General features: G+C 64.6%; 45 protein-coding genes and 2 pseudogenes. 13 read left to right on the forward strand and 34 right to left on the reverse strand.

Translation table 11 applies throughout. From position 1 onward, the window contains the following. Positions 1–109: 109 nt before the first annotated feature. From HAP47_RS40165 to HAP47_RS40175, 3 genes are read right to left on the reverse strand one after another with little or no spacing between them, the layout of a single operon-like run. Positions 110–532: a PaaI family thioesterase gene (locus HAP47_RS40165; protein WP_173640022.1), complete on the reverse strand. Its 423-nt coding sequence runs from the start codon at positions 530–532 to the stop codon at positions 110–112. A gap of 25 nt (positions 533–557) precedes the next feature. Then, entirely contained in the window at positions 558–1,796 is a 1,239-nt protein-coding gene (locus HAP47_RS40170) for a CaiB/BaiF CoA transferase family protein (RefSeq protein ID WP_173640021.1), read from the reverse strand. Further along, positions 1,783–2,484 (reverse strand): haloacid dehalogenase type II, encoded by a 702-nt coding sequence (locus HAP47_RS40175; RefSeq protein ID WP_173640020.1) that lies wholly within the window; start codon positions 2,482–2,484, stop codon positions 1,783–1,785. The genes HAP47_RS40170 and HAP47_RS40175 overlap by 14 nt, the downstream gene beginning before the upstream one ends. A gap of 96 nt (positions 2,485–2,580) precedes the next feature. Here HAP47_RS40175 and HAP47_RS40180 point away from each other — a divergent pair, with 96 nt between their 5' ends. Continuing rightward, complete coding sequence (locus tag HAP47_RS40180) at positions 2,581–3,483, forward strand: LysR family transcriptional regulator (protein ID WP_173640019.1); 903 nt, start codon at positions 2,581–2,583, stop codon at positions 3,481–3,483. Here the strand turns inward: HAP47_RS40180 and HAP47_RS40185 are convergent. Next, entirely contained in the window at positions 3,480–4,889 is a 1,410-nt protein-coding gene (locus tag HAP47_RS40185) for an MFS transporter (protein WP_173640018.1), read from the reverse strand. The genes HAP47_RS40180 and HAP47_RS40185 overlap by 4 nt on opposite strands. A gap of 300 nt (positions 4,890–5,189) precedes the next feature. Between HAP47_RS40185 and HAP47_RS40190 the strand changes: the two genes are divergently transcribed. Further along, the gene (locus tag HAP47_RS40190; protein WP_173640017.1) at positions 5,190–6,383 is read left to right on the forward strand and encodes a YXWGXW repeat-containing protein; all 1,194 of its coding nucleotides are present in this window, start codon (positions 5,190–5,192) and stop codon (positions 6,381–6,383) included. 85 nt (positions 6,384–6,468) lie between these two features. Here the strand turns inward: HAP47_RS40190 and HAP47_RS40195 are convergent, their stop codons facing one another. The 4 genes from HAP47_RS40195 to bioB form a co-directional block, all read right to left on the reverse strand. Beyond that, complete coding sequence (locus tag HAP47_RS40195) at positions 6,469–7,731, reverse strand: adenosylmethionine--8-amino-7-oxononanoate transaminase (protein WP_173640016.1); 1,263 nt, start codon at positions 7,729–7,731, stop codon at positions 6,469–6,471. Then, positions 7,728–8,360: a dethiobiotin synthase gene (gene bioD, locus HAP47_RS40200; RefSeq protein WP_173640015.1), complete on the reverse strand. Its 633-nt coding sequence runs from the start codon at positions 8,358–8,360 to the stop codon at positions 7,728–7,730. The genes HAP47_RS40195 and bioD overlap by 4 nt, the downstream gene beginning before the upstream one ends. Further along, positions 8,357–9,511: an 8-amino-7-oxononanoate synthase gene (locus HAP47_RS40205; protein ID WP_173640014.1), complete on the reverse strand. Its 1,155-nt coding sequence runs from the start codon at positions 9,509–9,511 to the stop codon at positions 8,357–8,359. Before HAP47_RS40205 ends, bioD begins: the two co-directional genes overlap by 4 nt. Positions 9,512–9,579: 68 nt before the next feature. Further along, entirely contained in the window at positions 9,580–10,575 is a 996-nt protein-coding gene (gene bioB, locus HAP47_RS40210; RefSeq protein WP_173640013.1) for a biotin synthase BioB, read from the reverse strand. 122 nt (positions 10,576–10,697) lie between these two features. Here bioB and HAP47_RS40215 point away from each other — a divergent pair, with 122 nt between their 5' ends. After that, the gene (locus HAP47_RS40215) at positions 10,698–11,336 is read left to right on the forward strand and encodes a GntR family transcriptional regulator (RefSeq protein WP_173640012.1); all 639 of its coding nucleotides are present in this window, start codon (positions 10,698–10,700) and stop codon (positions 11,334–11,336) included. A gap of 106 nt (positions 11,337–11,442) precedes the next feature. Here the strand turns inward: HAP47_RS40215 and greA are convergent, their stop codons facing one another. From greA to HAP47_RS40235, 4 genes and pseudogenes are all read right to left on the reverse strand, one after another. Continuing rightward, complete coding sequence (gene greA, locus HAP47_RS40220) at positions 11,443–11,925, reverse strand: transcription elongation factor GreA (protein WP_173640011.1); 483 nt, start codon at positions 11,923–11,925, stop codon at positions 11,443–11,445. A 129-nt stretch (positions 11,926–12,054) separates the two neighbouring features. Further along, positions 12,055–15,200: pseudogene (locus HAP47_RS40225) on the reverse strand (efflux RND transporter permease subunit). Continuing rightward, positions 15,197–16,432 carry an efflux RND transporter periplasmic adaptor subunit gene (locus tag HAP47_RS40230; RefSeq protein WP_231168687.1) on the reverse strand — a complete coding sequence of 412 codons (1,236 nt, stop codon included), beginning with the start codon at positions 16,430–16,432 and terminating at the stop codon, positions 15,197–15,199. The pseudogene HAP47_RS40225 and the gene HAP47_RS40230 overlap by 4 nt, the downstream one beginning before the upstream one ends. A 363-nt stretch (positions 16,433–16,795) precedes the next feature. Further along, the gene (locus tag HAP47_RS40235) at positions 16,796–17,929 is read right to left on the reverse strand and encodes a hypothetical protein (protein WP_173640010.1); all 1,134 of its coding nucleotides are present in this window, start codon (positions 17,927–17,929) and stop codon (positions 16,796–16,798) included. Positions 17,930–18,511: 582 nt separating this feature from the next. Between HAP47_RS40235 and HAP47_RS40240 the strand changes: the two genes are divergently transcribed. After that, entirely contained in the window at positions 18,512–19,666 is a 1,155-nt protein-coding gene (locus HAP47_RS40240) for a helix-turn-helix transcriptional regulator (protein ID WP_231168689.1), read from the forward strand. A 3-nt stretch (positions 19,667–19,669) separates the two neighbouring features. Here the strand turns inward: HAP47_RS40240 and HAP47_RS40245 are convergent, their stop codons facing one another. After that, complete coding sequence (locus HAP47_RS40245) at positions 19,670–20,440, reverse strand: dienelactone hydrolase family protein (RefSeq protein WP_173640008.1); 771 nt, start codon at positions 20,438–20,440, stop codon at positions 19,670–19,672. A gap of 218 nt (positions 20,441–20,658) precedes the next feature. Here HAP47_RS40245 and HAP47_RS40250 point away from each other — a divergent pair, with 218 nt between their 5' ends. From HAP47_RS40250 to HAP47_RS40260, 3 genes are read left to right on the forward strand one after another with little or no spacing between them, the layout of a single operon-like run. Beyond that, positions 20,659–20,964, forward strand: a complete 306-nt coding sequence (locus tag HAP47_RS40250) for a hypothetical protein (RefSeq protein WP_173640007.1) — start codon at positions 20,659–20,661, stop codon at positions 20,962–20,964. Between the two features lie 13 nt (positions 20,965–20,977). Further along, complete coding sequence (locus HAP47_RS40255; RefSeq protein ID WP_173640006.1) at positions 20,978–21,619, forward strand: glutathione S-transferase family protein; 642 nt, start codon at positions 20,978–20,980, stop codon at positions 21,617–21,619. A 7-nt stretch (positions 21,620–21,626) separates the two neighbouring features. Next, positions 21,627–22,148: a DUF1697 domain-containing protein gene (locus HAP47_RS40260; protein WP_173640005.1), complete on the forward strand. Its 522-nt coding sequence runs from the start codon at positions 21,627–21,629 to the stop codon at positions 22,146–22,148. A 134-nt stretch (positions 22,149–22,282) separates the two neighbouring features. Here HAP47_RS40260 and HAP47_RS40265 read toward each other — a convergent pair whose 3' ends face one another. The 14 genes and pseudogenes from HAP47_RS40265 to HAP47_RS40330 form a co-directional block, all read right to left on the reverse strand. Continuing rightward, positions 22,283–23,521, reverse strand: coding sequence for a threonine ammonia-lyase (locus tag HAP47_RS40265; protein ID WP_173640004.1), 1,239 nt, complete (start codon positions 23,519–23,521; stop codon positions 22,283–22,285). 66 nt (positions 23,522–23,587) lie between these two features. Beyond that, positions 23,588–23,737, reverse strand: a complete 150-nt coding sequence (locus HAP47_RS40270; RefSeq protein ID WP_176396248.1) for a hypothetical protein — start codon at positions 23,735–23,737, stop codon at positions 23,588–23,590. An 89-nt stretch (positions 23,738–23,826) separates the two neighbouring features. Continuing rightward, positions 23,827–23,982, reverse strand: coding sequence for a response regulator (locus tag HAP47_RS40275; protein WP_224943765.1), 156 nt, complete (start codon positions 23,980–23,982; stop codon positions 23,827–23,829). Positions 23,983–24,036: 54 nt separating this feature from the next. After that, positions 24,037–24,447: an aminoacyl-tRNA deacylase gene (locus tag HAP47_RS40280; protein ID WP_231168691.1), complete on the reverse strand. Its 411-nt coding sequence runs from the start codon at positions 24,445–24,447 to the stop codon at positions 24,037–24,039. A gap of 199 nt (positions 24,448–24,646) precedes the next feature. Then, positions 24,647–24,814 (reverse strand): annotated as a pseudogene (locus tag HAP47_RS40285) (magnesium-protoporphyrin IX monomethyl ester cyclase); the annotation flags it as partial. Between the two features lie 113 nt (positions 24,815–24,927). Next, positions 24,928–25,668: a di-trans,poly-cis-decaprenylcistransferase gene (locus HAP47_RS40290; RefSeq protein ID WP_173640002.1), complete on the reverse strand. Its 741-nt coding sequence runs from the start codon at positions 25,666–25,668 to the stop codon at positions 24,928–24,930. Between the two features lie 29 nt (positions 25,669–25,697). Then, positions 25,698–26,078, reverse strand: a complete 381-nt coding sequence (locus HAP47_RS40295) for a transcriptional regulator (protein ID WP_173640001.1) — start codon at positions 26,076–26,078, stop codon at positions 25,698–25,700. Then, on the reverse strand, positions 26,065–26,682 hold the full coding sequence (locus HAP47_RS40300; protein WP_173640000.1) for a hypothetical protein: 618 nt from the start codon (positions 26,680–26,682) through the stop codon (positions 26,065–26,067). Before HAP47_RS40300 ends, HAP47_RS40295 begins: the two co-directional genes overlap by 14 nt. 128 nt (positions 26,683–26,810) lie before the next feature. Further along, the gene (locus HAP47_RS40305; protein WP_173639999.1) at positions 26,811–27,170 is read right to left on the reverse strand and encodes a DUF1428 domain-containing protein; all 360 of its coding nucleotides are present in this window, start codon (positions 27,168–27,170) and stop codon (positions 26,811–26,813) included. 110 nt (positions 27,171–27,280) lie between these two features. Next, positions 27,281–28,018 (reverse strand): DUF899 domain-containing protein, encoded by a 738-nt coding sequence (locus tag HAP47_RS40310; RefSeq protein ID WP_173639998.1) that lies wholly within the window; start codon positions 28,016–28,018, stop codon positions 27,281–27,283. 18 nt (positions 28,019–28,036) lie between these two features. Then, entirely contained in the window at positions 28,037–28,498 is a 462-nt protein-coding gene (locus HAP47_RS40315; RefSeq protein WP_173640730.1) for an SRPBCC family protein, read from the reverse strand. Further along, positions 28,384–28,845: an ArsR/SmtB family transcription factor gene (locus tag HAP47_RS40320; protein WP_173639997.1), complete on the reverse strand. Its 462-nt coding sequence runs from the start codon at positions 28,843–28,845 to the stop codon at positions 28,384–28,386. The genes HAP47_RS40315 and HAP47_RS40320 overlap by 115 nt, the downstream gene beginning before the upstream one ends. A gap of 132 nt (positions 28,846–28,977) precedes the next feature. Then, a complete protein-coding gene (locus HAP47_RS40325) occupies positions 28,978–29,238 on the reverse strand; it encodes a DUF3551 domain-containing protein (protein ID WP_231168693.1) in 261 nt (86 codons plus the stop codon). Between the two features lie 196 nt (positions 29,239–29,434). Continuing rightward, the gene (locus tag HAP47_RS40330; protein WP_173639995.1) at positions 29,435–30,406 is read right to left on the reverse strand and encodes a Bug family tripartite tricarboxylate transporter substrate binding protein; all 972 of its coding nucleotides are present in this window, start codon (positions 30,404–30,406) and stop codon (positions 29,435–29,437) included. 200 nt (positions 30,407–30,606) lie between these two features. On the opposite strand from HAP47_RS40330, the gene HAP47_RS40335 reads away from it, so the two are divergent. Then, positions 30,607–31,026 (forward strand): VOC family protein, encoded by a 420-nt coding sequence (locus HAP47_RS40335; protein WP_173639994.1) that lies wholly within the window; start codon positions 30,607–30,609, stop codon positions 31,024–31,026. Between the two features lie 218 nt (positions 31,027–31,244). Beyond that, positions 31,245–32,825, forward strand: coding sequence for an AMP-binding protein (locus tag HAP47_RS40340; RefSeq protein ID WP_173639993.1), 1,581 nt, complete (start codon positions 31,245–31,247; stop codon positions 32,823–32,825). 139 nt (positions 32,826–32,964) lie between these two features. On the opposite strand, the gene HAP47_RS40345 is transcribed toward HAP47_RS40340, so the two are convergent. From HAP47_RS40345 to HAP47_RS40360, 4 genes are all read right to left on the reverse strand, one after another. Further along, entirely contained in the window at positions 32,965–34,254 is a 1,290-nt protein-coding gene (locus HAP47_RS40345) for a cytochrome P450 (protein WP_173639992.1), read from the reverse strand. A 142-nt stretch (positions 34,255–34,396) separates the two neighbouring features. Further along, the gene (locus HAP47_RS40350; RefSeq protein WP_173639991.1) at positions 34,397–35,494 is read right to left on the reverse strand and encodes an HD-GYP domain-containing protein; all 1,098 of its coding nucleotides are present in this window, start codon (positions 35,492–35,494) and stop codon (positions 34,397–34,399) included. Positions 35,495–35,788: 294 nt separating this feature from the next. Beyond that, positions 35,789–38,074, reverse strand: coding sequence for a xanthine dehydrogenase family protein molybdopterin-binding subunit (locus HAP47_RS40355; protein ID WP_173639990.1), 2,286 nt, complete (start codon positions 38,072–38,074; stop codon positions 35,789–35,791). Then, a complete protein-coding gene (locus HAP47_RS40360; protein WP_173639989.1) occupies positions 38,071–38,562 on the reverse strand; it encodes a (2Fe-2S)-binding protein in 492 nt (163 codons plus the stop codon). The genes HAP47_RS40355 and HAP47_RS40360 overlap by 4 nt, the downstream gene beginning before the upstream one ends. A gap of 287 nt (positions 38,563–38,849) precedes the next feature. On the opposite strand from HAP47_RS40360, the gene HAP47_RS40365 reads away from it, so the two are divergent. The 3 genes from HAP47_RS40365 (at position 38,850) to HAP47_RS40375 (ending at position 40,761) form a co-directional block, all read left to right on the forward strand. Further along, the gene (locus HAP47_RS40365; protein WP_173639988.1) at positions 38,850–39,638 is read left to right on the forward strand and encodes an alpha/beta fold hydrolase; all 789 of its coding nucleotides are present in this window, start codon (positions 38,850–38,852) and stop codon (positions 39,636–39,638) included. Next, positions 39,635–39,976, forward strand: coding sequence for a hypothetical protein (locus tag HAP47_RS40370; protein ID WP_173639987.1), 342 nt, complete (start codon positions 39,635–39,637; stop codon positions 39,974–39,976). Before HAP47_RS40365 ends, HAP47_RS40370 begins: the two co-directional genes overlap by 4 nt. A gap of 110 nt (positions 39,977–40,086) precedes the next feature. Beyond that, the gene (locus tag HAP47_RS40375; RefSeq protein WP_173639986.1) at positions 40,087–40,761 is read left to right on the forward strand and encodes a dienelactone hydrolase family protein; all 675 of its coding nucleotides are present in this window, start codon (positions 40,087–40,089) and stop codon (positions 40,759–40,761) included. A 135-nt stretch (positions 40,762–40,896) separates the two neighbouring features. On the opposite strand, the gene HAP47_RS40380 is transcribed toward HAP47_RS40375, so the two are convergent. From HAP47_RS40380 to HAP47_RS40390, 3 genes are all read right to left on the reverse strand, one after another. Next, positions 40,897–41,646, reverse strand: a complete 750-nt coding sequence (locus HAP47_RS40380) for a polysaccharide biosynthesis/export family protein (RefSeq protein WP_173639985.1) — start codon at positions 41,644–41,646, stop codon at positions 40,897–40,899. Positions 41,647–41,846: 200 nt separating this feature from the next. Continuing rightward, positions 41,847–42,503, reverse strand: coding sequence for a peptide-methionine (S)-S-oxide reductase MsrA (gene msrA / locus HAP47_RS40385; protein ID WP_173639984.1), 657 nt, complete (start codon positions 42,501–42,503; stop codon positions 41,847–41,849). Between the two features lie 129 nt (positions 42,504–42,632). Continuing rightward, positions 42,633–42,950, reverse strand: coding sequence for a hypothetical protein (locus tag HAP47_RS40390; protein ID WP_173639983.1), 318 nt, complete (start codon positions 42,948–42,950; stop codon positions 42,633–42,635). Positions 42,951–43,322: 372 nt separating this feature from the next. On the opposite strand from HAP47_RS40390, the gene rpsT reads away from it, so the two are divergent. After that, positions 43,323–43,589: a 30S ribosomal protein S20 gene (rpsT, locus tag HAP47_RS40395; protein ID WP_173639982.1), complete on the forward strand. Its 267-nt coding sequence runs from the start codon at positions 43,323–43,325 to the stop codon at positions 43,587–43,589. Positions 43,590–44,830 lie beyond the last annotated feature (1,241 nt).

Below are 44,830 nucleotides of genomic sequence, written 5' to 3' on the forward strand. Positions count from 1 at the left end.
GGGAGGTCGTGCTTTCACGACATCGGAGATTCGCGTCAGGGGTCCGCTCCGCAGCGAAACTCACAGTTTTGGCAGCGAGACAACGGCCGACGCGAACCGGCCGCGCTTCTCAGCCTCGGCTCAGCAGCTGCCAGGTCGACGTGGCATGCGCGATCGGCTCGCCGGCTGCGGCGGAGGCCTGGGATTGCAAGAAGAAGTTTTTCCGGCCCCTCTTCAGAAAAGTCGCGTGACAGGTCACGCGCCCTTCGCGCACCGCGGCGAGATACTGCACCTTCATCTCGAGCGTGGTGCCGGCACCCGCGATGTGGTCGACGAGATGCCCCATCGAGATATCGAGCGCAGTCGCGAGAACCCCGCCGTGCAGCGTGCCTTGCGGATTGAACATCGGCCGCTCGACGTCGAACGAGACGATGCACGTCTCGCCCTGGTAGGCAATCTCGAGGCCAAAGAAGCGCGACAGGAAGAACGACCCGAATTCCTGGCGCTCGTCCTCGACGGCGCGGCGCATCATCTGCTCGGCGATATCTCTCATGACGACACTCACTTGATCACGATACTCACTCGGGCGATCGCACGAAGCTCCGTCCAAAGTCTCCGAACGCGCCTTCGAGCGCGAATCTCTCAAGCCGATCGTCGGTCCAGCCGCGCCATTCCGCAAGCACCTCGCGCGTGTGTTCGCCGAGCATGGGCGGCGGCGTGGAAGGCGCCGGCGGCTCGTCGCCGAACCGCATCGGCCTCGCAATGAACCTCACATCCCCCGCAGCCGGATGGCGGACGCTCTGGACCATGCCCCGCTGCGTGAGTTGCGGCGTCTCGCAGACTTCGCCGACCGACTTGATCGCGCCGCAGGGGATGCCGGCCACGGCGAGCGCCTGCAGCCAATCGGCGCGACTCCTGCCGGCGAAGATGGGGGCGAGGATCGCGACGAGATCGTTCCGGCTCGCCGCGCGCTTCGGGGCGGTTGCGAAACGCGCGTCCTCGCGCAGGTCCGGCCGGTCGATGACGTCGCAAAAGGCCACCCAGAACTTGTCGTTCGCGACCCCGACATTGATCCAGCCGTCACTCGCCTCGAACGGCTCGTACGGGCTGATTGTCGGATGGACGTTGCCACGGCGCCTCGGACTTTCTCCCGTGGCGAAGTACATGCCGGCGTTGAACGTCAGCAGCGATGCCATGGCGTCGAGCATGGAGACGTCGACCCGGCCGCCCTCGCCTGTCCGGCTCTTCCGCATCAAGGCGGCGAGCACCGAATGCGACGCGTACAGGCCGGTGACGAGATCGGCGATCGAGGTGCCGACCTTGGTCGGCGGCCCAATCGGATCACCGGTGATATCCATCACGCCCGATTCGCCCTGAAGGATCAGATCGTAGCCGGGGCGCAACGCGTCCGCACCGGTACGGCCGAATCCCGAGATGCTGCACAGGATGACGTCGGGCTTGCGGGCCCGCAGCGCGTCGAAGCCGAGTCCCCATTTGTCGAGCGTGCCGGGACGAAAATTCTCGATGACGACGTCGGCGGCGGATGCAAGATCGAGCGCCGCGTCGCGCCCCGCCGGCGACTTCAGATCGATGGCGCAACTGCGCTTGTTGCGGTTCACCGACAGGAAATACGCGCTCTCGCCGCCGACGAAGGGCGGCCCGTAGCGGCGGCTTTCGTCGCCTTGCCGCGGGTCCTCGATCTTGACGATGTCGGCGCCGAGATCGCCGAGCTGCATCGTGGCAAACGGACCGGAGACCACCCGGCAGAGGTCCAGGACCCTGATGCCGGACAGCGGCTCGCGATCAGACGATCGCATCGGCGAGGTCCTTCATCGACGGCACCAGGATATCGGGCTGGTGCGGCGTGATGCCGAACGGGCGGCTGCGCCGGTCGATGAAGGCCGTCCGCATGCCGGCGGACTTGGCGCCGATGCAGTCGAAGGCATGATTGGCGACGAACAGCACCTGATCGGGCTTCACGCCCATGATCTCGGCCGCTTTCGTATAGGTCGCGACATGCGGCTTGAACGAATTGGCTTCGGCCACCGAGATCACGCGATCGAACGGGACCTTGTGGTACTGCTTCGCGGTCTCGAGCATGTCCGGATCGCCGTTCGAGAGCACCACCAGATTGTATTTGGCTTGCAGCCGTGCGAGCGCTTCCGGCACCTCCGGAAACGGCACCAGCTTCTCGATCTCGCCGACCAGGTAACGCACCTCGTCCATCGTGTAGTCGATCCTGGCGCGGTCCATCACGTGGGCCACCGCGCGATGCCCGATCTCGCGATAGGGCGTGTGCTCGCGATGCAGCAGCGCATCGATCATCGAATTCTCGAAATGCGTGCGGCGCCACCATGTGACGAAGGAATTCGGATCGCCCTTCCAGCCCTTCTTCGCAAGGAACGGCGTCGCGATCCTGGTCAGTCCGCCCTGCATGTCGACGACCGTGCCGTACTGATCGAACATGCAGATCTTCACTTCGCGTTTGATGGTCTCAAAGCTCATTGATGCCTCCTTGGTTCAGATCGATTGGATACGCGCCGCATTGCCATAGATTAAATGGATTTGTGATCTCTCACTATTCACGATATGAATGATGGCATGAACCTCCGATCCATCGACCTCAATTTGCTCGTCGCGTTGGACGCACTGTTGACCGAGCGTCATGTCACCAAGGCGGCCGACCGCATCGGACTCAGTCAACCGGCGATGAGCAACGCGCTCAACCGGCTGCGCGCGATGTTCGAGGACGAGCTCCTGGTGCGGACGACGAGCGGGATGAAGCCCACGCCCCGCGCCACCGAACTGGCGGAGCCGCTGCGCCAGGTGCTGCGCCAGGTCGAGCGCGTGATGGCGAGCGACACAGGCTTCGATCCAGGCCGGACCGAACGCACCTTCACGATCAGGATGTCGGACATCCTCGCCTGCTTGCTGCTGCCGCGACTCGCCGCGGCGCGGCCACCCGATGCGCGGATCTCCTACAACACGATCCATCTGCCGCCCGCTCTCACGATCGATGCGCTGGAGCGCGACGAGATCGACGTCGCGGTCAGCATGGGGCTCGAGCATTCCGCATCGATCCGTTCCGAGACGCTGCTGCGCGACCGCATGGTCTGCCTGATGCGGAGCGGTCACCAGATCAAGCGCGGGCGGCTGACTTTCGAGCGCTTCATCGACAACGAGCACATGAAAGTCTCGATGAGCCCGACCGATCTTCGTTTCGTCGACGACGTGCTCGCCGAGCGCGGCCGTCGCAGACGCATCGCGCTGAATGTGCCGCATTGGCTCGTCGTGCCTCATGTTCTCAATCAGACCGACCTGCTCGCGGTGATGCCGCGGCACCTCGCCGCCGTACTGATGGACGACGGTCTGCGGATGGAGGAACTGCCGTTCGAGTCCGCGCCGTTCGACTGGATGCTGTACTGGCACCGCAGATACGATCAAAGCAACGCGAACGGCTGGCTTCGTGATAGGATCAGGGCGGCGTGCTCGGGCCTGAACTAGGCGCCGATGTCAGCCGCCCTCCGTGCGATGGGCGATTGACTTGCTGCCTCGGCGTCCGTCACGGCCGATGCGTCCTCCAATGAGCGTCCCTTGGTCTCGAATCCGAACATGAGAAACACCACGGCCTGGAACACGAGAATGCCGGCCAGGGTCGTCAGCACGCCGGTCAACCCTTGCCAGGCGAAGATCGCGACCACGACGTACTGCACCAGCGCGGTCGCGATGCGCCCGGATGTGGCGCAGATTGCCGTGCCGCGAAGCCGATAGCGCGTCGGGAACAGTTCGGGGACGTGCATCGCGAACCCGGTCGCCAGCATGACGTAGATCGCGGTGACCAGCAGGAAGCCGACGCCCGCGAGCGCAACACCGTCCGCCATGTACGGATAGGCGATGCCGAGCGCGGCAGCCGCAATCGACGAGCAGACGATCGAGAGCCTGCGTCCGAGCCGGTCCGCGAGCACGAGCCCGATCAGCGATCCGACCGGCCCGCCCAACGCCATCACGGTGGTGTAGCCCAGCGAGGAGACCACGCTGTGGCCGCCCTTGACCATGAAGGTCGGCAGCCAGCCGATAAACCCGTAAAGGCTGAAGCCGACGACGATGTGCAGCAGGCTGCCGAGCAGCGTGCGCCCGAGATACGGCGGCTGGAACAGGCGCCAGACCGCCCCGGGCGATTCCGACGCCGGCGCGCAGGCGGCGACGGGAGCCAGCGTTCCCTTGCGCGCGGCCTCCGCTTCGATCGCCGAAAGAATTGCCTCCGCCTCGTGGGTGCGGCCGTTGGCGGCGAGCCAACGCGGCGATTCCGGCATCGATTTGCGCAAGAACCAGACGATCATCGCGAGGAGGCCGACGAGGGCGAACATGTAGCGCCACCCCAGCGTCGGGATCACCCACAGGCCGATCATGGACGACGCGAACAGCGAGAAATTGGTGATCACGGCCAGCAGCCCGATCCAGCGTCCACGCGAAGCGGCCGGCACGAACTCCGTCAAGGTCGCATAGCCGACCACGATCTCTGCGCCGAGCCCGATGCCGATGATGAAACGGAGACCGATCAGAACCGTCATGCTGGGCGCGAAGGCGGCGGCGATCGACGCGAGGCCGAAGATCGCGAGGTTCATCTGGTAAGAGAAGCGGCGGCCGAAGCGGTCGCCGAGGATGCCGGAGAACCAGGCGCCGATCGTCATTCCGACAAAGGTCGCGGAGACGAATGCCGCGTTGAGCTCGAGCGTGGACCATCCTTCCTTGAGCACCGCACCCAGCACGCCGCCGGCGAGATAAATGTCGAATGCATCGAGAAACATGCCGGCGCCGATCAGGGCCAGAATGCGCCAGTGGAATCCACAGATCGGCAACCTGTCGAGGCGTGCGCCCGCGTTGATATCAATGTCGGCGGATCGCGCCATTCCAAACCTCCCTGCCCGGCCTCGTGCGAGCCGGATGCTCCGATGATCGATTGATGACGCGCAGGGGGTCGTCGTCCAATTCAAATCGAAAATTCGACTATTTGGCGCAGTGATGAAGCCGCCGAGTGCGGCACGATCGCGTTCCATCCTGACACCAAACTGAATTGCATCTGCCGTCGTTAACGATCCTGCCGTCGCGCGATCACGTGATCGCGTGTCGGCACATACATTCACAACGGGTTCATGCCGGCGCGGCTATTCCACTCCGAAGCTGGGGGAAGCAAGATTGGAGTATCTGCCATGCGCCGCATCGCCGGACTGCCTTTCGCTCTAGCTCTCAGCCTCTGCTGTCTCTCGCCACCTCCCGCTGCACGCGCGCAGCTCGCCATCAGCATCACCGTCGATGCCGCACCGCCGCCATTGCCGGTGTACGAGCAGCCACCGATCCCCGGCGACGGCTACATCTGGACCCCGGGCTATTGGGCGTGGAGCGACGATATCGGTTACTACTGGGTGCCCGGCACGTGGGTGCTGCCGCCCGCGCCTGAAGTGCTCTGGACACCAGGCTACTGGGGCTGGAACGATGGCGTCTACGCTTTCCACGCCGGATATTGGGGAGCTAGCGTCGGCTTCTACGGCGGCATCGCATACGGCTTCGGCTACACCGGTCTCGGCTATGACGGCGGCTACTGGCGCGGCGGCAGCTTCTTCTACAACCGCTCCGTCACCAACATCACGAATGTCTCGGTCACCAACGTTTACAACAAGACCGTCATCAACAACACGACCAACGTCAGCTACAATGGCGGCACCGGTGGCACCACGGTGAGGCCGACGCCGCAGCAGCTCGCCGCCGCGAGCGAGCACCACGTGGCTGCGACCGGCGAGCAGACGCGGCACGCGGAAGCGGCGATGAAGGATCCGGCGCTGGCGCTTGCCAACAATCATGGTCATCCGGCGATCGCCGCGACTGCGCACGCAGCAAGGTTCAGCGGCGCGGGTGTGGTTGCCGCGCACCCGGGCAAGCCGATCGCGGCGCCGCCGCCCCGGCATGCGCAGCCCGCGACCGGCCACGCTCTGCCGACGGCGAATGCCCTGCCGCCAGGACACGCACTGCCGACAGCAAACGCTTTGCCGGCAGCACACGCTCTGCCGAGCGGAAACGCTCTGCCGCCAGTGCACACACCACAAGCAGGACATGCCCTGCTCGCGGGACATGCTCTGCCGGCAGCACACGCCCTGCGCGGCGCGGGCCAACATCCCGCACCGGCGGCGCACGCCGGGGCGCCGGCGGTGCATGCACCCAGGCCGCAGCTCGCGCAGCATGCACCACCTCCGCCACGCGCGGTCGCGCATCCACCGGCGCCACACGTCGCGCGGCCGGTTGTGCATCGTCCTCCGCCGCCGCCCCGGCGTGCGCCGCCGCACGTGTCACGGCCGGCACCGCGGCCGCATCCTGGCGCGAGGCCGCATCCGGCGCCACACAAGCACTGATGATCCGGCTCATCGGCGTGCCTGCAAGGGCACGCCGATTACGAATCACGGCCCACATAGAGGTTCAGCCGATCGAGGCGCGACGTCAGGTCAGCTCGTCGGCCGCATCCCCGATCGCAGCGTAGATTTCCTTGAGGTCAGTCTCGGCGACGCAGTAGGGCGGCATGACGTAGATCGTGTTGCCGAGCGGGCGCAGCAGCAAATTTCGACGCGCGAAGAAAGCCTGAAGTTTTGGGCCGATGCCTGCGAGATAGCCGGCATCGGTTGCCTTCAGGTCAAGCGCGGTGATGGTGCCGGTGCGACGGACGTTTTCAAAGCGTTCGTCCGCACGGAACGGTGCGATCAGGCGCTCCTGCATGGCGGCGACCGAGGCAACACGCTCATGCGCGCCGTGTTGCCAGAGTTCGAGGTTCGCCCTCGCGGCGGCGCAGGCGACCGGATTTGCCGTGTAGGAACTTGAATGGAAGAACATGCGCGAACGATCGCTGGAATAATGCGCGTCGTAGATGTCGGCGCGGCAGAGCGTCACTGCGAGCGGCAGCGATCCGCCGGTAAGGCCCTTTGAGTAGCACGCGATGTCCGGCGTGACGTCGGCCTGCTCGCACGCGAACAATGTGCCGGTGCGGCCCCAACCGGTCATCACCTCATCGGCAATGAACAGCACATCGGAGGCTTCGCATATCCGCCGCATTTCCTTCAGCACCGAGGGCGGATACATCAGCATCCCGCCCGCACCCAGGATCAGCGGCTCGACGATGAATGCGGCCGCGGTTTCCGTCTTGCACGCGGCTTCGAGCGCATCGAGTGTCGCCTGCTCGTGGCCGGCGGCCGGAAACGGGATCGACACGACGTCGAACAGCAGCGGCTCGTAAGCCTTGTTGAAGACGCCGCGCGCACCGACCGACATCGTCCCCACGGTGTCGCCGTGGTAGGAGTGCTGCATGACGATGATCCGCGTGCGCGGCACCCCGATATTGTGCCAGTAGCCGAGCGCCATCTTCAGCGCCACTTCCACGCTGGTCGAGCCGGAGTCGGAGAAGAACACATAGTCGAGGCCACGCGGCGCCAGCTTCAGGAGCTGCGCGGCAACGTCTTCGGCCGGATCGTGGGTATGGCCGGCAAAGATGATCTGGTTGAGCTGTTCCGCCTGGCTCTGGATCGCGCGCACGATATGCGGATGGCAATGGCCATGGGTCACGACCCACCAGGATGCGATCGCATCGATGATCCGGCGGTCATCCGCGGTGTAGAGATAGGCGCCCTCCCCGCGCACGATCCTGGTCATCTGATCGTGCAGCGCGTGCTGGGTGAACGGGTGCCAGATCGGCGATTTCCGAGCTGATATCATGGGTTGAAATCGTCGCGGCGGAACGAAGCGTTGAACGCCGCCCGCAGCGTGTCGGCCCCGAGGCGCGAAAGCCAGGGCAAGCGGCCCAGCCGGCGCACTTGCCCGATCTCGCAGATGGCGCGCTCACTCTCGGGATTGCTCTCGCCGATAAATGCGATCCCGAGAATATCGATGTTGCGCTTGCGCAGCGCCTCGACCGACAACAGCGAGTGATTGATGGTGCCGAGCGCCGTGCGGGCGCAGAGCACGACCGGAAGCCGCCATCGCTCGAACATGTCGATAAAGAGCGTGTCGCCATTCAGCGGCACCATCAGCCCGCCGGCGCCCTCGATCACCAGCGGCCGGTCCCCCGTGTCGGGCACGGCGAGCGCGGCAGGATCGATGCGCACGCTGTCGATCGCGGCGGACTGATGCGGCGAAGCCGGCGTGCGAAGCCGGTAACGCTCCGGCACGATGCGATCGGCCGCGAGACCCGCAAGCCGCGCCACCAGTTGCGCATCGGTCTCTTCCTCAAGGCCGGACTGAACCGGCTTCCAGTAGCTCGCGCCGAGGAAGCCGGCGAGGCCGGCGGAGAAGATCGTCTTTCCGATTCCGGTATCGGTGCCGGTCACCACGATCCGGCTGATCATCGCGACCAGCCTTTCGTCTCCTCGACAAGCGCATCGAGCAGCGCGCGCACGTCGTCCTCGTCAACATTGAGGGTCAGGGCAATGCGCAGCCGCGCGGTGCCTGCCGGCACGGTCGGCGGTCTGATGCCTCTGACGTCGAAGCCGCGCACCTGCAGCACCGAGGCAAGCTGCATCGCACGCGCATTGTCGCCGACGATATAGGGCACAATCTGCGAGCGCGACGGGCTGTTCCGGCCGCGCAGATCGAGCTCGCGATGCGTGAACGCGACCAGTTCTGCGAGGCGCTGCTGACGCTCGGGCTCCTCTCGCAGGATCAGCAGCGCTTCACGCACGGCGACGGCCACAAGCGGCGACGGCGCGGTGGCGAAGATGAACGGGCGGCAGCGATTGACCATGAAGTCGCGCAGCACGGTCGGGGCCGTGACCAACGCGCCGGCGGCGCCCAGCGCTTTGCCGCAGGTATGCACGATCACGAGATTCTCGCGCCCTTCATAGGGCGCCGTCAGCCCCCGCCCCTGTTCGCCGTAGACGCCGGTGCCGTGCGCCTCGTCCACCATCAGGAAGGCGTCGTGCCGGTCGGCGATGGCGACGAGCTCGTCAAGCGGCGCGACGTCGCCGTCCATGCTGTAGACGCTTTCGACCACGATCCAGACCCGGCCCGTTCCGCCCTCGGCACGCCAGCCGCGAATGGTGTCCTCGACCGACCCGGGATCGTTGTGCGCGCTGAACCGGAACGCGGCCCGGCCCGCCCGCGCGCCTTCGTGGATGCTGGCGTGCACCAGCGAATCGAGCACGAGCAGATCGCCGCGCTGCGGCAGCGTCGTCAGCACGGCAAAGTTGGCGACATAGCCGCCGCCGAAGAACAGCGCGGTCTCGGCGCGGAAGAACGCGGCGGCCTCGGCCTCCAGCCGTTCGTGCTCCTCGCAATTGCCGCGCAACAGCCGCGACCCGCCGGCGCCGATCGGCGTACCGGCCTCGAGCGCGGCCGACACGGCCTGCTTGATGCGTGGCGCGCTCGCCAGCGCCAGATAGTCGTTCGATACGAAATCGATGCCCGCGCGCGGCTTCAGACCGCGCAGCCGGTCGTCCTTGCTCAGGGCGTGCAAGGCCGCGGCGTAATCAGCGGCCTTGGCCGCATGGATTGCGCTCATGCTTTACTCTCAGGATGATTGTCGATGACGCGCGGGTCGTGCTCCCGCGCGCGTGCCGGAAGTTGCGGTCAGGCCAGGCGGGATGCGATGCCGAGCCGGTCGAGCAGATCGGCGTCGCGATCGCGCTGCGGGTTCTTGGTGGTCAGCAGCACATCGCCGATGAAGATCGAGTTCGCGCCGGCGAGGAAGCACATCGCCTGCAGTTCATCGGTCATGTATTGCCGTCCGGCCGACAACCGCACCACGCTCTTCGGCATCATGATCCGCGCGGTCGCGACCAGTCGCACCAGCGCGATCGGATCGGGCCGCTCGGCGGTGTCGTTGACCGGCACGCCCTTGACCTCGTTCCACAGATTGATCGGCACGCTTTCGGGATGACTGGGGAGATTGGCGAGCAGCATCAGCATGCCGAGCCGGTCTTCGACCTGTTCACCCATGCCGATAATGCCGCCGCAGCAGACCTTGATGCCGGCGTCGCGCACATGCGCGAGCGTATCGATGCGGTCCTGCAGGGTGCGGGTAGTGATGATCTTGTCGTAGAACTCGGGCGAGGTATCGACGTTGTGGTTGTAGAAATCGAGCCCGGCGTCTGAGAGGCGCTCGGCCTGGTCCGGCGTCAGCATGCCGAGCGTGACGCAGGTTTCCATGCCCAGCCCCTTGACCGCGCTGACCATGTCGCAGACCTGATCGAGGTCACGGTCCTTGGGGGTGCGCCAAGCCGCGGCCATGCAGAAGCGGGTTGCGCCGGCGTCCTTGGCGCGCTGCGCGACCGCGACCACCTCGTCGCGCGGCATCAGGCGGGTGGCCTTCAGGCCGGTGTCGTAATGCGCGCTTTGGGAGCAGTAACCGCAGTCTTCCGGGCAGCCGCCGGTCTTGATGCTGAGCAGGCTCGCGGTTTCGACGTGGTTTGGATTGAAATTGGCGCGATGGATGCCCTGCGCCTGGAACATCAGGTCCGCGAACGGCAGGTTGTAGAGCGCCTCGGCTTCGGCGCGCTCCCAGTGCTTGTGGAGCGGTGCGTTGCTGCTTCTGTCGGTCCGTTCGATCTCAACGACATCAACCATCGGGCTTGCCTTCTTGCTTGTGTAAATCATAGATAATTCCATATATTATCTATGATCTTAGAGTTAGACTGATGCTAACCGAGCCAGATGGGGGACGCACCCGTTTTTATGATAGATAATCTATGACTAGTGAGGGCGAGAACGTGACGACCGCCGGGCGCATCGCCGAAGCGATCGGCGAGCGCATCGTCAGCGGCGCGTTGCCGCCGAACGCCCCGCTCCGCCAAGATCACGTCGCGCGGGAATTCCATTCCAGCCACGTCCCGGTGCGCGAGGCGTTCAGACGATTGGAGGCGCAGCATCTCGTCGTTGCGGTGCCCCGTCGCGGGGTGCGGGTAGCTCCGCTCGACACCGGATCGGTGAAGGAGATCGCCGAGATGCGCGCCGCGCTGGAGGTGGTCGCGCTGCGCAATGCAGCTGCCAGATACACGTCGGCCCATCTGGCACGGATCGAGCTCGCGCTGATCGAGGGCGACAACGCCGAGACGGTTCAGGATTTCGAACTGGCCAATCGCGCCTTCCATCACGCGCTGGTGGCGCCTTGCGCGATGCCGCGTCTGCTCGCCAGCCTCGACGGCCTGCAACTCGCCAACTCACGACTGGTGTTCGCGATGGCGCGCAACGCCGGCTGGCGGCCGCGGCCGAGCCAGGATCATCGCGTGATCCTGCAGGCGCTGCGCGCGCGCAACATCGAGCAAGCCTGCAGCCTGCTCGCGCGGCATATTCAGACGATCGAGCGGCTCGCCCTGCCGGCGGCGTAATCGGGATCTGGTTGAACTGGCAACCGCGAAGACGCTACGCTCCCTCTCCCCGTTCCTGCGGGGCGAGGTGAAGCGGGACTTGCCGCTCGATCCCAGTCACCTTGCTTTAGGCGATCGCCACGATCTCCAGCTCCTGGGCGCCCGAGCCGACGACGTCGCCCACGGCTTTGCCCATCAGCGACCTCGCCACCGGCGACACGAAGGAGATCGAGCCGGCCTTTGGATCGGCCTCGTCCTCGCCGACAATGCGATAGGTCTGCACGCGGCCATCGGCGCGGCTGAACGTCACGGTGCTGCCGAAGGCAACGGTTTCGGTCGAAGCCGGGTCAGGCACCACCTGCGCGGTGCGGAGCCTTTCCGTCAGATAGCGTGTGTCGCGCAACGGCACGGCCGACTGCCGCCGCCGTTCGTTGACGTCGTCGAGTTGCTGCGCGGTCTCGTAGGCCTCGCGTGCCTCCTGGAGCTGGCGCTCCAGCGCTCTGCGTCCTGCTTCGGTCACCAGATTGGGATGCGGCGATATGGGGCGGTCCGGCAACAACGTTTCGGACGCGGTCTCGGCACTCTCTTCCTTGGTAAAGGCAACGCTCAATCCGGAACTCCATCGATGGGCGGGTAGTATAGCCCCGCCGCACCCGCGCCGCTAATGCGCGATGGGATTAGACTGGATCGTCATCGCAGATTAGCTCGTTGTTCACGCATGATCCTTTCGGATCATGCGCTAATGCGACGCCGGCTGTTCCGCCTTGCCCCGACGACCAAACCGGTTCTTTACACCCTCGCGCCAGCCCTGGAAGGTGACAAACAGCATCGGTACCAGGAAGATGCCGATCGAGCTCGCGGCCAACATGCCGCCGAACACCGCGGTGCCGACCGCACGGCGGCTGATTTCCGCGGCACCGGTCGCGACCACCAGCGGCACCAGGCCGAGGATGAAGGCGATCGAGGTCATCATGACCGCGCGGAAGCGCATTTGCGCGCCCATCGTCGCGGCCTCCGTGATCGGCTTGCCGGCCTCGCGCTGCTCCTTGGCGAATTCGACGATCAGGATGCCGTTCTTGGCGGCGAGCGCGATCAGCACCACGAGGCCGATCTGGCCGTAGAGATCGAGGTTGAGGCCCGCGAGCTTGATGCCGAGATAGGAGCCCAGCACGCCGACCGTGACCGACAGCAGCACCGGAATCGGGATCGTCCAGCTCTCATACAGCGCCACCAAGAACAGATAGGCAAACAGTACCGCGAGCGCGAGGATGATACCGGTCTGGCCGGAAGCCGCCTGCTCCTGATAGGCCGTGCCGGTCCATTCATAGGAATAGCCAGAAGGCAGCGTCGTCTTGGACAGGTCGGCCATCGCCGCAATCGCGGTGCCCGAGGACACGCCCGCCGCCGGCTGCCGTTCACCGTGACCGAGCGATAATTGTTGTAGCGCGTAATCACCTGCGGGCCGGTGACGATCCGCAAGCTTGCGATCGAGCGGATCGGCACCATCTCGCCGCCGGTGTTACGCACATAGATCTGCCAGATGTCGGGGATGTCGCCGCGGTCGGCCGCATCGCCCTGCACGTTCACCTGCCAGGTGCGGCCAAACAGGTTGAAATTGTTCACGTAGATGCCGCCGAGCGTGGCCTGCAGCGCGGTGAACACGTCGGCCATGTTGAGGCCGAGCGCCTGCGCCTTGGCGCGGTCGATATCGAGATAGACCGATGGGTTGGTCGCAGTGAAGGTCGAGAACACGCGGGCAAGATTTGGATTGCGGTTCGCGGCGCCGATCAACCCACCCATCACGCTGCTGAGGGCAGCCGGATCCTGCCCTTCCAGCGCCTCGAGCTGATATTCAAAGCCGCCGGAGGTCGAGAGCCCGATGATCGGCGGCAGGTTGAACGGCAGTACCGAGGCCGAACGGATCTGCGATCCCGCGATGAAGGTCTGCCGGATCGCGGCCTGCACCGAGTCGGTGACGGCCTTGCGATCGGCGAACGGCTTCATGCGCGCCACCATGAATGTCGAGTTGGGCTCGCTGGCGCCGTCGAGCAGCGAGAAGCCGATGATCGACAGCACATGGTCGACCGCCGGGTTCTTCTTGAGGATCGCTTCAACCTGCTTGGTCACCTCGCTGGTGCGCGCCACCGACGCGCCGTCAGGCAGTTGCACCGCGATGAAGAACGCGCCCTGATCTTCCTCGGGCAGGAATCCGATTGGCGTGATCTTCGACACGCCGAACACCGCGCCGGCAAACACCAGCACCGCGACCAGCGACAACACCGCCACGCGGACCAGCCGTTGCACCACGCCGGCATAGCGGTCGCGGACCCAGTCGATGCCGCCGAGCACCCGTCCCATGATGCCGCGGCGCGGCCCGCCGTGACGCAGGAACACGGCGCACAGCGCCGGCGACAATGTCAGCGCGTTCAGCGCCGAGATCACCATCGCGGCGCTGATCGTCACCGCGAACTGGCGGAACAGCGTACCGGAGATCCCGGGAATGAACGCAATCGGCACGAACACCGAGAGCAGCACCAGTGAAATCGCGATGATCGGCGCCGTGATCTGCGCCATCGCCTTCTTGGTGGCGTCGGCCGGCGATAGCTCGGGCTCCTCCTCCATGACGCGTTCGACGTTCTCGACCACGACGATGGCGTCGTCGACGACGATGCCGATCGCCAGCACCATCGCCAGCAGCGAGACGGTGTTGGCGGAATAGCCGAGCGCCAGCAGCACCGCGAAGGCACCGATCAGGCTGACCGGAACCGCGACCGCAGGGATCACGGTGGCGCGCAGATTGCCGAGGAACAGGAACACCACGATCACGACCAGCACGAAGGCTTCGCCGAGCGTCTTCATCACCTCCTTGATCGTATCGGAGACGAAGGTCGTGGAGTCGTACTGCACGAGGTAGGTCAGCCCCGGCGGGAACCGCTCCGACAACTTCGCAAGCGTGGCCTGCACGGCCTTGGCCGTGGTCACGGCGTTGGCGCCGGGTGCGAGATAGATGCCCATCGGCACACCGGGATTGCCGTCGATGCGCGATTCCGAATCCATGTTCTGCGCGCCGATTTCGACGCGGGCGACATCCCTGATCCGCAGCACCGATCCGTCCGGATTGGCCCGTAGCACGATGTCGCCGAACTGCTTGGATGTCGTCAGGCGGCCCTGGGTCTGCACGTTGAACTGGAATTGCTGGTCGTTGCTGATCGGACGCGCGCCGATGCGGCCGACCGGCGCCTGCACGCTCTGGGCACGGATCGCGGCGATCACGTCCGACGGCGCCAAATTGAGGCTGGTCAGACGCTGGGTGTCGAACCAGATCCGCATCGAATAGTTCAGCTTGGCGAACAGCGAGGCCTGTCCGACGCCGGGCGTGCGCGAGATTGCGTCCAGCACGTTGATGATGGCGTAGTTGGTGATGAACAGCGGGTCCTGCTCCCCGCTCTTGCTGTAGAGCACGATGAACTGCAGCACCGCCGAGGATTTCTTCTGCACGGTCAGGCCCTGCGCCTGCACCTCGGTCGGCAATTGCGCGAGCGCGCTCTGCACCCGGTTGTTGACGTTGACGGTGTTGATATCGGGGTTGGTGCCGAGCGCGAACGAGACCGTCAGCGTGTAGCTGCCGTCATTGCCGCTGGTCGACTTCATGTAGAGCATCTTGTCGACGCCGACGACCTGCGCTTCCAGCGGCTGGGCGACGCTCGATTCAACGACTTCGGCCGAAGCGCCGGGGAACACGGCGGAGACCGTCACCTGCGGCGGCACGATGTCCGGGAACTGGGCGACAGGGATTTGCATCAGCGCCAGCGCGCCCGCGATCGTGATCACGAACGCGATGACGATCGCAAGCCGCGGACGATCGACGAAGACAGCGGAAATCATGGGTTATTGCCCGTCGATTTCGGCGTGCTGCTGGCGCCGCCGTCCGCAGAAACCTTCATGCTCGACTGGATCAGCGCGCTGGCGGGCCCCGGCGCGACCACCTCGCCTGGCCTGACCTTCTGCAACCCCTCGACGATCACCTTGTCGCCGAGCGCGATGCCGTTCGTCACCGCGGCAATCGTCGATGTCGATTGCCCAAGCTGGATCCGCTTTTGCTCGGCCTTGTTGTCCGCGCCGACGACGTAGACATATTCACCCTGCTGGTCCGACAGCACCGCCGAGCGCGGGATCGCCAGCACCTCGACCGGCTGCACGCCTTCCAGCAGCACGGTCACGAACTCATTGTCGGTCAGCTCGCGGACCGCGCCACCGGCTGCGACGGATGTGTACGTCGACGGGTTGGGGATGGTGCCGCGCAAGGAGATGGTGTCGGTGTTCTGCGCGATGGTGTTGTTGACGAAATTCAGCTCGCCGACCTTGTCGTAGAACCGGCCGTCGGGCAGGCGCACCCGGATGACCACGGCCTTGAAGCCGCCGCGCGTCGCATAGCGTTCGCGCAGATCGAGCGCCTCGCGCACCGGCACCGGGAACGTGACATACATCGGGTCCTGGCTCACGATGGTCGTCAGGGTTCCCGAGCTCGGCGTCACGACGTTACCCTCAGTGACTGCGGTGCGTCCGATCCTGCCGTCGATCGGCGAGTGGATCTCGGTGTAGTCGAGATTGATCTGGGACAGGTCGACCTGCGCCTGTGCGGCCTGCACCTGTGCCTCGAGGCTCTGTTGATTGGCGACTGCGGCGTCGACGCTCGATTGCTGGCCGGCCGGTCCGCCGAGCAGCGATTTGGCGCGGTCGGTGGTCAGCTTCGCGTTGACCAGCGTCGCCTGCAACTGGGCGACCTGCGCCTTCTTCGATGCCAGGTCGGCCTCGAACGGGCCGCGCTCGAGTTGATACAGCAGGTCGCCGGCCTTGACCTCGGCGCCCTCGACGAAGCTCCGCTTCTCGAGAAACGCCGTGACGCGCGCCACCACGTTGACGCGATTGGGGGCCTCGATGCGTCCCAGAAATTCATTGGTCTCGGTGATCGGCCGCTTCACCGCCTCGAACACGCCCACGGCAGGAGGCCCGGGCGGTCCCGCTTGAGCATGGGCCGCCGAAATCCCCAGAGCCGCCAATCCCGCCGATACCACAAGCCCTGCCAATCCACCGAGCATTCGTTCCGTACCACTCATGCTGTCCAACCCTTCGTCTACTAACAAGCTCTACGACACGGATATGACGTCGAGTTCCCTCAGACCGCAGAAAGTCAGGATGGGCAAGGTGCATCACAGGAGATCATAACGCGGCCAATCCGACAATCCTGTAACCTGATCGCCCCGTTTCGCTGATCCCGGCAACAGGCAGCTTGGAGAAACCTCGCGACGCTGCGATGCCATGGCGATGACAACCATGCCGTCGGCCCGGGGCACGTCGCGGGCGCCGAGAGCTCTCATGAATGTGACCTGCGAAAGCGTGACCTGATTGAAGTCAGGCGCGGGTGCTTGCGAGGCGGAGCAGGCCCAGAGGCGTATGGCCGCGAGGGTGGCGGCCGTCCCTCACAAAGCGATCGCATTCTTCAAACGCGACGTCTCTTGATAGGTCGGCGACGCCAGATGGCCGTACAGCCATGGCCTTGCGCGCTTGCCGCTCGCCTCGTGCACGCCGTCGAAGACGTCCATATCGATCAGATGCGGATGGGCCGATGATGTATAGACGGCCTGCATTTCCGCGAACTTCTCATCCCGCCCGAGCTCGATCGCGTTTGCAGCATCGCGGCTGCCAATCTCGACGAACAGCGGACACGGACAGAACAGATACGCCAGCTCCGCGCCGGTGTACTTGGCGCGGCTGTTGGCGAAATGAATGTAGGCTGCAAGTTCGATGCCGAGGTTCTTGCTGATGGCGGACGACGTCAGAAACTTCTTCTCGTCACGCATATATCCGGAGGCGACGGTCGGCCGCATCCGCCCAGTAGCCGCTTCCAGATGCAGCGCGAGAAAGGCGCCCGAGGACACCCCATAGACGCCGACATTCAGACCGGACGCTCCGGTCAGCTTCCGGCAGACGGTTTCGCCGGCGTCGATCGACGCGCACGATACGTTGTGCGCGGAGACGCCATGGGATGCCAGCATCGCGGCGATGTTGTTCTGGCTTTCCTGATTTCCGATCTGAACGATGTAGGGACACCACACGACATAGCCGTCCTGGCAGAGCTGCTTGCCGAGCGCGTTCATGTAGTCCTTGTCGGCATCATCGAAGCACCGCTCCGGCGTGCTCGCCATGCCGTGGCCGAGCAGGATCAATCCCTTGAACGCGCCGTCGGGAATCCCGAGACATCCGCGCACCGGCACGCCGCATTCCAGATCGAATTCGACCTTCACGACCGAGAATCCATCCGCGGTGCCGCGCCAGAGAATCCGGATCTCGTCGTGCGACGGTCGATACAGCCGCCGCTCCCGAAACAGCGACCGCATCTCCCTTCGGATGTCGGGGCCGGTGGCGACTGCGCGCAGCTTTCCTCGCGTCGCGATATCGAAGAACGACTGGCAGAACGTATCGTAGCCCAGCGCCGGCAGATCGACATTCGCGCATGATCCCTGGCAATGACTCAGCGTCAGCGTGTTGCCGGTGACCGACGAGGGCCCGACCAGCGTCATCAACAATCCCGAAAGCGCCCTGCGGCTGATCATCGGCCCTCCCCCGAGCCGACGATGGCTCGACTGAATGTCGCAAGATGGCCGCCTAGCAGGCGCGACAAGTCGCGCGGATACAAATTAAAGGATGTTCATGGTCGAAAGAACGCAAGCAGCGTTGCAAACGTGTGACGCTTGCGGGCCACGCGCCGAAGCAATTTACGCCGAATGCGTTTCGAAACGCTTCGGAGCTATTTCTGACTGTCACGCGAGTTAAATTTCGCCACACGCGGCGATGATCGGCGGTCTTGATCATCAGCTCTTGATCTTCACGTCTTGGGCCTGACCTCGGTGAGCTTGGCATCGGCGGCCTTCGGCGCGTCGCCAAAATCGAGCTTCTTCGGAAGCCTATCTGCACGTTCAGCGCTCTGGGCTGGACCGCTTCGGGTTGCATCACGATGCGGCGCATGTTCGGCAAGACCGGCGTGTTCTGCGGGCGAGGCCCTCCGCGCCCGTGCGAAAACCGCGACCGAGCCCGGCGAGACGCCGTAATTCCCCGTGACGCGCGGCTGACGCGCACCGGGATAGCCCGGACTCGTGGCTCGGGCTGAATTGCTTTACGCAATATTTTCGAGGTCGATGGGTTTATCTATTGGGCAGCAGTATTTCCTGGAAGGGCCGATGGCGAACGACCTGCACGAGCATCTGATTGAACTGGCCTATGAGGCCGCGGTCGTCCCCGAGCTTTGGCCGAATGTGCTGCATCAGGTCGGCGGCATCGCGCGGGCGCGCGGTATCGTGCTGCTGACGGCAGCCCCGCACGACGTCCGCTGGGTCGCATCCCCCGACATGCACGACGACACGGTTGCCTATGTCGAAGGCGGCTGGCACGAGCGCAACGGGCGGTTGCCGCGCCTGCTGGCGGCCAACCATGCCGGCTTCCTGCGCGACATCGACGTGTTCGATACGCCCGAGGAAGTGCAGCAGGATTTCCAGATCCGCGAATTCTTCCGTCCGCGCGGGCTCGGATGGGGCGCCGGCACCGCGATCCCGGTACCGAGCGGCGACGTGCTGATCTATAGCGTCGAGCGCGAATACCAGCACGGACCGATCGAGCGGGAAGCGATCGAGCAACTCGACGCGCTGCGCCCGCATCTGGCGCGGGCGGCGCTGCTGTCGGCGCGGCTTGGAATGGAGCGCGCCAGGGCGGCAACCGAGTCGCTGGCGATGCTTGGACTGCCCGCGGCGGTGCTGTGGCGCGGCGGCCGTCTGATGACGGCCAACACGCCGTTCGACCGCCTGGTGCCCGACGTGATGCAGGATCGCACCGATCGCCTGACGCTGGCGGCAGCTACCGCCGACGCGCTGTTCGCGCAGGCAGTGGCGGCGCTCGATCAGGGGCTCATCGGCGTCGAGGTCCGCTCGGTGCCGATCGCGGCACAAGACGATCGGCCGCCGCTGATCGTGCATCTTGTCCCGATCCGGGGCGCCGCGCGCGATCTGTTCGACCGCGCGCTGGCGATCGTGATCGTGACGCCGGTGGTGCCATCGGAGGTGCCGACCGCGGAAGTGCTGCAAGGCCTGTTCGACCTGACGCCGGCCGAGGCGCGCGTCGCGCGCGGCATCGGCGAAGGACGAACCGTCGAGGCCATCGCCGTCGCATTCGGCATCTCCCGCGAAACGGTGCGCAACCAGCTCAAGGCCGTGCTGGCGAAGACCGGGCTTGGCCGACAGGTGGAATTGGCCGGACTGCTCGCGGGCGCCAAGGTGCCGCCGGGTTCGTCTGCCGACTGAGACTCAAGCTGCGTTCAGACGGGCCTGGAAGAAACCGGCAACACGGTTAACCGCATCGGCGGTCATTGGATCATTGTCCGCGAAGTCGAAGCCGTGCGCCCTGCCCGGATATCGGACGATCTCCGCCGCGGCGCCGACCGACTTGCCGAGCCGGACCAGCGCCTCACCGCTGGCAAGCGGCACGTTGCGGTCGGCCTCGCCGTGCAACTCGATCATCGGCGGCAGACGCTTGACCTGAGGCGCGATCTTGTCGGGCATGCCGCCGTACAGCACGGCCAACGCGGACACCCGCTCGTCACGGGCCGCCGCGGCCGCGGCAACGTAGCCGCCAAGCGAAAAGCCGAGCAGTCCGATCCGGCCGGAACTGTCCGAGCCCGACAGCACCGCTGACGGCACCGACGAGACGCGCGCTGCCCAGGCATCGAAGCGCCCGGTCTCGTAGGCCTCGCGGGTTTCGCGCGTGGTCAGTGTCCTGAATGCCTGCTCGTCGGCTGAGGTGTAGTATCGAACGAAATAAGCGTCGATGCCGTCTGCCGTCAGCGCTTTGGCATAACGCTCATAGGCCTGCGGCCTGAGATCGAATCCGCGCGAGCCGTGCAGGACCAGCACGGCCGGCCGCTTGCCGGTGCGCCCGGAGGCAAAGCGGTTGAGCGTGACAGGGCCTTGGCCGGCATCGACAGTCAGCGTCTCGGCGGTTACCGCCGCAAGCGAAGGTGGTGATGCCGCCAGCAGCGCAAGGCCACCAAGCAGGCTCCGTCGGCTGATTGCTAGCATCGAAACCTCGATTGGATAGCACGGCCCCCGGCCGGGCCGCGCCGCTATATCATGCCGAACCGCACGCCCGATAGAGCGTGCAACCATCCACCGGGCCACGCCCCTCGGGGCATCGCAAAGGATCGCATGTTCAAACGGCGCGGGTTGCGCTAGTGATACCTCCCCTCCTCCCACCGTGCGCCCACCCCGGCGCACGCCCAGTCAATGAGTGTATCTGAATGGCCGAAGCCGACCTCGACGCCGTCATCCGGCAAACCGCAAGAGCGCAGACCAAGGCCGTGATGGCGGCTGCCAAGAAGCGCCAGGCCGTCTGGGTCGCGCGCGCCGCCAAGGCCAAGGACAAGGAGACCAAGGCGCGCTTCCGCTTCCTGGCCAAGAGCACGATCCAGAACGCGACCGCTACCGCCAAGCGGTTGCAGAATTCCGCGGAAAACGCCGCCGACGCCTATGCCCGCGCCATGAAGAAGGCGATGGAAGAGCCGCCGCCGGCCAGCAAGCCTGCGAAGAAGAAAGCGGACGCCTAGTTAAGGAGCGCGCATGCTCACCGTTCACCATCTCGGCAAGTCGCAATCGGAACGGATCGTCTGGCTGTGCGAGGAGCTTGCGATCCCCTACGAGCTGAAGCACACCACGCGCGATCCCGTCACGATGCTGGCGCCGGCCGACTACAAGGCGCTGCACCCGATCGGCGCCGCGCCCGTCATCACCGACGGCGCCCTGGTGCTGGCCGAATCCGGCGCGGTCGTCGAGTATATCGTCGCAAGATACGGCAATGGACGGCTGACGCTGACATCGGACCATCCCGACTTCGCGCAGTTCCTGTACTGGTTTCACTTCGCCAACGGCACGCTGCAGGCGCAGATGGGCCGCAGCATGATCCTGAACCGGCTCAACCTCGCGGCCGACGATCCGATGCTGGTTGCGACCAAAGCGCGGGTCGACCGGTCGTTCGATCTGATCGAGGCTCGGGTGCGCGACGCCGAATATCTCGCGGGCGAGGCGTTCACGACGGCCGATATCATGATCGGCTTTTCGCTGACGACGATGCGCTATTTCCTGCCCTACGACCTCGGCCGCTGCCCCAACATCAGGAATTATCTCGGCCGCATCGCCGCACGCCCGGCCTATCAGCGCGCGATGCAGAAGGGCGATCCGGGCATGGCGCTGCTGCTGACGTGAGATCGTGATGCCGCGTTATGTCGCCTTGTTGCGCGCGGTCAACGTCGGCGGCACCGGCAAGCTGCCGATGACCGAGTTGATGGCGATGTGCGTCGACGAGGGATTTACCGACGTGCAGACTTACATCGCCAGCGGCAATGTCGTGTTCTCCTCGAAACTCGGCGCGCCTAAGGTCAAGGCCGCGCTGGAGAAGCGCCTGCACGCCTATGCCGGCAAGCCGGTTGGCGTCGCAGTGCGGAGCGCGGACGAGATCGCCGCGGTGCTGAAAGCCAATCCGTTTCCGAAAGCGCCACCGAACACGACGGTCGCGATCTTCCTCGACGAGCCGCCGCCCAAGGATGCCTTGAAGGACATCAAGGGCCATCAGGACGAGCAAATGCGCCTCGGCAAGCGCGAGATTTATGTCGCCTATGGCAGCGGCATGGGCCGCTCGAAGCTGAAGATCCCCGCCGCCGCCAACGGCACCGCGCGCAACCTCAACACGATCGCGAAGCTCGCCGAGCTGGCGGCGAAGGACCCGTCATCCTGAGGTGCGAGCCACTTCAGCGAGCATCGAAGGATGAATCGTCCACCAAGCCGGGCCGTGCATCCTTCGAGGCTCCCTCCGCTCGCACCTCAGGATGACGGGTTAGGTGCTTTGACTCGCGGATAGGAGCAGCGTCGCTAGCTCTCCCGCACCGCGAATCCTTCGGCGCCGAGCCTCGTCAATACCTCTTCCAGATGGGCGCGGTCACGGGTTTCGATCACGAGTTCGAGCAGCGTCGCCTTGGCCGGCAGGTCGGAGAAGGTGCGCTGATGCGAGACCTCGATAATGTTGGCGCCGGCGTCCGCAAGCAGGATCGACACCGCCGCCAGCTGGCCGGGCCGATCGACGATGTCGAGCGCCAGTTGCGTCAGCCGCCCCTCGCGCGCCAGCTCGCGGGTCAGGACCGAAGCGATCAGCCGGGTGTCGATATTGCCGCCGGTGAGCACGAGGCCGACATTGCGGCCGGCAAAGCGGCCGGGTGCCGCGAGCACCGCCGCGAGGCCCGCGGCGCCGGCGCCCTCGACCACCGTCTTCTCGATCGAGATCAGGGTCGCAACCGCACGCTCGATCTGATCCTCGCTGACCAGCACGATGTCGTCGACGAGATCGCGGACGATCCTGGTGGTGATTTGCCCGGGCGCCTTGACCGCGATGCCCTCGGCAAGCGTGTCGCCGCGCATCGGCAGGTGCTCGCCTTTGACGGCATTGTACATCGACGGATAGAGCTGGGCCTGCACGCCGACGATTTGCACCGACGGCTTGATCGCCTTCGCCGCCGTGGCGATGCCCGAGATCAGCCCGCCGCCGCCGATCGGCACCACCAGGATATCGAGCTCCGGGACCGCCTCGAGCATCTCGAGCCCGATCGTGCCCTGTCCGGCAATGATCAGCGGATCGTCATAGGGATGGATCAGGATCAGGCCGCGCTCTGCGGCATGCGCGCTGACGAACGCGAAGCATTCCTCCAGCGTCTGCCCGGTGATGATGACCTCGGCGCCGTGCCGCCTGGTGTTCTCGATCTTCACCATCGGCGTGCCTGTCGGCATCACGATGGTGGCGGGGATGCCGAGCCGCTTGGCGTGATAGGCGACGCCCTGGGCGTGATTGCCGGCCGACATCGCGATCACCCCGCGCTTGCGCTCTTCGGGGGACAGCGCCTGCAGCCGGTTCAGCGCACCGCGCTCCTTGAAGGTCGAGGTGAACTGCAGGTTCTCGAATTTGAGGAACAGGCGGCAGCCGCAGATCTCGCCCAGCGTACGGCTCTCGTTGCACGCCGTGACCATGACCGAATCCCGGATCACGTCGGCGGCACGGCGCACGTCGGCAAGGGTGACGTCAGCAGGAGTTACGGCGGTAGGATCGGAAGGATGCGGCATCGGGTTTCGCTTTGGACCGTTTCGTCAGACGGAACCTAGCGTGTTTCGGCGCCGAAAACGACCGCGCTATCGTGCGGTCAATGCCTCTTCCTCCGGCTTGGCCGGCCCGGCCAGCTCGCTCTCATCGCATTTGGGGCAAACCAGCGCGGTCCGGAAATGCTTGTCGAGCACAATGGTGCGCGTCCTGCCGCACCGGCAGCGCATCGGCTTGTCCATGGAAGATCGACCCGGGTTCGAGATGCAAGGAAAGCGTGCGCTTAGCTATCCCGGTCCGGTTAACCCAATATGACGTGCCGCTGGAAAAATCAGAAGAAGCCCGCACTGAGATCGAGGCCATAGCTCGCCCTGAGCACCGCGACGAACAGGACCGCGAAGCCGAACAGCAGGACATGCCGGGCGATGCTGCTCCGAAGCGAATTGGCCGGAAACACGCGTGCGATCGATTGAGCCAAAGCAGTCATTTGCGACCTCCAGAGCCACGTCCCGAAGGTAGGTCGCGCGCAGACCCATGAGGTTCAACGCGGCTCGCGGAACGGCCGGCGGCGCACCGATGCGCTCGGCTCCGGGTTACGCTGTGGCCGTGCCCTGTTCCTGAAGCGGTGACCGACCACGATCAACCTGCCTTCTTCGCGGATCGCGGCCTCGGCCAATGGCGCAGGCGGCAGATTGTCTTGGGTGACGGCTTCCAGCGCGCGCAGGCACTCACGACCGGCCGCTGTGATCTCCCAGCCTTCGGCGTCACGCAGCACGTAGCCATTGCTAAAGATGTCGAGTTCGGGAACCCGCGATGCGAGGCGCTTGATCCGCGCATGCCAATCGTCGCCGCTCGACGAGAGAATAGCGAGGTCATGCTTGAGTGAATCGAGCGTGGCTCTGCCGCTGACGTGACTGGCCAATATTTTTAAGATCGCAACCTGTATGCTCAACTCGACGCCTCGACCGCCACGGTTCTTTTTGTTCTGCGCAGCCGATCCGGAAATTATCGCGCTGATGACTCAGGCGTCCAGTCATCAGCGCCAGTTATCCAGAGACGGCATGACGGTATCGATTTACGCTGCGTGTGACGTGCCGACGCGGCGCTCGGGCCGCTGCGACGACATCGGCTCCTCTTCCATATCCTGGGGCGATGGCAGTCAGCGGCATCGGCCCGAACTCGGCATCGAGAGGACGGACTTCATGTCCGTCGTTGATCAGGGGACCGCCGATCGACAGCAGCCCGCGCGGCGGCAAATGATCGTCGGGAATCCGGCTGCCGATCGCCGGATGCGGCACGTTGATGAGAAGAATGCGCATGGATGATCGCTCCCGCTTTGGTTGGCGTGATCGTTCGTCCCCGCATCTTGTGTAAGAGAGCCCAACCCCCCGGCCGGGCTTCAAGAAGAAAGCAGTTGGCGCGACTTCACGCGCTAGAGGTTCGGCATCTCCGCCGCTGCGATCGCGGTCAGCCCGCCGAAGCGGCGCTCGCGGCGATGGAACGAAGAGAGCGCGTCGGCGAGATCGTCGGCATCGAATTCGGGCCACATTCGCTCGGTGAAGTGCAGCTCGGCATAGGCGCCTTCCCAGAGCAGGAAGTCCGACAGCCGCTTCTCGCCCGAGGTGCGGATGATCAGGTCGACGTCGCGCAGACCGGCTTCGCCGGTGATGAGATCGGCAAAGGCCTCACGGCTCAGCGGGCCCGCACCGGCCACGCGCACGGCGGCGTTCAGGATAGCGTCGCGGGCCGAATAGTCGACTGCGATGCGCAGATGCAGCGTGGTGCCGTCGACGGTCGCGGCCTCGGCGCGCGTGATCGCCGCGGCGATGCCGTCGGGCAGCCGGTCGCGGCGGCCGATCACGGTGAGACGAACGCCGTTGCGCACGAGGGCTGCGATCTCGTTGGCGAGATAGAACCGGAGCAGCCCCATCAGCGCCGTGACTTCGGCCTTCGGACGGCGCCAATTGTCGCTTGAGAACGCGTAGAGCGTCAGCGTGCCGACGCCCTGGTCCGGTGCGGCCTCGACGATGCGGCGGATCGCCTCGACGCCCGCCTCATGTCCGCGCAGGCGCGACAGGCCGCGCCGTGTCGCCCAGCGGCCGTTGCCGTCCATGATGATGCCGACGTGGAGCCGTCCGGCTACCTCCGGCTTGAGCGCGACGTTACTTTGCATCACAAAGTCTCCGGACAAAAATGGGATGATCAAATCGGCTGGATACCAAGGCGGCCAGACCTGCCTTCGTCTTTGCCGGCGGCGCTGGCCGCGTCGCGCACCAGTTGCTCGAGCACGGCGAGATAATCGAGGAAGCGGCGGCGGCCGCTCTTGGTCAAACGGCAGGTGGTGTGCGGGCGATTGCCTTCATAGCCCTTGATGACGTCGACGAGGCCGGCCTCCTGCAGCACCTGCAGATGCCGGCTGAGATTGCCGTCGGTCAGGCCACAGAGCTGCTTGAGATCGGCGAAGGCGAGGCCCTTCGGATGCGCCATCAGCGAGGTCAAAAGGCCGAGCCGCGCCTTCTCGTGGATGACTCGGTCGAGGCCATCATAGGCGAATGGCGCGGTGGTCATGTCAGTCTTCGGCATCATTGCCTCCGGAAGCGAAATACAACAGTGCTGCGAGCAGCAACTGGCCGATCGCGAATGGCAGGCCCATGGTCCAGGGCGACAGTGCGTGGCTCTGGCTTGCGATCAGCAGCACCGTGAAGCCCGACAGGAAATACCAGGCGCCGCCGAGTGCGATCGTGCGCGGCAGCAGCCGGACCGAGGCGAACACGCCGAGGCTGACCAGCACCTGCCACAGGCCGGGCAGCATCCACAGTGTCTCGGGCGCGAATTTCCATTGCAGGATCGCGAGCAGCACGCCGGCGATCACAGCGGGAACGAACTGCTCGATTGCCTGCTGAACCATCGCATCCGCTAGGCCTGAATGATGCCGCCGCGAGCGGGCCTGCATCTCGATCCAGATCAAGACCGCAGAGAGCAACGCGGCTGCGGCCCAGCCCGCGAGGAACACGATCGGATGATGAGTCGGATCATCGAGCCAGAGATATTGCGCAAGCGCCGTGACCAGCGCGATGCCGCTGGTGGCGGCGACCGTCGCCGGACCGTAGCCGCGGAACGCGGTTCCGGCCGCAATCTGGCTGCGGATCGCGAGAATATCGGCCAACGCCTTGTCGAGGTCGCGCATGATTCGCCCGCACTTTGTAATGCAAAGTATACGGGCTCACCAAGTAAACGCAAGCGGCACCGCGCCGCTTGCCGGTCGTGATGTTTAACAGCCGGTTACTGCACGGATTGCGGCGAAACCGTGCCGCCTCAGGCCTTCACCAGACTCGCAAAGCCGCCATAGATCATCCGCTTGACGTCGAACGGCGCCGCCTTCGGATCCATCGACGACGCCAGCCGAGGATCGGCCATCACCTTGGCGTTGATCCTGTCGCGCTGAGCGCGCGACTTGTAGGTGATCCAGGCGAACACGACGGTTTCGCCGGCCTTCAGTTTCACGCTCTGCGGAAACGAGGTCAGCTTGCCCGGCTTGACGTCGTCGGCAACCCATTCGCGATAATCCAGCGCGCCATGGTCGCGCCAGACCTTGCCGGCCTTCCTGGAGAGCTGCGCATAGGCCTTGAGTTTCTTCTTCGGCACGGCGACGACGAAACCATCGACGTAGGACATTGGCGTTTCCTGTTGTTTGGTCCGCCGTCATTGCGAGGAGCAAAGCGACGAAGCAATCCATCTCGACGCTTGCGGCGCGATGGATTGCTTCGCTTCGCTCGCAATGACGATCAGGAGTGACAGCAAGATGCCTGAACTGGCGCCGGTTGGTACTGGTCACGTAGCCGCACCCAATCCATCGGATAGGGCAACCCCTCCTCGTGACGGCCGAGCGGCGTCAGGTCGAGATAGTGATAGGCCGCATTCATCATGTCGAGGCCGCGCGCGAAGGTCGAGTAAGTGTGGAACACGATCCCCTTGTCGTCGCGGAAGAACACGCTGATGCCAGGCAGCTCGGGACCATAGAGCGGGGTGGTTCCGTAGTTGTATTTCGCGTCCCCCGCATCGATCTGCCCTTGAGTGAACGACACACCGTAATCGTAATTGAAGTCATTGGCGCCCGACGACACCCAGTCGAAGGTCCAGCCCATCCGCTGCCTGAAGGCCTCGAGCTTGGCCAGCGGCGCCCGCGAGACCGCGATCATCGTGGTGTCGCGCGCGGCGAGATGCGGAACCATGCGTTCGAAGCCGTCGACCCAGAACGAGCAGCTCTTGCAGGCTGCGTCCCACTCGGGCGCGAACATCACGTGCTGCACCACGAGCTGCGGCCTGCCCTTGAAGAGATCGCCGAGCGTCACCTTGCCGTCAGGTCCGTCGAACACATAGTCCTGGTCGACTTTCACCCACGGCAGTTCGCGGCGCTGCCGGCTCAGCGCTTCGCGGGCCTGGGTGAGTTCCTTCTCGCCGGCCATCAATGCCTTGCGGGCTGCAATCCATTCTTCGCGCGAGACGATCTTGTGCTGTTGCATGAGATGCTCCTTTGCGGTTCAGGCGTCGACGTATTGTGCCAGATTGCCGAGGAATTCGGTCCAGCCGCGCTGGTGGTTGTCGCGCGCGGTCTCGTCGACGAACTGCGCGTGATGGAAGGTGAGCAACGTGCCGCCGGCGTCGGGCTTGATCGACACGGTCACCTCGGACTCGCGTTCCGGCGTCGAATGCCAGGCCCAGCTGAACACCAGTCTCTCGTTCGGCACCACCTCACGATAGACGCCGCCGACCTCGTGATATTCGCCGTTGGTGCCGGTGAACTTGATCCGATAGCGGCCGCCGACACGGACATCGAGCTCGGCCTGCGTCGTGCCGGGCTTGACTTGGCCCGGGCCGAACCACTGCACTAGGTTTTCAGGCTCGGTCCACGCGGCGTAGACTTTTTCCGGCCGGGCGCGGAGGCGCCGCGTGAGGGTAAGGCTTGGGCGCGCGGCAAGGCCGGCGTCGGCTGCGGATTCAATTGCCGATTTAACTGCCATGGGTCTTCCTCCACAAAAGCGGCAAGGCGGTCGAGATTGTCGGACCAGAATTGCGCATAGCGATTGAGCCAGTTCATTGCCTGCTCCATCGGTCTCGCGGTGAGCCGGCACGCCACCGTGCGGCCGGTCTTTTCGCGCGCGACCAGGCCGGCATCCGTAAGCACGTCGAGATGCTTCATGATCGCCGGCAACGACATCGCGAATGGCTGCGCCAGCTCGCTCACCGACAGGCTTTCCTGCTCGCCGAGCCGCGCCAGAATCGCGCGGCGGGTGGGGTCGGAAAGCGCCGAAAAGGTGCGGTCCAGCGTCTCGTCCTGATACTTAACCATAAGGTTTAGTATAGGCGCAATCGGCGGGACGTCAAGCGCCCGGCTTCACGATCACGTCAATGACGGGACACCACGACGCCAGATGATTGGGACGATCGGGGGCGAGAGCAGAAACGCCCTCCTGGCCGGCGGCTACTGCCGATGGTGCCGATGCCTATGACGGTAGGGCCGAGGCTGCTCCGGCTGGAGCTGCTCGCGAAACAGGAAGCGCGGATTTTCTCCGCAAGCAAGAAAGCGCCCGGACACGCTCGCAAGGCACTGATCGTAGGTCTGATAGGCGCATTCGCCGGGATAGCCGAGGCTCGGGCCCTGTGCGCACCACGGATAATCATAAGGATCGGCGGACGCGCGATCGATGCCGGCCACAGCGGCCAGCGTTATCGTTCCCAACATCAGCACTGCCAATCGCGATGTGCGCATGATCCCACCCGTTCCGGTCCTGAAGAGCCGCAGTCAATCAAGCGCGGCATAACCGGTATGGTACCTGAAGGCCACTTTATTCCGCATCAGGACCGGTCAACTTTTGCGGCCGGGGTGCAGGACGAGTCCGCGCTGGCGGCCGGACTCGTCCCGCCCGTTCAGCGTACGACTACTCGACCTTGAGGCCGGCGAACTCGACCACCTTCTTCCACTTGTCGGTCTCGGCCTTGATGTCGTTGCCGAAGGCGTCCGGCGCCTGGATCAGGGAGTCGCCGCCGAGCTCGACCAGGCGCTTCCTCATATCGGGTTCGGCGAGAACGGCATTTATCTCGGTGTTGAGCTTGGCGATCAGTTCCTTCGGCGTGTTCTTCGGCGCGCCCATGCCGAACAGCGCGCTCGCCTCATAGCCCTTCACGGTCTCGGCGATCGCCGGCACGTCCGGCAATTGCGAGGAGCGCTCCGTCGTGGTCACGCCGAGCGCGCGCAGCGAACCGGAGCGGATGTGCTGGATGATCGAAGGCATGTTGTCGAAGATCACCTGCACCTGGCCGCCGAGCATGTCGGTGATCGCAGGCGCGGCGCCGCGATACGGCACGTGCTGCATCTTGCAGCCGGTCATCGACATGAACATCTCGCCGGAGAGGTGCACCGAGGTGCCGTTGCCGGAAGAGGCCATGTTCACCTTGCCGGGATTGGCCTTCACATACTCGATGAACTCGGCGACGTTCTTCGCCGGCACGTCCTTGTTGACGGTCATCACGTTCGGCACGCGGTTGAAGGAAGCCACCGGCGCGACATCGCGCACGAAATTGAACTTCAGATTGGCGTAGAGCGAGGCGTTGATGTAGTTCGCCGGATTGACCAGCAGCACGGTGTAGCCGTCCGGCTCGGCGTTGATCGCAGCTTCGGTGCCGATATTGTTGCCGGCGCCCGGCTTGTTCTCGATCACGAATTGCTGGCCGAGCTTCTCCGACAGCCGCTGCCCGATCAGGCGCGCGATGATGTCGGTGGCGCCGCCCGGCGGATACCCCACGATCCAGCGCACCGGTCGCGCCGGATAGTCGGCAGCCGACGCGCGGCCGATCGCGAATGTCGAAATCCCCGACCCGATCAGGCCCAGCGCGGCGCGGCGTGAAATCATGAAGTCTCTCCCAATCCCGCAGGGTTTGACCCCTGCCCGTTTCTGTTGCGTTGCGTGCGGCGCGGTTTTAACAAACAATGTCTGAAGCGGCCAGTGCGACACGTGCGACACCGACCGCGACAAAAGGCTAAGCTTCGGCTCTGCATCAGACCTGAAGCGTTGAATTCTTGTTTAAGACTCTGGACCGAAGAGGATCGATCATGTCCGTCAAGGTGAATGGGCTCGACCATCTCGTGATCAACGTCACCGATGTGGTGCGCTCGGTTGCCTGGTACAGCAGGATCCTCGGCATGGAGGTGAAGGTGTTCGACCCCGGCAAGGGCAAGACACCGCGCACCTCGCTGGTGTTCGGCAACCAGAAGATCAATGTGCGGCCGCGCGACGCCGACAAGGTGGAGTGGTTCACTGCCGATCATGAAGCGGCCGGCAGCGACGATCTCTGCTTTCTCACCTCGAGCACGCCTGAGGCGGTGGTCGCGCATCTGAAGGCTCATGGCGTCAAGATCGAGGAAGGCCCGGTGGCCAAGCAGGGCGCGCGCGGCACGCTGCGCTCGGTCTATTGCCGCGACCCCGATGGCAGCCTGATCGAGATCTCGTCGTATGAGAGGGATCCAGGCTAGCTATCGTTCGTCATTGCGAGCGAACTATTCGCGCGAATGCGCGCCCGACGACAGGCAGCGCGAATAGATCCATCCGTTCCGTGCGGCGGAACGGAATTGCTTCGTCGCGTCAGCGCAAAATGACTTTGCAAATCCCGATTTGCTCTCGGCGCACGCCGGTGGCAGAACTGGTCCCAACCAAGAGCAATGGCGGCCGGCAAGGCTGCGCGGGAGGACATATGACGACTTCACAGCCAGTGCCGGGCATCGTCGGACCGTTTGCGGGGCTCGATGTGCCATGGCTGCTCAGGATGCGGGCCGAGGTGCGCCGCGATCATCCATTCCTGATCTGGGCGCCGTTCGATGCGCCGGCGCGGCGCTGGAGCTACGGCGAATTCCATGAGCGCGTCGGCGCGCTCGCGGCGGGCCTCGCCAGGCGCGGCATCAAGCAGGGCGACCATGTCCTGATCCATCTCGACAACTGCGTCGAGGCGATCATGTCGTGGTTCGCCTGTGTCGAGCTTGGCGCCATAGCGGTCACCACCAACACCCGCTCGGCTGCGGCCGAGATCGACTATTTTGCCGGTCATTGCGGCGCGGTCGTCGCGATCACCCAGCCGGCCTATGCCGAACTGATATCAGCCAACTGCAAGGGGCTGCGCTGGATCGCAGTAACCTCGCATGATGCGGGCCAGGCGCCGGCACAGGGGCCCGCGCGCGGCGACGGTTTTGACGCGCTGTTCGCCGACAGCGCCGACCGGCCGAAGCGCCCGATCGATCCGCTCGCACCGTGCAGCGTGCAATATACCTCAGGGACCACATCGCGGCCGAAGGCGGTGCTATGGACGCATGCCAACGCGCTGTGGGGCGCCAAGATCAACGCCGCCCATCAGGACCTGCACGCGACGGACGTGCACCAGACCTATCTGCCGCTGTTCCACACCAACGCGCTGGCCTATTCGATGCTGGCGAGCCTGTGGGTCGGCGCGACCTGCGTGATCCAGCCGCGCTTCTCGGCGAGCCGGTTCTGGCCGGTGGCGCTCGAGCACGGCTCGACCTGGACCTCGACGATCCCGTTCTGTATGAAGGCGCTGCTGGAGCACGAGGTTCCGAAGAACCACACGTTCAGGCTCTGGGGCACCGCCGTGAGCGAGCCGCCGGCATTCGCCGTGTTCGGCATCAAGATCATCGGCTGGTGGGGCATGACCGAGACCATCACCCACGGCATCATCGGCGAGGTCGACCAGCCGAACCCGCCGATGTCGATCGGCCGCGCCGCGCCCGAGTATGAAATCCGCATCACCAACGATGATGGTACGCCGACCGGCGTCGGCGAGACCGGCAATCTCCTGATCAAGGGCATTCCCGGCCTGTCGCTGTTCGCCGAATATCTGCATAACGAGAAGGCGACGCGCGAGAGCTTTGACGAGCACGGCTATTTCATCACCGGCGACCGCGTCACGATGCTGGAGCGCGGCTATATCAGGTTCGGCGATCGCTCCAAGGACATGCTCAAGGTCGGCGGCGAGAATGTCGCGGCCTCCGAGATCGAGCAGGTGATCGCCGTGGTGCCGGGCGTGCGCGAGGCCGCCGTCGTGGCGAAGAAGCATCCGATGCTGGACGAGGTGCCGGTCGTCTTCATCATCCCGCAGGCTGGCATCGCGGCACTGCCCACCGATCTGCACGACAAGGTCATGACCGCATGCCGCTCCGCGCTCGCCGACTTCAAGGTACCGCGCGAAATCCGCTTCGTCGACGAGATGCCGCGCTCGACGCTGGAGAAGGTTGCGAAGGCGGAGTTGAGGAAGATGCTGGAGTAGCGGCTCGCCTCGTCATTGCGAGGAGCGAAGCGACGACGCAATCCATGGTCCCGCGTGCGTGCCGCCGTGGATTGCTTCGCGGATCCTGTCATCGGGCGCGCGTTCGCGCGACCCGTTGGCTCGCAATGACGACAAAGTCTCAATTCACCTCAAACCGGATCGGCAGCTTCTTCGGGCCGTTGACAAAATAGGCCTGCGTCATCTTCACCTCGCCGTCGAGCGACAGCGATTTCAGGTGCGGCAACAGTTCCTCGAACAGGATGCGCATCTCAAGCTTGGCCAGATACTGGCCGAGGCAGAGATGCGCGCCATAGCCGAACGCGACGTGGCGATTGGGCTTACGGTCGCTGCGGAAGCGATCGGGGTCCTCGAACACCTCCTCGTCGCGATTGCCCGAGGCGTAGCACAGCATCAGCCAGTCGCCTTTCGCGATTCTGCGGCCGCCGAGCTCGGTATCCGCGGTGGCCGAGCGCATGAAATGCTTGACCGGCGTCATCCAGCGGATCGCCTCGTCGACCAGGCCCGGGATCAATTCCGGGTTGGCCTTCACCTTGGCGAATTCCGCGGGGTCCCTGGCCAGCGCCCAGATCGCGCCCGCGGTCGAGGATGAGGTGGTGTCGTGGCCCGCGGTCGCGACGATCATGTAGTAGCTGGTCTGATCGTGCTCCGGCATGTAGTCGCCGCCGATCTTCGCATTGGCGATGACGGTGGCGAGATCGTCGCGCGGGTTCCGGCGGCGATCCTCGGCGATCTTCCGGAAGTACGCGGAGAAGTCGGCGATGATCGCCTGCAACATCGCCGAGACCTGTTCCGCGCTCAGCGCCTCGCGGACCCGCGCGGTGTCGGGATCCTGCGGGCCGAACAGCTCCTGCGTCAGCTTGAGCATGCGCGGCTCGTCCGCCTCGGGCACGCCGAGGATCTCCATGATGACGTGCAGGGGATAGCCGAGCGCCACGTCCTCGACGAAATCGCAGGCACCGCCCCGCTCAAGCATGCGCTGCACCGTGGCGCGCGCGATCTCGCGGACGCGGCCCTCGAACTTGCCGAGATTGGCCGGCATGAACCAGCCCTGGGTCAGCGCGCGGTATTTCGGATGGTCGGGCGCATCCATCTGCACCAGCGAGCGCACCAGATTGGGCCCGCCGGTGATCTTGCGCACCCGCTCCTCGAGCGCCTGCGTCGTCAGCGTGGTCGGGCGGTCGGCATTGTGGAACAGCTCGTTCTGCCGGCTGATCGCCTGGATATGGGCGTGCTTGGTCACCACCCAGAACGGATCGAAGCGTTCGGGCCGCGCGATCCCGAGCGGGTTGTTGGCGCGCAGCCAGCGATAGCTGTCGTGGATGCGGTCGTTGGCATAGGCGACGGGATCGACGAGGGTTTCCGCGATGTTGGCGGGGATATCGAGATCGCCGGTCGTTGCCGTGTCCATGATCGTCCTCACCTGCCCAGGCACCGGTCGCGCCGATGATCGCCGAAATCTAGGCGGAGGTAAGGAGAACGACTTGCGTTGATTGGCTAAGCGCCGCGCCGCACACGCTATTGCGCGGCGTGGCGGAGCAATGACGAGTGGCTCAATAATGCCCGAACGCCACCGGGCGGAACGCCTGCAGCAATTGCTGGTCGAGCTTGCCGCCCATCTCCTCCATCATGGAGAACGCCTTGGCGTGGGTGAATTGCAGCCGGTAGGCGCGTTTCTCGACCAAGGCGGCATAGACATCGACGATCGTGGTGACGCGGACGATGTCGCTGATCTGGTTGCCGCTGAGACCGTTCGGATAGCCGGTGCCGTCGAGGAATTCGTGATGATGCAGGATCACATCGAGCATTTCCGGCGGGAAGCCGCCCTGCGCCGACAGCGCCTCGTAGCCGCGGCGCGGATGTTCGCGCATCTCGGCCATTTCCTCGACCGTGAAAGCGCCGGGCTTGTCGAGCAGCGCGACCGGAACGAAGGCCTTGCCGACATCGTGCAGCAGCGCAGCGCGGGCGAGCCGGCGCTGGTCGTCGTCGCGCATGCCGAGATGCTGCGCGAACGCGACCGCAAAGCCGGTCACGAACAGACAGTGGCGGTAGGTCTCCTGGTGATGGCAGCCGACCGTGGTCAGCCATTCACGCAGCGAGTTGTGCTTGATCGCCTTGAGGATCTTGTTTTCGGCGGCGACGATGTCCTCGAACTTCAGCGGCTCGCCGGCGCGCATCCGCTCGAACATCTTGACCATCACGCCGTGCGCGGCCTCGACGCCGCGGTTGAGCGCCTTGCCGCGGTCGGTCTCGTCATAGCCGCTGTTATCGGGAAACGCGGCGCGGATACGCTGCAGGATGCCGCGCGCGTCGAACGGCCGCGAGATCGTGTCGGTGGCGCCGAGCGCCCAGGCCTGCATCGAGGCGTGATGCAGCGCATCCGCCAGCACGAACAGCCGCGGCATCTCGCGATAGGCGTCGGCCTGCAGCTTGGCGCGGACCATTTGCACAGCTTCGGGCGAGCGCAGGTTGATGTCGACCACAATGCCGGAGAGATCGCGGGCCGGCTGCTCGGGAATGTCCGAGGTCGGAACGGTATCGACCTCGCCCACCGAGCGCAGGATGCTGGCGAGTTCGTTGCTCTGATCGCTTCGATCTGACGCCAGCAGCAGGCGGCGCTTCGAAGTCTTGTTGTTGGCTAAGGCTGTCATGGAATCCCCGTCGCGGTAACGACCGACGCCGGGACGCTACCTGACGATGCGTTCCCTCCCGCTTAATGGGGATGCTGAAAGGCGGTTAAGCGCAATGGATACAATTTGAGGAACCGCGGAATCCGCCAGCAGAATCAGATCGGCAGAAAATGATGGCGGGCGGCCGCAGCGCGGACGAATCATGAATTTTCGCGGTGTCAAAGACGTCGCTGCCGCCACCGACCGGCCGACGCTTGGAACAAAGAAAAACGCCGGGGAGCGGTAAGCTCTCCGGCGTCTTCATTGGTTCAGGCGTTACGCCTTCATCGCAGCCTTGACGGCCTCCGCGGTGATCGGCAGGCCGCGGACGCGAGCGCCGACCGCGTTGAAGACGGCGTTGCCGATCGCCGGCGCCACCACCGTTACCGCAGGCTCGCCGACACCGGTCGCCTTCTCGCCATTGGCGATGACGTTGACCGCGACTTCCGGCAGCTGGCTCATCCGAAGCGGCGTGTAGGTGTCGAAATTGGTCTGCTCGATGCCGCCGTCCTTCAACGTCGCCTTCTCGAACAGCGCCAGTGACATGCCCCACAGCGCCGCGCCCTCGACCTGGGCCCGGATGCCGTCGGGATTCACTTGCGTACCAACGTCGGTCGCAACCGTCAGCTTCCTCACCGTCACCTCGCCCGAGGGGGCGACTGCCACGTGGGCGACGCAGGCGGTCCAACTCGCCGTGGCGCGCTCCTGCGACGATACGCAGGCAACGCCCATGCCTTCGCCCTTGGGCAGCTTCTTGGTGCCGTAGCCGGCGAGACCCATCGCCGCGAGCAAGGTGTTACGGAGACGCTGTGCGCCGCCGTCGTTCTTGCCCTTGCCGTCGAGCAGCTCGACGCGAAGCAGGGCCGGATCCTTGCCGGTCGCATGCGCGATCTCGTCGACCATGCTTTCGACCGCCCAGAACGTCCAGCCCGGCGCCACCGAACGGAGCTGACCCGACGGGGTGGCGTTGTGCGCCATCTCGTTCTTGATCGCCCGCACATAGTGGTTGGGGACGGTGTAGAAGAAGTCCGAACCGTTCACCGTGAAGGCATCGAGCGGTCCCTTCTTGTCGACCGAGGGCGACAGGAAATCGGGGATGCCCCAACGCTGGGTCGGCCAGGCCGAGACGACATCGTGGCTCAACGCGACGAGCTTGCCGTCGCCGTCCACGCCAGCCTTCACCTTCTGGTAGGTCAGCGGACGCGAGAAATCCATCGTCATGTCGTTCTCGCGCGTGTAGATGACCTTGACCGGCTTGCCGACGGCCTTGGCCGCCTGCACCGCGGGCACCATCATGTCGGCGTCGAGACGCCGGCCGAAGCCGCCGCCCAGCCACATCTGGTGCATCACCACGAACTTCGGATCGATCCCGGCGGCGCCGGCTGCGATCGCGCCGGAGCGCGTCGCGAACTGGTTGCCGGAATAGATGTGCAGGATGTCGCCCTTGAACTCCGCGGTGGCGTTCATCGGCTCCATCGGCGCGTGGATATTGATGTTGGTGGTGTACTCCGCCTCCAACACCTTGGCCGCCGTGCCGAAGGCTGCGTTCGGATCGCCGTCCTTGACGAAGAACTCACCGGAATCGCTGAGCCCCTGCAGCCGCTTGGCTTCGGCGAACAGCGATTCGCTCGACAGTTTGGCGTTCGGGCCACCGTCATAGCTGACCTTCAGCGCCTCGGCGGCCTTCTTCGCCTGCGCATAGGTGTTGGCGACCGCGACGACCCAGCCGGTCGTGGTTGTGGTCTTGTCGTCGAGGGTGACGGCCTTGATGAAGCCCGGCACCTTCTTGGCCGCGCTATCGTCCACCGACTTCACGGTGGCGCCGTAGCGGATCGGCGGGGTGACCAGCGCGCCGTAGACCATGCCCGGCAACATCACGTCGATGCCGTACTTGGCCGTGCCGTTGACCTTCAACGGAATGTCGAGCTGCGGCACCGAGACGCCGATCATGGTGTACTGGTCGGCAGACTTCAGCTTGATCGCCTTCAGATCATCCGCCGTGAAGGTCTTGGTCGCCTTGCCGCTCTTCACCACCTCGGCAAACGACATCGACTTCTTCGACTTCGGATGGCTGATCGTCGACGCACGCACCACCAGCTCGCTGGCCGGCACGCCCATCGAGGCCGCCGCCGCCTCGGTCAATGCGATGCGGCCGGCAGCGCCGGCGCGGCTCATGGCGTCGAAGTTCATCATCGTCGACCAGCTGCCGCCGGTGATCTGCGCGCCCAGCACGGGATCGTTGAACTTCGGATCGTTGGAGGCGAGCTGGACCCGCATGTCCTTCCAGTTCGCGCCGAGCTCTTCGGCCACGATCTGCGCCATCGTCGAGGCGACGTGCTGGCCCATGTCGGCCTTGCCGCAGGTCACGGTGACGAGACCATCGGGCGCGATCGAATACCAGACGCTCGGCTCGAAGTTGGCGGGTGCGGGCGCCGCAAGCGCCTCATCGAGGCCGGACGCGGCGTAGCCGAGCACGAGACCGGTTGCAGCGGTGCCGACCAGGAAGGAACGGCGGCTGAGATCGGTCGTCTCGGGAGCGAGGTTTTTCACGTGCTTGTTCATGTGGCCCTCCGCTCGGATCCGGTGGCCGATGCGGTGCGCATGTCGGACGCAGCGCGCATGATCGCCTTCTGGATTCGTGAATAGGTCATGCAACGGCAGAGATTGCCGTCCATATGCGCGACAACTTCTTCCTTCGTCGGATTGGTGTTCTTCGACAGCAGCGCGGCCGCCTGCATGATCTGGCCGGACTGGCAGTAGCCGCATTGCGGCACCTGCTCGGCGACCCAGGCCTTCTGCAAGGGATGCTCGCCCTTAGCGGAGAGGCCTTCGATGGTGGTGATCTTCTTGCCGACGGCGTCGGCGACCGAGGTCTGGCAGGACCGCACCGCTTCGCCGTTGACGTGAACCGTGCAGGCGCCACAGAGACCGGCGCCGCAACCGAATTTGGTGCCCGTCATCTGCAATTGCTCGCGGATGACCCAAAGCAGCGGCGTGTCATTGGCCGCCTCGACGGACATATTCCGTCCGTTGATATTGAGATTTGGCATCTCTCTCCCCTTCCGGTGTCGGAAGCCGCTTACGGCGGCAACTCACTGTTGGGTCATGGCTGGCGCCCACCGGGTAAGCGACAGTTGCCGAAACAATGATCCGGTTCCCGGCTGGAGGCAATCCAATTTGGAATTGCTCGAAAGGAATAAATTTCGGAAACTACCTGTTGTGCGATGCGGCAACGGCATGAAGCTTTTGAAATGCCAGTATTGATGCCGTATCGATCAATCCTACCAAGGTCGGTAGCGCTGCCGGACCTAACGTCGACAACAGAAGGAGCCCGTCAATGGCCAAGCTCAACCGCAGCGGCGTCGATATCTATTACGAGATTCACGGCAGCGGCCCGCCCCTGATCCTCACCCACGGCTATTCGTCGACCTCTGCGATGTGGCACGGCCAGATCGAGGCGCTGTCGAAGCGGCACAAGCTCATTCTCTGGGACATGCGCGGGCACGGCCAGTCCGACTATCCCGACAATCCGGATGCTTACAGTGAAGCGGCGACGGTCGGCGACATCGCCGCCCTGCTCGATGTTGCCGGCGCCGACAAGGCGATCGTCGGCGGCCTGTCGCTCGGCGGCTACATGTCGCTCGCCTTTCATCGCGCCCATCCGGAGCGGGTGCGCGCGCTATTGATCATCGACACCGGCCCGGGATTCAAGAAGGACGACGCCCGCGAGGCCTGGAACACGCGCGCCCGCGACACCGGCGACCGCTTCGATCGTGAAGGGCTCGAGGTGCTGAAGTCGCTGAGTGCCGAGCGCGCGTCGGTCACGCATCGCAACGCCAGGGGCCTGGCGCATGCCGCGCGCGGCATGCTGGCGCAGCGCGATGCCCGGGTGATCGAGTCATTGCCCGGGATCAAGGTCCCGTCGCTGGTCGTGGTCGGGGCCGACGACACGCCGTTCCTGGCGGCGTCCGACTACATGGCGGCGAAGATCCCGGGTGCGCAGAAGGCGGTGATTCCGAACGCCGGCCATGCCGTCAACATCGACCAGCCGCAGGCCTTCATCGCCGCCGTGCTGCCGTTCCTCGATAGCCTCGAGGCCGGCGCGCCAGGAAAGGCCGCCTCATGAAGACGATTGTCGTCGCCTTGTTGCTGACGATGGCCGCGACAGCAGCGAACGCCCAGAAGCTACGGCCGTTCGCCGACCCGGCCACGCCAACCTTCACCGCGACGCTGTCGAACAACACACCGCTGGTGTTCGGCATGGACGTCGCGGCCGCGCAGCGCGCGCTGGGCACCCCCTTCACCCATGTCAGCGGACGGCCCGGCAATGAGATCTTCCTGACCTTCCGCGACCTCGGCGGCAGCGGGCTGTTTCCGCACCATGATCGTCTCTTTCTGCAGTTCCGCAAAGGCCGGCTCGCCGGCTGGAAGGCCGACTGGGGCGAGAACTGGATGTGGCGATAGAGCATGATCCGGAAAAGTGCGAGGCGGTTTTCCGAGAAGATCATGCTCAAAATATGAGGCCCCTCATCATCGAAAGCTTCATGCAACCCCCAACATGACAAGGATGGACCATGGGACAAGACATCAAGCTCAAGGCTTCGGATGGATTTGAACTCGGCGCCTATCGCGCCGATCCCGCCGGCGCGCCGAAGGGCGCAATCGTGGTGATCCAGGAGATCTTTGGCGTCAACCACCACATCCGCTCGGTTTGCGACCGGCTGGCGAAGGAAGGCTATGTCGCGGTTGCGCCGTCGATCTTCGACCGCATCACGCCGAACTTCCAGAGCGGCTACTCCCCCGATGAGGTGGCCGAAGCGCGCAAGTTCGTCGCCAATCCGGACTTTGCCGCGATGTTGCGCGACAGCCAGGCAGCGATCGACGCGGTGAAGTCGGTCGGGCCGGTCGGCATCATCGGCTTCTGCCTCGGTGGCAGCATCGCCTATGCGGCCGCCACCAAGCTGACCGGGCTCTCGGCCGCGATCGGCTATTACGGCGGTGCCGTGATCCGCTTTGCCGACGACAAGCCGACCGTGCCGACGCAACTGCATTTCGGCGAGAAGGATGCCGGCATTCCCTTGAGCGATGTCGAGACCATCAAGTCGAAGCGGCCCGAGGTCGAGGTCTTCATCTATCCCGGCGCGCAGCATGGCTTCCATTGCGACGAGCGCGCAAGCTACGACAAGGCGAGCGCCGACGTCGCCTGGCCGCGCAGCATGGAATTTTTCGGAAAGCATTTGAAGAAATAGCGCGCCGCCTTCAACTCGTCATTGCGGGGCGCGCGAAGCGCGAGCCGCAGGTGCGCAATTGCGTACCGGGGAACCTCGAGATTCCGGGTTCGATGCTGCGCATCGCCCCGGAATGACGAAGGACGTTGTCGTTCGTCAGAACCAGCGCTCGCCGACGAACACCGTATCGCCCGGGCTCATCGGCGTGCCCAGCGGCACCACGAAGCGGCCGGAGCCGGACGCATCGGTATGGGTGAGGGTGACCTGGTCGCGCTTGGCGCGCGGCGAGAAGCCGCCGGCGATCGCGACCGCGCTCTCGACGGTCATGTTCGGCACGTAGGGATACTGGCCGGGAGCCTGGACCTCGCCGAGGATGAAGAACGGCCGGTAGGATTCGATCTCGACCGCCACCGAAGGATCGCGGATGAAGCCGTTGCGCAGCCGTGCCGAGATTTCACCGGCGAGCCCGGCCGGCGTGCGGCCGCGCGCCGGCACCGAGCCGATCAGCGGCATGGTGATCGAGCCGGCGGCGTCGATCGCGTACGAGTTGGTCAGGCCTTCCTGGCCGTAGACCACGACGCGGAGCTTGTCGCCCGGGCCGAGATGATAGGAGTTGTCGTAACCGGCGGGTCCACCCGGTGCGGCGGCATAAACCACCGGGGCGGCGCCCGGCGCGGCATAGCCATAACCAGGAGAAGTACTGGCAAAGGCGGAACGCAGTGCACTGATCGCACCACCGCCGCCTGCATCGGCAACCGGGGCGGGTGCGTAGGCCGGGCCATAGGTGACGGCATCGACACCTTGCGGGCCGACAGCAACCGGACCCGACGTGCTCATGCAGCCAGACAGCGCGAGCGCAGCCACAACGGCAGTGATCGGCAATCGTAACGCGCGTGCAACCGGCACCGGACCTATCCCTCAACGGCGAGACAAGCCCCGTCTTGCACCGCTTATGGTTAATAAAGGGTTTTCGAGAACCGAATGGGGAGCCGGAAAGCCGGCCTCCCCCTCGATTTAGAGCATGATCCGGAAAAGTGGGAACCGGTTTTCCCTCGCGACAAACGGGAAAGCGTTTGCGCTGAGATCATGCTCAACAGAAGCAGCGATCAGGCGGTGACGCCGACGCCGATCGGGCAGGACACGCCGGTGCCGCCAAGCCCGCAATAGCCCGCCGGATTCTTGGCGAGGTATTGCTGATGGTAGTCCTCGGCGAAGTAGAACTCGCCGGCCGGTGCCACTTCCGTCGTGATCGCGCCGAGACCCTTGGCGGCGAGCGCCTTCTGATACATCGCCCGCGACGCATCGGCGGCTTTGTGCTGCGCGTCGCTGAACGTGTAGATCGCGGAACGATACTGCGTGCCGATGTCGTTGCCCTGGCGCATGCCCTGCGTCGGGTTGTGGTTCTCCCAGAAAGTCTTCAGCAGCTTCTCGTAGGAGATCTTCTTCGGGTCGAACACGACCAGCACGACTTCGGTGTGGCCGGTGCGTCCCGAGCACACCTCTTCATAGGTCGGGTTCGGCGTGTGGCCGCCGGCATAGCCGACCGCGGTGGTGTAGATCCCGTCGCCGAGTTCCCAGAACTTCCGCTCCGCGCCCCAGAAGCAGCCGAGCCCGAACACGGCCTGCTCGAGGCCTTGCGGATAGGGCGGCGTCAACTTGCTGCCATTGACGAAATGCGTGGTCGCGGTCGGGATCGGCGTCGCGCGGCCTGGAAGCGCCTCGGCGGCGCTTGGCAACGCGGTGGTCTTGCGCATGAACAACATGGATACCTCCGGGCGGGACATCGGCCGACGCGGCAACGGCCTGCGGGCCGGCTGTCACCAATATATGTCCTTACGCGGATGATGGCAGCCCCGTTACTGACGGCAGCGGCGAAGAGGGCTGCAGCCAACTCATTCGCGTGCGTAGCCGATCAGCGGCTTGCGCGGCCGGAACAGGATCATCAGCAGGATGCCGGCAACGCCGAGCACCGCGAACACCGGCTGCTCCAGAAGCACGCGGATCACGCCGTTCCAGAGCCAGGGCGCGAAGCGGTCCACCCAGGCATGGAATGCCTGCTGGCTCGACTGATGGATATCGTTCCAGAACTGGCCGAATTGGGTGAATCGCAGGCTCTGGTCGGCGACATAGCGGGCCCCGTCATAGACCATGAAGATGAAACTGCCAGCCAGCAGCAAAAGGCCGATCAGGCGGAAAAAGCCGCGGATCATGCGTCACCCTAACTCCCTGTCGCGGCCCACGCGTCGACAGGCCTTACCGGGCGCCCCCCGGAAATTCAACCTCTTCAGCGGCTTATCCGGCCCTCGCGAGGCCGATTTCGGGCCCTTTTTCGGTCCCGAAAGCGTTGACGGTTAAGCCTGCGCCATCTATAAGACCGGCCGATGGCGGCGGGCGCAATCCTGCCGCCGCTGTTCTTTGGACAGTGCCGCATGCGGGGGCAGCATTATGCGCCTTGGCATGGCCGCCTCAAGGACACCCGAGAAAACCACCTTGGACAAATACATCAGAGTTGAGATTTGAACCGGCCGGTGCGCGCAAGCCCGACCACCGAGCGATCACCGCCGAAGGACAGTTAGAGAACCATGGCCAACACCACCTCCGCCAAGAAGGCGACCCGCAAGATTGCCCGCCGCACCATCGTCAACAAGTCGCGCCGCACGCAGATGCGTGGCGCGGTGCGCACCGTCGAGGAAGCAATCAAGAGCGGCGACCGCGAGGCGGCACTCAAGGCGATGAGCCACGCCGAGCCCGAACTGATGAAGGCCGCGCAGCGCAACATCATTCACAAGAACCACGCGAGCCGTAAGGTGTCGCGCCTCACGCAGAGCATCGCCAAGCTCGCCAAGTGAGCTTGCGGAGTACAGCTCGCCGCGTGAGCTGACCGAAGAACACATTTGTCACGAAGCCCGGCTCGCGCCGGGCTTTTTGTTTTGGTCTCGTATTTTATCGTGGAAGTTTCATGGCGCGAGAAGAGTCGGCGTTGCCGCGCAAGAAACTGCGTGTCATGTTTCGTCGTGTCCGTAGTTCTACCGGCCCCATATGCTTAACGCGCCGCACTCGCGCACAGATTGTTCTGCGCAAAAGCTAGATAGATGGAATAGCGCGCGAATATCTCGCGTTGAAGATTGCGCAGCGGGGTTACCCTGCAAAAGCAATCGCGAAAAATGACGTCTCGCGAATTACTTATGCACATAGCGCTGAACAGCGATTGGAAAAATGACCGGCGCGAGACCAAATGTAAATTTTCTATGAAAAATTTTTGGTATTGCACCGTCGTTTGTGACGCGCGTGAATCTGTGCGCTGATTCAAAACCTTGCTTTCGCAACTCAGCGTCGGCAACACCGCAACAGTCGCGAAGAGTCTCGATCCCCGTCGAATCCACGGATTGTCAGAAAATGCGCTTGGTGTATTTATTTCTTGTTCGCGACGCCCATGGATCTCCAGATCAGCGCGGTTTGAGACCCAAGGGCGGACGTGCAAATCGGCGGCGGTGTGCGCGTTAGCGACGCTTTCCAAGCGAAGCTAGATTGACGGCTCATAGCGATATGAGGACGGTCGACCTGTGTCAAAATATCTCCGGCGGTGTCCCCGACAATTTGGGGGATCGAACAAGAGAGACCAGGGCGTCAGTCGGAATCTGGCAACGGGAACGCGGCGCAAGCGAACGGGTTGACGACGACACGCGGCGGCGAAGCGCCGGACATCTCGGTGTTCGGTAGCGGCAGTCCGATTTTGAAGACACGAGCAAGCTGACAACTTGCCGCGATACGTCGCGGCGGGAGGGGGAGGACTTATGCCTTACGGTATCATCACTGCAGTCGAACCAACGACGGCCGAAGTGCAAATTTCCCGTGGTGCCGTAAACAACCCCTCGGACGCTGGCTCTTACCCGCAGAGACAGTCGAGTACGCGCTGACCTCGCGGGACGCATCTTCTCCAAACAGCTGACCTGTCGCGTGGCGCATGGCCGCCACACGGGAGAGCTTTGTCCGGAGCAGACCGCGCCCGCTAGAGGTCGCGTCGTGGCAGGACCCCCTGCACGGCGCTTTCGCAATCATCATCTCTCAGTTTTGGAAAAGTACGAAGGCA

The organism is Bradyrhizobium sp. 41S5 (assembly GCF_011516665.3).
Classification (GTDB): domain Bacteria; phylum Pseudomonadota; class Alphaproteobacteria; order Rhizobiales; family Xanthobacteraceae; genus Bradyrhizobium; species Bradyrhizobium quebecense.

What these genes read in the sequence shown, in the direction of transcription:
- HAP47_RS40165 (WP_173640022.1), bottom strand. Translation starts at nt 532, where the DNA reads ATGAGAGATATCGCCGAGCAGATGATGCGCCGCGCCGTCGAGGACGAG.
- HAP47_RS40170 (WP_173640021.1), bottom strand. Translation starts at nt 1,796, where the DNA reads ATGCGATCGTCTGATCGCGAGCCGCTGTCCGGCATCAGGGTCCTGGAC.
- HAP47_RS40175 (WP_173640020.1), bottom strand. Translation starts at nt 2,484, where the DNA reads ATGAGCTTTGAGACCATCAAACGCGAAGTGAAGATCTGCATGTTCGAT.
- HAP47_RS40180 (WP_173640019.1), top strand. Translation starts at nt 2,581, where the DNA reads ATGAACCTCCGATCCATCGACCTCAATTTGCTCGTCGCGTTGGACGCA.
- HAP47_RS40185 (WP_173640018.1), bottom strand. Translation starts at nt 4,889, where the DNA reads ATGGCGCGATCCGCCGACATTGATATCAACGCGGGCGCACGCCTCGAC.
- HAP47_RS40190 (WP_173640017.1), top strand. Translation starts at nt 5,190, where the DNA reads ATGCGCCGCATCGCCGGACTGCCTTTCGCTCTAGCTCTCAGCCTCTGC.
- HAP47_RS40195 (WP_173640016.1), bottom strand. Translation starts at nt 7,731, where the DNA reads ATGATATCAGCTCGGAAATCGCCGATCTGGCACCCGTTCACCCAGCAC.
- bioD (WP_173640015.1), bottom strand. Translation starts at nt 8,360, where the DNA reads ATGATCAGCCGGATCGTGGTGACCGGCACCGATACCGGAATCGGAAAG.
- HAP47_RS40205 (WP_173640014.1), bottom strand. Translation starts at nt 9,511, where the DNA reads ATGAGCGCAATCCATGCGGCCAAGGCCGCTGATTACGCCGCGGCCTTG.
- bioB (WP_173640013.1), bottom strand. Translation starts at nt 10,575, where the DNA reads ATGGTTGATGTCGTTGAGATCGAACGGACCGACAGAAGCAGCAACGCA.
- HAP47_RS40215 (WP_173640012.1), top strand. Translation starts at nt 10,698, where the DNA reads ATGACTAGTGAGGGCGAGAACGTGACGACCGCCGGGCGCATCGCCGAA.
- HAP47_RS40230 (WP_231168687.1), bottom strand. Translation starts at nt 16,432, where the DNA reads ATGAGTGGTACGGAACGAATGCTCGGTGGATTGGCAGGGCTTGTGGTA.
- HAP47_RS40235 (WP_173640010.1), bottom strand. Translation starts at nt 17,929, where the DNA reads ATGATCAGCCGCAGGGCGCTTTCGGGATTGTTGATGACGCTGGTCGGG.
- HAP47_RS40240 (WP_231168689.1), top strand. Translation starts at nt 18,512, where the DNA reads ATGGGTTTATCTATTGGGCAGCAGTATTTCCTGGAAGGGCCGATGGCG.
- HAP47_RS40245 (WP_173640008.1), bottom strand. Translation starts at nt 20,440, where the DNA reads ATGCTAGCAATCAGCCGACGGAGCCTGCTTGGTGGCCTTGCGCTGCTG.
- HAP47_RS40250 (WP_173640007.1), top strand. Translation starts at nt 20,659, where the DNA reads ATGGCCGAAGCCGACCTCGACGCCGTCATCCGGCAAACCGCAAGAGCG.
- HAP47_RS40255 (WP_173640006.1), top strand. Translation starts at nt 20,978, where the DNA reads ATGCTCACCGTTCACCATCTCGGCAAGTCGCAATCGGAACGGATCGTC.
- HAP47_RS40260 (WP_173640005.1), top strand. Translation starts at nt 21,627, where the DNA reads ATGCCGCGTTATGTCGCCTTGTTGCGCGCGGTCAACGTCGGCGGCACC.
- HAP47_RS40265 (WP_173640004.1), bottom strand. Translation starts at nt 23,521, where the DNA reads ATGCCGCATCCTTCCGATCCTACCGCCGTAACTCCTGCTGACGTCACC.
- HAP47_RS40270 (WP_176396248.1), bottom strand. Translation starts at nt 23,737, where the DNA reads ATGGACAAGCCGATGCGCTGCCGGTGCGGCAGGACGCGCACCATTGTG.
- HAP47_RS40275 (WP_224943765.1), bottom strand. Translation starts at nt 23,982, where the DNA reads ATGACTGCTTTGGCTCAATCGATCGCACGCGTGTTTCCGGCCAATTCG.
- HAP47_RS40290 (WP_173640002.1), bottom strand. Translation starts at nt 25,668, where the DNA reads ATGCAAAGTAACGTCGCGCTCAAGCCGGAGGTAGCCGGACGGCTCCAC.
- HAP47_RS40295 (WP_173640001.1), bottom strand. Translation starts at nt 26,078, where the DNA reads ATGCCGAAGACTGACATGACCACCGCGCCATTCGCCTATGATGGCCTC.
- HAP47_RS40300 (WP_173640000.1), bottom strand. Translation starts at nt 26,682, where the DNA reads ATGCGCGACCTCGACAAGGCGTTGGCCGATATTCTCGCGATCCGCAGC.
- HAP47_RS40305 (WP_173639999.1), bottom strand. Translation starts at nt 27,170, where the DNA reads ATGTCCTACGTCGATGGTTTCGTCGTCGCCGTGCCGAAGAAGAAACTC.
- HAP47_RS40310 (WP_173639998.1), bottom strand. Translation starts at nt 28,018, where the DNA reads ATGCAACAGCACAAGATCGTCTCGCGCGAAGAATGGATTGCAGCCCGC.
- HAP47_RS40320 (WP_173639997.1), bottom strand. Translation starts at nt 28,845, where the DNA reads ATGGTTAAGTATCAGGACGAGACGCTGGACCGCACCTTTTCGGCGCTT.
- HAP47_RS40325 (WP_231168693.1), bottom strand. Translation starts at nt 29,238, where the DNA reads ATGTTGGGAACGATAACGCTGGCCGCTGTGGCCGGCATCGATCGCGCG.
- HAP47_RS40330 (WP_173639995.1), bottom strand. Translation starts at nt 30,406, where the DNA reads ATGATTTCACGCCGCGCCGCGCTGGGCCTGATCGGGTCGGGGATTTCG.
- HAP47_RS40335 (WP_173639994.1), top strand. Translation starts at nt 30,607, where the DNA reads ATGTCCGTCAAGGTGAATGGGCTCGACCATCTCGTGATCAACGTCACC.
- HAP47_RS40340 (WP_173639993.1), top strand. Translation starts at nt 31,245, where the DNA reads ATGACGACTTCACAGCCAGTGCCGGGCATCGTCGGACCGTTTGCGGGG.
- HAP47_RS40345 (WP_173639992.1), bottom strand. Translation starts at nt 34,254, where the DNA reads ATGGACACGGCAACGACCGGCGATCTCGATATCCCCGCCAACATCGCG.
- HAP47_RS40350 (WP_173639991.1), bottom strand. Translation starts at nt 35,494, where the DNA reads ATGACAGCCTTAGCCAACAACAAGACTTCGAAGCGCCGCCTGCTGCTG.
- HAP47_RS40355 (WP_173639990.1), bottom strand. Translation starts at nt 38,074, where the DNA reads ATGAACAAGCACGTGAAAAACCTCGCTCCCGAGACGACCGATCTCAGC.
- HAP47_RS40360 (WP_173639989.1), bottom strand. Translation starts at nt 38,562, where the DNA reads ATGCCAAATCTCAATATCAACGGACGGAATATGTCCGTCGAGGCGGCC.
- HAP47_RS40365 (WP_173639988.1), top strand. Translation starts at nt 38,850, where the DNA reads ATGGCCAAGCTCAACCGCAGCGGCGTCGATATCTATTACGAGATTCAC.
- HAP47_RS40370 (WP_173639987.1), top strand. Translation starts at nt 39,635, where the DNA reads ATGAAGACGATTGTCGTCGCCTTGTTGCTGACGATGGCCGCGACAGCA.
- HAP47_RS40375 (WP_173639986.1), top strand. Translation starts at nt 40,087, where the DNA reads ATGGGACAAGACATCAAGCTCAAGGCTTCGGATGGATTTGAACTCGGC.
- msrA (WP_173639984.1), bottom strand. Translation starts at nt 42,503, where the DNA reads ATGTTGTTCATGCGCAAGACCACCGCGTTGCCAAGCGCCGCCGAGGCG.
- HAP47_RS40390 (WP_173639983.1), bottom strand. Translation starts at nt 42,950, where the DNA reads ATGATCCGCGGCTTTTTCCGCCTGATCGGCCTTTTGCTGCTGGCTGGC.
- rpsT (WP_173639982.1), top strand. Translation starts at nt 43,323, where the DNA reads ATGGCCAACACCACCTCCGCCAAGAAGGCGACCCGCAAGATTGCCCGC.